Source organism: Acidovorax sp. KKS102 (assembly GCF_000302535.1).
In the GTDB taxonomy this organism is placed as follows: domain Bacteria; phylum Pseudomonadota; class Gammaproteobacteria; order Burkholderiales; family Burkholderiaceae_C; genus Acidovorax.
Genome location: NC_018708.1, coordinates 5,154,482 through 5,196,935, shown reverse-complemented (window position 1 = coordinate 5,196,935; position 42,454 = coordinate 5,154,482). Strand labels below are relative to the sequence as shown.

Sequence of the window (42,454 nt, the reverse complement as noted above, 5' to 3'; positions counted from 1 at the left end):
TCAAGGAATAGCACCATGAAACGTACTTACCAGCCCTCCAAGACGCGCCGCGCGCGCACCCACGGTTTCCTCGTCCGCATGAAGACCCGCGGCGGCCGTGCCGTTATCAACGCACGCCGCGCCAAGGGCCGCAAGCGCCTGGCCGTCTAAGGCCGTTACGGTCTACGGCCTGCTCCCCGCCTGTTCCCGGTTTGTACCGCCAGGTTCCAAACGGGGCGCTTGCATGCACAGGCTAAAAACCCGGCCGCAGTTCCAGGCTGCCATGGCGGGAGGCACTGTCTCCCGCACGGCACATTTCGCGTTGCACCGTTTGGCACTGGATGCCAGCAGCACCGCAATGGCCAGCCAAGCCGCCGCTGTTGCACCCACAGGGCCCGGCTCCTTGCCGCACGCGCAAGGGCCGCAGGCCCTGTTTGTCGTTCCTGGCGTCTGGCTGGGTGCCATGGTGCCCAAGCGCTGGGCGCGCCGTGCCGTGACGCGCAACGCCATCAAGCGGCAGATCTACACCGTGGGCGCCACGTTTGAGGGGCGTTTGCCGCAGGCCGCCCATGTGGTGCGCCTGCGCTCGGCGTTTGATCGCAAGCAGTTTTTGAGCGCCACGTCCGACCAGCTCAAGCAGGCGGTGCGCGCCGAGCTGCTGCAGCTGTTCGGGTACGCCACCCGGCATGCGGGCGCCGCAGTTGCAGCACCTGTGCCTGTACCTGCACCTCCGGTGGCAGAGCCGGTGACCACCTCATGATGCAGCGCCTGCTGATCGGCGTGGTCAAAGGCTACCGGCTGTTCCTCAGCCCCTGGCTGGGCTCGGCCTGCCGCTTTGAGCCGACCTGCTCGGTCTATTCGCTGCAGGCGCTGGAGCAGCACGGCGCCGCAGCAGGCAGTTATCTGACGGTGCGCAGGCTGGTACGCTGCCACCCCTGGTGCGAGGGGGGCCATGATCCGGTCCCGCAAGATCTGCCGCGCAGCCTGCGGCTTTTCTCCCGGCTCACCCCTTCCACCACTCCCCCATCCTCACCAAAGAAGTCTTCATGAACGACATTCGCCGCACCATCCTGTGGGTGATTTTTGGCTTTTCCATGGTTCTGCTGTGGGACAAGTGGCAGCTGCACAACGGCAACAAGGCCACCTTTTTCCCGACCACGCCCGCAGTGACGGCCCCTGCTGCCGCAGCAGCAGGCGCGGCCTCCGGCGCGACCGGGGCCGCCAGCGTGCCAGCCACCAGCGTGCCCACGGCTACTGCGGCCGCGCAGGGCGCAGCAGCGGTGCCCGGCCAGCCTGCCGCAGCGGCTGCCCCTGCCAAGCGTGAGCGCATCGAGGTCAAGACCGACCTGTATCGTCTGGTATTCGACAGCGAAGGTGGCTCGCTCACGCAGGCCGAGCTGCTCAAGCACGCCGACATGACCGACAAGGCGCGCAACTTCCTGTTGCTGGACGAGAGCGCCCAGCGCGTCTACGTGGCGCAGACGGGTCTGGTGGGCGGCACCTTCCCCACGCACAAGACGGCGATGACGGCCGTGCCCGGTCCGCGTGAGCTCAAGGACGGTGAAGAATCCATCAGCATCCGTTTCGAATCGCCGGACCAAGGTGGCGTGAAGCTGGTCAAGACCTGGACCATCAAGCGCGGCGCTTACGACATCGCCGTCAAGCACGACATCGTCAACACCGGCAGCGCCGCCGTGTCGCCCCAGCTGTACCTGCAACTGGTGCGCGACGGCAACAAGCCGCCAGGCGAGTCGTCGTTCTATTCCACCTTCACCGGCCCAGCGGTCTACACCGAAGCCAAGAAGTACCAGAAGATCGAGTTCAAGGACATCGAAAGCGGCAAGATCGACATCCCCAAGGACTCTGCCAATGGCTATGCAGCCATGGTCCAGCATTACTTCGCCACGGCCTGGCTGCTGGCGGATGGCGTGCAGCGCGAGCCCTTCGTTCGCAAGGTGGACACCAACCTGTACTCGGTGGGCATGCTGACCTCCCTCGGCACCATCGAGCCGGGCGCCACCAAGACCATCGACGCGCGCCTTTTCGCCGGTCCGCAGGTCGAGACCATGATGGAAAAGCTGTACCCCGGCCTGGAACTGGTCAAGGACTACGGCTGGCTGACCATCCTGTCCAAGCCGCTGTACTGGCTGCTCGACAACCTGCACAAGCTGCTGGGCAACTGGGGCTGGTCCATCGTGGCCCTGGTGCTGTTGCTCAAGATTGCCTTCTATTGGCTCAATGCCAAGGCCTACGCCAGCATGGCCAAGATGAAGTCCATCAACCCCAAGATCATGGAGATGCGCGAGCGTCTGAAGGACAAGCCGCAGCAGATGCAGCAGGAGATGATGCGCATCTACCGCGAGGAAAAGGTCAACCCCATGGGTGGCTGCTTCCCCATCATGATCCAGATCCCCGTGTTCATTGCGCTGTACTGGGTGCTGCTGTCCAGCGTCGAGATGCGCAATGCGCCCTGGATCGGCTGGATCCACGACCTCTCCGCGCCGGACCCGTTCTTCATCCTGCCCCTGCTGATGACCGCCAGCTCGTTGCTGCAAACCGCGCTGAACCCCGCACCACCAGACCCGATGCAGGCCAAGATGATGTGGTTCATGCCGCTGATCTTCAGCGTGATGTTCTTCTTCTTCCCGGCTGGCTTGGTGCTGTACTGGCTGACGAACAACATCTTGTCGATTGCGCAGCAGTGGATCATCAACACCCGCATGGGCGTGCCACCGCAGTTCAATCTGCCCAAGTTCAAGTGATCCGGCAGCGGCAACGCTGACATCCACGAACTGACCCCTCAAAGGCCGCGCAAGCGGCCTTTTTTCTGCCCACTGACCCGTCCTGCCTGGCGTTGACACGAGGACCTTTCAAAAAGGGTATGTGTCATGGAATCAAGTGTCAAACGCACGCAGCGCGACTACACACTGGCCTTTAAGTTGGCGGTGGTGGAGCAGGTGGAAAAAGGCGAGCTCACGTACAAACAGGCGCAGCAGCACTACGGCATCCAGGGTCGCTCGACGGTTCTGGTCTGGCTGCGCAAGCACGGTCGCCTGGGCTGGAGTCCTGCGGCATCATCTGCAGCCATGCCGATAGACAAGAAGAACACTGTTGCTCTCACGCCCGAGCAGCAGATCAAGGCGCTGCAGGTGCAGCTCGCACAGGCGCAGGAGAAGGCCAGGCTATTCGAAGCCGTCATCGACGTGCTGCGCAAGGACTATGGGGTGCGCATCGTAAAAAAGCCTTTGGGCAAGTCCTCGCGCAAAACCTCATCGCAGGGTTGAGCGTGAAGAGGGCTTGCCAGCATATGGGCCACAGCCGTCAGGCGTATTACCAGGGTAGGCGCCGCGAGGCCGATCGCTTGGCGAATGCGCAGACGGTGGTGGAGTTGGTGCGCGAGCAGCGCATGCGCCAACCACGCATAGGCACGCGCAAGCTGCACCACTTATTGCAGGAGCCGCTACAGCGCCGAGGCATCGACTTGGGCCGCGATGCAATGTTCGACGTCCTGCGCAATGCCAGGCTGCTGGTGGCACCCCGGCGGGCGTATCACAAGACAACAGACAGTCACCACCGCTTCAGGCACCATCCGAACCTTCTCAAGGTAGGGCCGCAACAGATCCACGCCAGCGGCAGCGAGCAGGTCTGGGTGGCTGACATCACCTACTTGCCCACACACGGCAAGTTCGTCTATCTGAGCCTGGTCACGGATGCGTATTCCAGGAAGATCGTCGGCTGGCACGTGCATGAGAGCCTGCAGACCGAAGAGGTGGCGCAGGCCATGAAGATGGCGCTCTCGGGGCGACAGAGCAGCCGACAGTTGGTGCACCACTCCGACAGGGGTATCCAGTACTGCGCGACGTACTACCAGGCCCTGCACAAGCGCCACGGCGTGATCTGCTCGATGACGGACGGCTACGACTGCTACCAGAACGCGCTGGCCGAGCGGGTCAATGGCATCTTGAAGAGTGAGTTCTTGCTGCAGCGCCCCGCCGATCTGGGGCAGGCCAGACGCATGGTCGAGCAGTCAGTCGACATCTATAACTGCGAGCGACCGCATCTGTCGCTGAAAATGCAAACGCCCGATGCAGTGCATCGGGCGTCATTGGCCGGATAGTCCGGCTGGAGTTTTTAACCGTCCTGGGTGTCAACGCTATTCAGGACGGGTCACACCTTGTAAAGTCCCTGCCCATGCTTGCCCGCCACCACGACCCCATCGTTGCCATCGCCACTGCCCCCGGGCGCGGGGCCGTCGGCATCGTGCGGGTGTCGGGCAAAGGGCTGGCGGCGCTGGTGCAGGCGCTGTGCGGCCGCACCCTCAAGCCGCGCGAGGCGACGTACTTGCCCTTTCGGGATGTACAGGGCCAGGCCATCGACCAGGGGCTGGCGCTGTACTTCCCCGGCCCGCACAGCTACACCGGTGAGGATGTGCTGGAGCTGCAGGCCCACGGCGGCCCCGTGGTGCTGCAGTTGTTGCTGGCGCGCTGCCTGGAGGCGGGCGCCGCCACCGACCCTGCCACGGGCCAGCCCTGCCTGCCGGGCCTGCGCGTGGCCCAGCCCGGCGAGTTCACCGAACGCGCTTTCCTGAACGACAAGATCGACTTGGCCCAGGCCGAGGCGATTGCCGACCTGATCGACGCCAGCACCGAGGCCGCAGCCCGCAGCGCCAGCCGCTCGCTCACCGGCGCGTTCTCGGCAGAAATCCACAGCCTGCGCGACGCGCTCATCCACCTGCGCATGCTGGTGGAGGCCACGCTCGATTTTCCTGAAGAAGAAATCGACTTCTTGCGCAAGGCCGATGCGCATGGTCAGCTATCGAATCTGCAGCAAACCCTGGCCTCGGTGATGCAGCGCGCACGCCAGGGCGCCCTGCTGCGCGAGGGCATCAAAGTGGTGATTGCCGGGCAGCCGAATGCAGGCAAAAGCTCGCTGCTCAATGCGCTGGCGGGGGCCGAGCTGGCCATCGTCACGCCCATCGCGGGCACCACGCGCGACAAGGTGCAGCAGACCATCCAGATCGAGGGGGTGCCCCTGCACATCATCGATACCGCCGGCCTGCGCGACAGCAGCGACGAGGTCGAGCGCATCGGCATCGCCCGTGCCTGGGACGAGATTGCCGGAGCGGACGCCGTGCTGTTCCTGCACGACCTGTCACGGCAGGATGCTCCTGAATATGTAGCTGCCGACGCAGATATCGAAAGCGCCTTGGGGCAAAAACTGCCCAAAAACATTCCCGTGATCGATGTCTGGAACAAGCTGGACTGCGCGGCGGGTGAGGCCGCCCCAGCCCGCCCTGAGCGCCCGGCGGTACACCTCTCGGCCCGCACCGGGCAAGGTCTGGACGGGTTGCGGAAGCTGCTGCTGGATGTGGCGGGCTGGCAGTCGGCGCCCGAGGGCATCTACATTGCCCGGGCGCGCCATGTGCAGGCGCTGCAGGCGGTGTCTGCCCACCTGCAGGAGGCCGCCGACCAGCTGAAGGCCCAGGGCCCGGCGCTGGACTTGCTGGCCGAGGAGCTGCGGCTGGCGCAGAACGCGCTGAGCGCCATCACTGGCGAATTCACCTCCGATGACCTGCTGGGCGTGATCTTCTCCAGCTTCTGTATCGGTAAATAACGACCGTTGGTCGCCCTATCTTGTAAACGGACGTAAACAGCGCTTGTGTCCGATCTGTAACAGGGTTACTTTCGGCGGACCATGAATGTTCCCATGCCCGTTGCCTCCAAGGTGGACCTCAAAGGTCTGATCGACGCCATTGCCCAGACCACGGCGGAGGACAGCATGACCAACCCGCTGACGGCCGCCCAGTGGGAGGTGCTGTCGTCCTACCTGCTGCCGGTGGTGCTGCCCGCCGGCCAGGTGCTCTTCAGCCAGGGCGCCACGGACCGCACACTGTATCTGGTCGAAAGCGGCAGCCTGAGCGTGCACTACCAGGACGAAAAAGAACGCCTGCGCCTGGCGATTGTGGGCGCAGGCTCGGTGGTCGGCGAAGGCGCTTTCTTCTCACACCGCGCACGCAGCGCCACCGTGCAGGCCAGCGCACCCTGCAAGCTGTGGAGCCTCACGGCCATCCGCTTCACCGAGCTGACCAACCGCCAGCCCGCCATTGCCCTGGGTCTGGCCATGGCCGCAGGGGCTGTGCTGGCCAAGCGCCTGGGCAACCGCCGCCGCCGCGTTGCGGCCACCTGACAGGCAGGCCCTGTCGGGGGTTTTCCTCGGGCTTCTCCCGCCTTCTGCGGGGGGATGGCGCGTTACACTCGATTTGGATTTTGTCCAGGCACCATCCGAAGAAAGCAAGCCATGTCCCTGTTCAGTTGGTTCAGCCGTAAACCCGCTCCCGCCAAGCCCCGCGCAGCGGCCGAGCCCTCCGGCCTGTTCAACGCCGACGCCACCGTGCCCCTGCAACCCGGGCGCCAGGGCAAGCCACTCGTGGAGCCCCAGCCGCCCGAGCACGCCGCCAACCGCAAGAATGAGCGCATGGAGCGCCGGGAGTTGCTCTATACGGTGGTGCGCGATGCCATGGTGCGCGCGGGCGTTCTGTCGGCCAGCTACAAGTTCAAGGTGCTGTCGCTCGACCAGCGCGGCCGCCAGTTCCTGGTGATGATGGACCTGGCCCGCGAATACGGCGGCGAGACGGTGCGCCTGAGCGAGATCGAGGCCCTCATCGCCCAGACCGCCAAAACCCGCTACGACATCCTGGTGACAGCCGTGTACTGGCGCATCAACGACCATGTGGCGGTGGGTATTCCGCAAAAGGGCGTGGCACCGCAAGGCGCTGCGTTGCCACTGCAAGCGGCTTCCACAGCGGTGCGCCGCCCACCTGTTGCGGCGACGGCCCCGGCACCCCTGGCCCCATCGCCCGCCCCCTTGGCAGGTGCACGCCCCGCCGTGGCTGCACCCGCACCGGTGGCTCCAGCTCCTTTGGCGCCGGCAGCGGCCCCGCTGGCTGCGCGCCGCCCGCTCGGCGCGGTGTCGGCCCCCGCGCCCCTCGTGTCTGCACCCGCACCGCTGGCCGCAGCGCGGCAGCCCTCTTCTACCCGCTTTGAACCCATTGAGGCCGACGAGGTGGCCGCGTTCAAGCGCGCGCTGGCGAACGCGGCAGGGTCGTCAGCGGCCACTGCCGCGGCCGCCAAGCCGGGTGTACCCGTGCGTTCAGGCCCGCTGCTGCCCCCGTCCCAGCCCACGGGTTTTGAAGACACCGAAATGCCCGGTGCTGACGGCCCCGCTCCCGACCTCAGCAGCACGCAGTACGGCGAACTCAACTGAGCCCAAGGTCACCAAAGGTCATGTGGTGCACGCCCTGAGCGGGCCGTGCGCCCGTGCCAAGGCCCTCGGGTCAGTGCCCTGCAAAGTCCACCAGGGTGTACAGCGGCAGGCCCGCATCGCGCAGGCGCTGTGATCCGCCCAGCTCGGGCAAATCGACAATGGCAGCGCCTTCGGTGACGGTGGCCCCCAGTTTCTCCAGCAGCTTTTTGCCGGCCATCATGGTGCCGCCGGTGGCGATCAGGTCATCGATCAGCAGCACGCGGTCGCCGGCCTTCACGGCGTCGGTGTGCAGCTCCACCGTGGCGCTGCCGTACTCCAGTTCATAGGTCTCTTCCACCGTGGTGAAGGGCAGCTTGCCTTTCTTGCGGATGGGCACAAAACCCACGTTCAGCTCATAGGCCACCACGGCCCCCAGGATGAAGCCCCGCGCGTCCAGGCCTGCCACCACATCGGGGCGCAGCGCCTTGTCCATGTAGCGGTGCACAAACGCGTCAATCAGCACGCGGAACACTTTCGGGTCCTGCAGCAGCGGCGTGATGTCGCGGAACTGCACGCCGGGCGCGGGCCAGTCGGGGACGGTGCGGATGTGCTGGCGGAGGTACTGGTTGACGCTGAGGGGCTGCATGGCGGGTGTGGGAGTGATGACGGTGAGGCGGCCCGGACGGGGCCAGCGCCTGGGCGCGCGCCCGGCGCTGGCCGGTGGCGCGGGGCTCGGAAAGTGCGAGAGTGTAAACAGCCCGGCCGTTCCCGCGCGTGCCTGCACCAGACGCCATAATGTGTTTCACTGGCGTTACAAACTGCGCGCCGCCTGTGGCGGGCGGTGCCCCAACCCCCACGACGATCGGCCCATGCCCATCTCCGTCCTGCTGATCGAGAGTGATCACCCCCACGCACAGGCCGTGGCGGGGGCGCTGGCCGACCCCTGGTCGGGCTGGCGCGTGGACGTGGTGGAGTCCATCACCGAGGCGCGCGAATATCTGCTGCGCCACCGGCCCGATATCGTGCTGGCGGCCCAGCGCACCATGGACGGCTCGGCCTTTGACCTGCTGCAGCTGCTCGACGGCGTTCCGGCCATCATCATCGTGCGCATGGGGGCGGAGACCCACGCGGCGCAGGCCATGCGGCACGGCTTTGACGACTTCACCGTGCAGGACCCGGCGCTGGACTACCTGCTCACCCTGCCCGCACAGATCGAAGCCGTGCTGGAGCGCACCTCCAGCGCCCGTGCCCGCCGCGCCGCCGAGGCCATGCTGGCGCGCCAGCACCGGCTGCTGCAGGCCATCTCGCGGGCCCAGGGCATGTTCATTGCCAGCTCGGGTCCCCGGGCGGCGTTCGAGGCGCTGCTGGGCGAGTTGATGACGCTGACCCAGAGCGCGTTCGGCCTGGTCGGCCAGGTGCAGCGGGCCGATGACGGGCACCCCTACCTGCGCGTGCACGCGATGACCGACATCAGCTGGGACGAGGCCTCGCGCCAGCGCTACGCCCAGCATGCCGAGGACGGCATGGTGTTCGACAATCTGCATTCGCTGGTGGGCGCGGCCCTGGTGTCGGGCGAGCCCGTGATCAGCAACGATGCCAACCACGACCCGCGCAGCGCAGGCACGCCGCCCGGCCACCCCACGCTGCGCACCTACCTGGGCCTGCCCATCCACGCCGCAGGCGAGCTGGTGGCCATGGTGGGCCTGGCCAACCGCAGCAGCGGGTACTCCAACGCCGACGTGCAGTTTCTGCAGCCTCTGCTGAGCACGATCGGCCAGCTGGAGACCGCCCGCCGCGCCGAGCTGGCCCGCAGCCATGTGGAGGCCGAACTGGCCCGCACCAGCGCCCTGCTGGCCGAGAAGACCCGCGCCCTTGAAGGCACGCTGGACAACATCTCCCAGGGCATCACCAACGTGGACGCCGAGGGGCGCATCCGCGTCTACAACCAGCGCTACCTGGAGCTGCTGGACCTGCCCGAGAGTCTGCTGGCCCAGCAGCCGCTGGTGGAAGAGGTCGTGCGCTTTCAGACCGAGCGGGGCGACTTCGGTCCCAATTTCCAGCTCATCGAGCCCATGGCGCGCAACTATGTGGCCTCGGAGTATGCGGCCCATGGCAACCGGATGCCCCTGCCTGACAGCTATGTGCGGCGCACGCCCAAAGGCCGCTACATCGAGGTGCGCACCCGCGCCCTGGAGCCCGGCGGGCGCGTGCGCACGTTCACCGATGTCACCGACTACCTGAGCACGCTGGAGGCGCTGCGCCAGAGCGAGGCGCGCTGGCGCAGCCTGACGGACCTGTCGTCCGACTGGTATTGGGAGCAGGACGACCAGTTCCGCTTTGTGCGGCTGGACGGCAACCCATACCACACGGAGGGCGTGCCCGATGAGATGCACTACGGCCTGACCCGCTGGGAGCTGCCCGACACCTTCGTCACCGAGGGGCAATGGCGTGAACACCGCAAGCAGCTGGAGGCGCACCAGGTCTTTCACGACTTCGAGATGCAGCGCCTGTCCCAGGACGGCAAACCCGTATGGGTGTCGATCAGCGGCGAGCCCATTTTTGACGAAGAGGGGCGCTTCACCGGCTACCGGGGCGTGGCGCGCGACATCACCGAGCGCAAGCTGGCCGAGGCCGAGATCCAGCGCCTGGCGTTCTACGACGAACTCACCGGCCTGCCCAACCGGCGACTGCTGATGGACCGGCTGGAGCGCGCGGTGGCTACCACCCAGCGCGAGGGTCGCCACGGCGCGCTGCTGTTCCTGGACCTGGACAACTTCAAGGGCATCAACGACACCATGGGCCACGAATGGGGCGACCGCCTGCTGGTGCAGGTGGCCGCGCGCATCGGGGCCTGTGTGCGGGCCACTGACACCGTGGCGCGGCTGGGTGGTGACGAGTTTGTGGTCGTGGTGCAAGGCCTCCACAGTCAGGAGGTCGAAGCCGCCGCCGAGGCCGAAGCCGTGGGGCAGAAGGTTCTGGTGGCGCTGAACCAGCCCTATGTGGTGGACGGCTGCGACATGCACAGTACGCCCAGCATTGGCATCGCGCTGTTCCAGGATGCGCAGCAGCCTGTGCAGGAGCTGCTCAAGCGCGCCGACCTGGCCATGTACCAGGCCAAGGCGCAGGGGCGCAACACCCTGTGCTTTTTTGACCCCGCCATGCAGGCCGCTGCGTCGGCGCGCTCGGCACTGGAGGGCGATATCCGCCAGGGCCTGGCGCGCAACGAGTTTCTGTTGCACTACCAACCGGTGGTGGACGCCACCGGCCACCTGCTGGGAGCCGAGGCGCTGGTACGGTGGCAACACCCGCAGCGCGGCATGGTCTCGCCCGCCGACTTCATCCCGCTGGCCGAGCAGACTGGGCTCATCCTGCCCCTGGGCCGCCAGGTGCTGGCCATAGCCTGCCGCCAGCTGGCCCAGTGGGCTACCGCCCCGGCAACGGCTGCGTGGACGCTGGCCGTCAACGTGAGTGCGCAGGAGTTCCGCCAGCCCGATTTTGTGGAGCAGGTGCTGGCCGCGCTGCGCGATGCGGCCGCCAACCCGCGTCTGCTCAAGCTTGAACTGACTGAAAGCCTGCTGCTGCACGACGTGGAGGACAGCATCCTCAAGATGCAGGCGCTGCGCACGCTGGGGGTGGGCTTTTCGCTGGACGACTTTGGCACAGGTTATTCATCGCTCAGCTACCTCAAGCGCCTGCCGCTGGACCAGCTCAAGATCGACCAGAGCTTTGTGCGCGACGTGCTCACTGACCCCAACGACGCCACCATCGCCTGCACCATCATCACGCTGGCCCGCAGCCTGGGCCTGGACGTGGTGGCCGAGGGGGTGGAGACCGAAGGGCAGCGTGCGTTCTTGCTGCGCAACGGCTGCCGCCAGTTCCAGGGCTACCTGTTCGGGCGGCCTGGGCCTGCGGAGTTGCTGTAGTTTGCTATCAAATGTGTAGCTATTTGCGCATATTGCACTAGCGCTACAGGCCGATTTCATTCAAATGGGGTGCCTAGCCACCCGCTGAGTTGCCGGCGGCGTGCCCCAGGCTGGTCAGCTGGTCAGCCTTTCAGCAGCTTGTCTTCTGCGAGCGCCAGTGCAGCCGGGTGGCCCGACAGCACCAGCGTGTCGCCTTCGGCCAGCAAGGCCTCGTCCACCGCTGCGCTCACATGGCCGTTGCCTCGCCGCAGGTTGACCACGCGCACGCCCATGGCCGGCAGCGCCAGCTGACCCAGGCTGCGGCCGAGGGCCGTGGAGCCGGGGGGCAGGTTGATGGTGGACAGGCGCTCCTGGTCGCGCTCGTTCACCGTGTCGTCGTCCGCGCCGTGGAAGTAGCCGCGCAGCAGGTTGTAGCGCGCATCACGCTGGTCCTGCACCAGCCGCAGCACGCGGCGCATGGGCACGCCTACCAGGGCCAGGGCGTGGCTGGCGAGCATGAGCGAGCCCTCGATGGCTTCGGGCACCACCTCGGTCGCGCCGGCCTCCTGCAGCTTGTCCAGGTACAGGTCGTCCTGTGTGCGCACCACCACCGGCACCTGCGGCGCGTGCGAGCGGGCATTGGCCAGCACCTTCAGCGCGGCGGGCACGTCGATGTAGGTCACAGCCACGGCGCTGGCGCGCACCAGGCCGGAGGCCATCAGCGCCTGCAGGCGGGTCGCGTCGCCATACACCACCGAATCACCGGCGGCGGCGGCCTGGCGCACGCGGTCCGGGTCCAGGTCCAGCGCCATGTAGGGGATGCCCTCGTGCTCCAGCATGCGCGCCAGGTTCTGCCCGCAGCGGCCGTAGCCGCAGATGATCACGTGCTTGCTGGTGTTGATGGACTTGCGCGCAATCGATGTCATCTGCAGCGACTGCTGCAGCCAGTCGCTGGCCACCAGCTTCATCACGATGCGGTTGCTGTACATGATGAGGAAGGGCGTGGCCAGCATCGACAGCACCATGGCCGCGAGGATGGGGTTCATCAGCGCTGGCTGCACCAGCCCGTTGTTCTGCGTGAGCGACAGCAGCACAAAGCCGAACTCGCCCGCCTGCGCCAGGTACAGCCCGGTGCGCAGCGCCACACCGGTGGTCGCGCCCATGCCCCGCGCCAGCACCAGGATGATCCCCAGCTTGAGCACCAGCGGCACCGTGAGCAGCATCAACACCAGCGCCCAGCGGTCCACCAGGATGTGCCAGTCCAGCATCATGCCGATGGTGATGAAGAACAGGCCCAGCAGCACATCGTGAAAGGGCCTGATGTCCGTGCCCACCTGGTGGCGATACTCGGTCTCGGACACCAGCACGCCCGCAATGAAGGCGCCCAGTGCCAGGCTCAGGCCCGCCAGCTCGGTCAGCCAGGCCAGGCCCAGTGTGATCAGCAGCAGGTTCAGCATGAACAGTTCGTCGCTCTTGCGCCGCGCGACCAGCGTGAGCCACCAGCGCATCAGCCGCTGCCCGCCGGTGAGCAGCAGGCCCACCAGCACCGTGGCCTTGATCAGCGCCCAGCCCAGCGAAGTCAGCAACTGGTCGGGCGACGACCCCAGCGCCGGAATCAGCACCAGCAGCGGCACCACGGCCAGATCCTGGAACAGCAGGATGCCCATCACCCGCCGGCCGTGTTCGCTCTCCAGCTCGGCCCGCTCTGCCATGAGCTTGACCACAATGGCCGTGCTGCTCATCGCCATCACGCCCGACAGCGCCAGCGCCGTCTGCCAGCCCATATCCCACACCCCGCCCGCCCAGCGCGACAGCACCAGCGCCAGGCCAGACACCACGGCCATCGTCAGCACCACCTGCATCAGCCCCAGGCCAAACACCTGCTTGCGCATGGCGCGCAGCTTGGGCAGGCTGAACTCCAGCCCGATGGCAAACATCAGGAACACCACCCCGAACTCGCCCAGGTGGCGCACGCCTTCGGAGTTCTGCGCCAGCGCCAGCGCATGCGGCCCGATGAGCACCCCGGCCGCCAGGTAGCCCAGCATGGGCGGCAGCTTGAGGCTGCGACAGGTCACCACGCCCAGCACCGCGGCCAGCAGGTAAAGCAGTGTGAGGGCGAGAGAAGACATGGGTTCGATGCTATCCGAGGCTTGTGCGCGAGCAAGGGTCTTTTGAGCAGGCGATGCACGGTCCGTGCCAGAGGGCATCCCGCTGACAGGGCCCCGCTCGGCATGCCCGGTCGATAGAATCCCTGCATGACTCCCGCCCCCGCCGCGCTGCCCCCTTTTGACGCTGATCAGGCCCTGCGCCTGGCCCGCGAGACCTTCGACATCGAGGCGGCGGCCTTAACCGCTCTGTCAAACCGCGTGGACAAGCTGTTTGCCCAGGCGGTGCAGATGGTGCTGCAGACCCGGGGCCGTGTGGTGGTGATGGGCATGGGAAAAAGTGGCCATGTGGGCCGCAAGATTGCCGCCACGCTCGCTTCGACTGGTACCCCCGCGTTTTTCGTACACCCCGCCGAAGCCAGCCATGGCGACCTGGGCATGGTCACGGCTGGCGACGTGGTGCTGGCGCTGTCCAACAGCGGAGAAGTGGGTGAAGTGACCGCCATCCTGCCCGTGATCAAGCGGCTGGGCGTGCCTTTGATCGCGATGACCGGTGGGCTGCAGTCCACGTTGGCGCGCCATGCGGACATCGTGCTCGACTGCGGTGTGGAGCGCGAAGCCTGCCCGCACAACCTTGCACCGACAACAAGTACCACGGCCCAGATCGCCATGGGCGACGCGCTGGCCGTGGCCCTGCTGGACGCCCGGGGCTTCCGCCCCGAAGACTTTGCCCGCTCGCACCCTGGCGGTGCGCTGGGCCGCAAGCTGCTCACCCATGTGAGCGACGTGATGCGCTCGGGCACCGAAGTGCCGCGTGTGGCGCCTGACGCCTCGTTCAGCGACCTCATGCGCGAGATGAGCGCCAAGGGCCTGGGCGCTTCGGCCATCGTCGATGCAGCAGGGCAGGTGCTGGGCATCTTCACCGACGGCGACCTGCGCCGCCGCATCGAGGCCGGGGCAGACCTGCGGTCCACCACCGCCGCCCAGGTCATGCACCCCAACCCCCGCCGCATTGCCCCCGACGCCCTGGCCGTGGACGCCGCCGAAATGATGGAGGCCCACGCCATCACCAGCGTGCTGGTGGTGGACGCAGCGGGCGTGCTGGTGGGCGTGGTCCACATCGGCGACCTGATGCGGGCGAAGGTGATCTGACGATGGCGCTGGATCCTCAGACCTCTCCCTCTCCTGCCCTGCAGATTGACCCTGAACTGCTGCTGCGCGCCCAGGGCGTGCGCGTGGCCTTTTTCGACGTGGACGGTGTGCTCACCGACGGCGGCCTGTACTTCAGCGAAACGGGCGAGACCATCAAACGCTTCAACACCCTGGACGGCCACGGCCTCAAGCTGCTGCAAAAGGCGGGCATTACTCCCGCCGTGATCACCGGCCGCGACTCCGCCCCATTGCGCGTGCGCCTGAAGGCCCTGGGCGTGGAACACGCCGTGTTCGGCACCGAAGACAAGCGCCCCGCCGCCGAGCAGATGCTGGCCACCCTGGGCCTGACCTGGGCGCAGGCCGCAGCCATGGGTGACGACTGGCCCGACCTGCCCGTGATGCGCCGCAGCGCCTTTGCCTGCGCGCCCGCCAACGCCCAGACCGAGGTGCGCCACGCAGCCCACTTCGTCACCCAGGCGCGTGGGGGCGATGGTGCGGCGCGCGAGCTGTGCGATCTGCTGCTGGTGGCCACGGGCCGTTATGCGGCGCTGCTGGCGGACTACACCGCATGATCCGCGTGATCCGCCAGGGCTGGGACCAGCTCTCGATCTACCTGCCCGTGGTGCTGATGGGCCTGCTGGCGCTGGGCACCTGGTGGCTGGTGCGCAACGCGCCCATGCCGCAGTTGCCCGCCATCGACCGGCCCGTAAAGCACCAGCCCGACTACTTCATGAAGTCCTTTTCGGTGAAGACCTTCGACGCCACAGGCCGCCTGCAAAGTGAGGTGCAAGGTGACGAGGCACGCCACTACCCCGACACCGACACGCTGGAAATCGACCAGGTCCGCATGCGCTCGGTCAGCCTCGATGGCCGGGTCACCGTGGCCACCGCCAACCGGGCCCTGAGCAATGCCGATGGCTCCGAAGTGCAGTTGTTCGGCAATGCCATCGTCACGCGTGAACCGCTGCCCGCCAAGCCGGGGGCGGCGGCGCAGCCCCGGATGGAGTTCCGGGGTGAGTTTCTGCACGCCTTCACCAACACCGAACGGGTGCGCTCGGACCAGCCGGTCACGCTCACCCGCGGCAACGACCGCTTCACTGCCGACAGCATGGACTACGACAACCTCGACCAGGTGCTGCAACTGCGCGGGCGCGTGCGCGGCATGATCCTGCCGGGCACCACGCGATAGCCCCACGCCACCCCGCCTTGCCGCCACAGCCGGAACGCACATGACCCAACCCCTTGTCTTCATCACCGGCGCCTCCAGCGGCATTGGCCAGGCCCTGGCCCACCGCTACCACCAAGCGGGATTCCGCCTGGCGCTGGTGGCTCGGCGCACTTCCGAGGTCAAAACATGGGCAAGCGCACAAGGAATAAGCCCTGTTAGCTATGAAATTTATAGTGCCGACGTATCGGTGAGCGACAGCATCGTGGCTGCGGGGCGTGACTGCATCGCACGCCAGGGGGTGCCAGATGTGGTGATTGCCAACGCCGGCATCAGCGTGGGCATGGACACGGCCGTGCTGAGCGACATCGATGTCATGGCCCGCACCTTTGCCACCAACAACATCGGCATGGCGGCCACCTTCCAGCCGTTTGTGGATGCCATGGTGCAGCGCGGCAGCGGCACCCTGGTGGGCCTTGGCAGCGTGGCCGGTATCCGCGGTCTGCCGGGCCATGGCGCGTATTGCGCCAGCAAGGCGGCGGTCATCAGCTATTGCGAGAGCCTGCGCGGTGAATTGCGCCCCCATGGCGTGCGCGTGGTGACGGTGTCGCCGGGCTACATCGACACCCCCCTCACTCAGCAGAACCGCTACAGCATGCCGTTTTTGATGCAGCCTGCCGATTTTGCCGACCGGGCCTTTCGCACCATTCAGGCGGGCGTGAGCTACCGGGTCATCCCCTGGCAGATGGGCGTGGTTGCCAAGCTGCTGCGCATGCTGCCCAACCCCTTGTTTGACAAGGTGCTGGCGGGCCGCCCGCGCAAGCGCCGCCAAAGCGAAATGCAGTGAGTGGCAGGGCTTGCACGAGGAGCCTCAAGGCGCCAGCAGGGGAGATGGATGGCTACCTCGACGTGCAGTCACCATGAAAAAGGGCCCCTGAGGGCCCTTTTGACAGAAAGAACGGGTGTGATTCAGTAGCCGCCGTTGCCGCTGCCACCGTAGCCGCCACCACCGCCATTGCGACCGCCGCCTCCGCCGTTGCGCGAGCCCGAACCGTAGGGGCTGCGGAAGCCACCTTCGCTGCGGCCACCGCCGCCGTAGCCGCCGCCACCGTCACGGCCACCGCCGTAACCACCGCCACCGCCCTCGCGGCCACCACCATAGCCACCGCCGCCGCCTTCACGGCCGCCGCCGTAGCCACCACCACCACTGCGGCCACCACCACTGCGGCCACCACCGCCGTAGCCGCCGCCACCGCCGCCAAAACCACCACTACGGGGTGGGCGTGGCTCCATAGGACGGGCTTCGTTGACCACAATGCTGCGACCGCCGAGGGGCTGGCCGTTCATGCCGTTGATGGCAGCCTGGGCTTCTGCGTCGCTGCCCATCTCCACAAAGCCGAAGCCTTTGGAGCGACCCGTGTCGCGCTCCATCATGACCTTGGCGCTGGTCACGGCACCGAACTGGCCAAAGGCCTGTTCCAGATCACCGTCGCGCACCGAGTAAGGCAGGTTGCCGACGTACAGTTTGTTGCCCATCGAGGGACTCCTCAAAAACACATGGATAAAGCGATGGAGTCCCCAAAACGCAGCCAGCTAATCTCAATGACGCTCTCAGCGCGAAACTGACGGATCACCGCAAACTTGAAACGCAGGCAAAGCCCGCAAAGCCATTATGCGCCACACTTTTACGGAAAAAGCAAGGGGCTTTGCGTGCTGTGGCGCCCATGCTGCGCCAGAACGCAAAAAGGAGCCCGAAGGCTCCTTTTCATGCCGTCAGCAGACCCTGGGGGAATGCTGATGAGGACTTATTAGTAGCTGTTACGGCCACCGCCGTAACCACCACCGCCGCCGCCACCGTAGCCGCCGCCGCTACGGCCACCGCCGTAACCGCCGCCGCCATTGCCACCACCGAAGCCACCGCTACGGGGAGCACGGGGTTCCATCGGACGGGCTTCGTTGACCACCAGGTCACGGCCGCCGTAGTTTTGGCCATGCACGCCTTGGATGGCGGCTTGGGCTTCAGCATCGCTACCCATTTCGACGAAGCCGAAACCCTTGGAGCGGCCGGTGTCACGTTCCATCATGACCTTGGCGCTGCCAACCGAGCCGTACTGGCTGAAGGTCTGCTGCAGATCTTCGTCGCGGAAAGAGTAGGGCAGGTTGCCCACGTAAAGTTTGTTGCCCATGAAGGACTCCTGAAAAAACACAAAAACGCGATGGAGCCCGACGCAATCAACAAACCTGTGACGACTTCAAAGACGCGAAACTGACCATTCACCGCTAAGCTAACTGCCATTCTGCGAACAGAAAAGCGAAACCATTATTAATCACTTTATGGTGCCCGTGGGGGTTTATTTCTGGGTAAATGGGCCCAAAACACCGGGCAAGCGTGGTTTTTCGGTGAATTTCAGGGCAAACCATAGGGTAAAATCCGCCAGTCTTTGGGGAGTAGCCCGCCCGGCCGCGCAATGCGCCGGGGGCATGCGTCAACACACTTGGGTTCTTGGAAACCTATGGCGTATGCGGCTTTTGAGCTGGGCGAGACCATTGACTGCAAACCGATCCACATGGCCGGAGTCGGGGTGCAGTCAATGCGTTTTCCACCCATCCGGCCGGATAGGACCCCCTCCCCCATGGAAGCCTTCTTCATTTCCACCGCCATCGTCGCGCTTGCCGAGATGGGCGACAAGACCCAGTTGCTCGCGCTCGTACTGGCAGCCCGTTTTCGCAAACCCTGGCCCATCGTGCTGGGCATTCTGGTCGCCACACTGGTCAACCACGGCCTGGCTGGCGCTGTCGGCGCCTGGGTGACCACCTTCCTCGGCCCGCAGGTACTGCGCTGGATTCTGGGCGCCTCGTTCATCGCCATGGCGATCTGGATGTTGATCCCCGACAAGCTGGACGAAGGCGAAGCCGACGGCTCCCCGCGCTGGGGCGTGTTCGGCACCACAGTGGTCGCGTTCTTCCTGGCCGAGATGGGCGACAAGACCCAGATTGCGACGGTCATGCTGGCCGCCAAATACAGCGCCTATCTGTGGGTGGTGGCGGGCACCACGCTGGGCATGATGCTGGCCAATGCGCCGGTGGTCTGGCTGGGCGAGCGCATCACGCGCAAAGTGCCCATTCGCGCGGTGCACCTGGTGTCTGCCGCGATCTTTCTGGTGCTCGGCCTGCTGGCCATTTTTTCGTCGGCAGCCTGATCTGAACCGATCAACGGGCTGGGCGACGCGGCGCTGCTTTGGTATATTTGCCAGACGCGCCGATTTGCCACAGCTTGCGGGCGCTTTATAAATTCTGCTAAAGACCCGTCCGACACACCTGCCCGGCCTCGTTTTTAGCGACGCCGGGTATTTTTTTGCCGAGGTTTTGCCCTCGGCGACAGCGGCTCCCCAGGGGGCTGCGGCGGTTGCAAGCGGTGGAACGTGAGGGCTTACCCGTTCCAACTATGTCGTTCATCGCCACACCCCAGTCCATGCATTTCCCGGAGGTGCTCCCGCTGCAAAGCGGCGCGTCGATCCGCGACTACCACCTGGCCTACGAAACCTACGGCACGCTCAATGCCGACCGCTCCAACGCCGTGCTTGTGTGCCATGCCCTCAACGCCTCGCACCATGTAGCGGGCGTGTACGCGGGGCAGGACAAGAGCGAGGGCTGGTGGGACAACATGATCGGCCCCGGCAAGCCCGTGGACACCGACCGCTTCTTTGTCATCGGCGTGAACAACCTGGGCTCGTGTTTTGGCTCCACCGGGCCCATGCACCACCACCCGGACACCGGCGAGGTTTACGGCGCGGACTTTCCGGTGGTCACGGTGGAAGACTGGGTCAACGCCCAGGCCCGCCTGCTCGATCGCCTGGGCATCACGCAACTGGCCGCCGTGCTGGGCGGCAGCCTGGGCGGCATGCAGGCGCTCAGCTGGACGCTGCAGTACCCCAAGCGCATGCGCCACGCCGTGGTGGTGGCCAGCGCGCCCAACCTGACGGCCGAGAACATTGCCTTCAACGAGGTCGCCCGGCGCGCCATCGTGACCGACCCGGACTTCCACGGCGGCCACTTTTACCGCCACGGCGTGATCCCCAAGCGTGGCCTGCGCATTGCCCGCATGATCGGCCACATCACGTACCTCAGTGACGACGTGATGAACGAGAAGTTCGGGCGTCAGCTGCGTGAAGGCATCGATCTGAAATACAGCACGCAGGACATCGAATTCCAGATCGAAAGCTACCTGCGCTACCAGGGCGACAAGTTCAGCGACTACTTCGACGCCAATACCTACCTGTTGATCACCCGGGCGCTGGACTACTTCGACCCCGCGCGCGCCCATGCCGGCAGCCTTACGCGGGCCCTGGCCCGGGCGCAGGCCAGGTTTCTGCTGGTGAGTTTCACCACCGACTGGCGCTTTTCGCCCCAGCGCAGCCGCGAGATCGTCAAGGCCCTGCTCGACAACCGCCGCAGCGTGAGCTACGCCGAGATCGATGCGCCCCACGGGCACGATGCCTTTTTGCTGGACGACGCCCGCTACATGGGCGTGATGCGCTCTTACTTCGATAGCATTGCCAAGGAGTTGCAAGCATGACGGACAAAGCGGCAATGCAAGCCCTGGCGCGCCTGGTGCCCCCCGGCTCGCGCGTGCTCGACCTGGGCTGTGGCAACGGCGCCATGCTCGACTACCTGCAGCGCGAGCGCGGCTGCAGCGGCTACGGCGTGGAGATTGACGACGCCAACGTGTTGGCCTGCGTGCAGCGCGGCGTGGATGTGATCCAGCTCAACCTCGACGAGGGGCTGGCCATGTTCGACGACAACAGCTTTGACGTGGTGCTGCAGATCGACACGCTGCAGCATTTGCGCAATGCCGAAACCATGCTGCGCGAGACAGCGCGTGTGGGTCGCACGGGTGTGGTGGCCTTCCCCAACTTTGCGCACTGGCCCAACCGCCTGTCCATCCTGCGCGGGCGCATGCCCGTGACGCGGCGCCTGCCCTACCAGTGGTACGACACGCCCAACATCCGCGTGGGCACGTACAAGGACTTCGAGGTGCTGGCCACCAAGAACAGCCTGCGCATCCTCGACTCCTTTGGGCTGCAGGACGGGCAGGAGGTGCGCTGGCTGCCCAACGCCCGTGCGGGCACGGCCGTCTTCCATTTCGAGCACGCATAGTGCTTACCGGGGTGTACGCCCCGGCGACACACCGCTGTCAACCGCATCGGCTAAGGTGCAGGCTCCATTTGGAGGAGACCCGCATGAAACGCATTGCACTGCGCGCCGTGACCGCTGCCGCGCTGCTCACCACCTGGGCGCTGGGCGCCGTGGCCCAGGCCTGGCCGCCCACACCCACCGTGATTGCCCACCGGGGCGCTTCGGCCCTGCGGCCCGAGCACACGCTGGCCGCGTACCAGAAGGCCATTGACGATGGCGCCGACATCATCGAGCCCGACCTGGTGATCACCAAGGACGGCGTGCTGGTGGCCCGGCACGAGAACGCGATCGCCATCCTGAACGCCGACGGCTCGGTGAAGGAAGCCACCACCGACGTGGTGGACCGCCCCGAGTTCGCGGGCCGCAAAACCACCAAGACCATCGACGGCCAGGCCATCAACGGCTGGTTCACCGAGGACTTCACGCTGGCCGAGCTGAAAACCCTGCGCGCCCGCGAACGCATTCCCGCGCAGCGCCCGGCCAACGTGGCCTACAACGGTCAGTTCGAGGTGCCTACGCTGCAGGAGGTGATCGACCTGGCCAAGGCGGCCACGGCCAAGACAGGTCGCACCATCGGCATCTACCCCGAGACCAAACACCCCACCTACTTCCAGTCTATCGGCCTGCCGCTGGAGGCGCCTTTGCTGGCCGCGCTGGAGAAGAACGGCTGGAACCACAAGGACGCGCCCGTGTTCGTGCAGTCGTTCGAGGTCAGCAACCTGCAGGCGATTCGTAAGCTCAGCAGCGTGCGCCTGGTGCAGCTGGTGGCGCCCTCGGGCCGGCCCTATGACTTTGTGGCCCAGGGCGCGGCCAACACGCGCGGCTATGCCGACCTGATCACGCCCGAGGGCCTGAAGCAGGTGGCCACCTACGCCAACGCCATCGGCCCGTTCAAGACCCTGGTGGTGCCGGTGAAGGACGGCGTGCCCGGCGAGCCCACGCCCCTGGTTGCGCAGGCCCACGCCGTCGGGCTGGCCGTGCACATCTGGACACTGCGGCCCGAAAACGCCTTCCTGCCCGCCGGGCTGAAGAAGGCGCCCACCACCGATGGCACCGTGCGCGGCGACAGCGTGGCCGAGATCACGGCCTACCTGCGTGCGGGCATCGACGGCTTCTTCACCGACGACTCGGCAGTAGGCCGTGCAGCCGTGTTGGCGGCGGGAAGCCGGGCCAAGTAGACAGAGGTGGGGGCGCCGCGCGGGGCGCTGAAGCCCGAGCTGGCTCTCTCCCACCTGTGCCGCGCATCTCATCGCATCGCATCATTTTCACTACTGTTTTGATAGCTGCTCGGGCATGATCGACTAGCGCTACCGGCCTGTAGGGTATTGAATCTGCCACCAACAGGCCCCGCGCGGCGGCCCGCAGGCTGCGGCGCGATAAGCTGGCAGGGTTTCGACTGCTGCCCCGTTGCCCCATGCCCCAGTTCGCCGCCCACCTGAGCCTGATGTACCCCGAGCTGCCCTTGCTCGACCGTTTTGCGGCGGCAGCGCGCGACGGCTTTCGGGCGGTGGAGCTGCACTTTCCCTACGCTGTCGACCCCCGCGAGATCGCTGCCCGGCTGCAGGACAACGGCCTGCAGCTGGTGCTGTTCAATGCCCCCGCAGGCGGGTTCGCGCCCGCCGACATGGCCCACGCCTGGGACCAGGGCGCACGCGGCCTGGCCGCGCAGCCGGGGCGGGAGGCGGAGTTTCGCGCCGGCGTGCTGGAGGCCCTGCGGTATGCCGAACGGCTGGGCTGCCCCCGCATCAATGTGCTGTGCGGCACCGTGCCGCCTGGCGTGGAGCGCGAATCGCTCAAGGCCTTGTGCGTGGACAACCTGCGCTGGGCGGCAGACCAGGCGGGCCGCGCGGGGTGCGACATCCTCATCGAACCCACCAACCTGCGTGATGTGCCGCGCTATTTCTTGAACCGGCAGGACCACGCGCACGAGTTGCTCGACGCAGCCCAGGTGCCGCACCTGAAGGTGCTGATGGACCTGTACCACTGCCAGCTGGTGGAGGGGGACCTGCACGGCAAGCTGCAGCGCTACCTGCCCACGGGTCGCGTGGCCCACATCCAGGCGGCGGGTGTGCCTGCGCGCAATGAGCCCGACCGGGGCGAGCTGCACTACCCGTTCCTGTTCGACGCTATCGATGCCCTGGGCTACACGGGCTGGGTGGGTTGCGAATACAGCCCGTCGGCAGGGACATCGCAGGGGCTTGGCTGGCGGGACTTGGCCCTGCGCAACGGCCCCCAGCACCCGGCCTAAATCGTTTCGCGGGCCGACTCCAGTACGCGCGAATGCGTAAGGGAATGCGTGAATAAATGTAACAAGGTGCTGGGCTTAGAGTGAAAGCAGACCGGCCCAGTCGGCTTTTGCATTCCTTGGCGCATCGCCTTGCGCATCCCAATTCAGGAGACACCCCGCATGCCCGCATCCCTTGCCAACAACCGATCCGTCGCGCGCCAGGTCACGTTGACCGCCATTGCGCTGGTGGCCCTGGTGCTGGTGCTGGTGGGGCTGGCGATTGCCGTGCTGACCGAGCGCAGCACCCGCGCGCAGGTGGTGGCGAGCGTGGGGGATACGGCGCAGAGCGTGGCGCAGTCGCTGGACGCGGCCGACAACACCAACCGCGAGCTGGTGCAGCTGACCATGAAGGGCTTCCAGCGCTACTTCGAGGCCACCATGCAGCTCGACGAGGCCTCGGGCGAGCTGCGCAGCTACGGCGCGCTGGTGAACGAGGACTATGGCTCGGTCGACAAATTCGCCAGCGAGACCGGCGGCATTGCCACGGTGTTCGCCAAGAAGGGCGATGACTTTGTGCGCATCACCACCTCGGTCAAGAACGACAAGGGCGAGCGCCAGATGGGCACGCCGCTCGGCCGCACCGACCCGGCCTACGCCACGGTGTCCAAGGGCGAGCCCTACACCGGCGTCACGGTGGTGAACGGCAAGCCCTTCATGGGCCACTACCTGCCCGCCAAGGACGCTTCGGGCAAGGTCATTGCGCTGCTGTTCATCGGCAACGACATCAGCGTGTTCCACGCCATGCTGCAAAAACAAGTGGCGCAGACCAAGTTCTTCGAACACGGCGGCACCTATGTGATCAACCCCGGCACCTCGCTGGACCAGGCCGTGTTTGTGTACCACCCCACAGCGCGCGGCAAGCGCGTGCTGGAGGCCTATCCGCAGGCGCGCCCGTTTTTTGAAGCGCTGGCCGCATCGCAGGACGGCTTTGTGCGCGAGGCCGCAGACGTGCTGGGCACAGGCGCCGAGAACCCCTGGGCGCTGGTGCGCAAGACCGGTGGCGGCTGGTGGGTGGTGGCCGAAGTGGCCGACGGCGAGGCCATGGCCAGCCAGCGGCGCGTCACGCTGGCCGTGTGGGGCCTGATGGCCGTGGCCGTGGTGCTGCTGGCCATCGGCCTGTTCGTCATGCTGCGCCGGGGCGTGAGCCGCCCGCTGCAGGACCTGACCCAGGCCATCACGCTGGTCGCGCAGGGCGACCTGACCGAGGCCTTTCACACCACGCGGCGCGACGAGATCGGCGCGCTGGTGCAGGAGGTGGAGGGCATGCGCCAGCGCTATACGCAAATGCTGCAGCAGGTGCGCAATGCCGTCGACAGCATCACCACCGCCAGCGCCGAGATTGCCAGCGGCAACCAGGACCTGTCGGCCCGCACCGAGGCCACGGCCAGCAGCCTGGCGCAGACCGCACAAAGCATGGAGCACCTGACCTCCACCGTGCGCCAGTCGGCCGACGCCGCGCGCCAGGCCAACCAGCTGGCCAGCACCGCCGCCGAAGTGGCCGCGCGCGGCGGCCAGGTGGTGGGCGAGGTGGTCACCACCATGGGCGACATCAACCAGAGCTCGCGCAAGATTGCCGACATCATCGGCGTGATCGATTCGATCGCGTTCCAGACCAATATCCTCGCGCTCAACGCTGCGGTGGAAGCCGCACGGGCGGGTGAGCAGGGCCGGGGTTTTGCCGTGGTGGCCAGCGAGGTGCGCAACCTCGCCGGGCGCAGCGCCGAGGCGGCGCGCGAGATCAAGGCGCTCATCGGCGCCTCGGTGGAGCGGGTGGAGTCGGGCGCGCGCCTGGTGCAGAACGCGGGCAGCACCATGGACGAGATCGTGGGCTCGGTCAAACGGGTGGGCGACATCATTGGCGAGATCACGGCCGCATCGACCGAACAGTCCGACGGCATCGGCCAGGTCAACACCGCCGTCAACCAACTGGACCAGATGACCCAGCAGAACGCTGCGCTCGTGGAGCAGTCGGCCGCCGCCGCCCAGAGCCTGCGCGAGCAGGCCACCCGCCTGGCGGGCGCGGTGCAGGTGTTCAAGCTCTCGCGCGGCGATGGCGCAGCCACCCAGGGCGGCCTGGGCTACGCCCCCCGCACGGCCCTGGCCGCGCCCATGGCGCAAACCGGAGACGGCGAGGGACAGCACGCGCCCGGCAGCGGCGCCCGGGCGCCCGCCCAGCTGCAATAGGGCGCACCACCGGAGCGGGTGGTCATCCGGTGGTTTGCGACCTGTAGTCCTTGGTTTATGCTGGCCTGATTCCCGTCACTCCCCCGCCCACCTGCATCCATGGCCGCCCACGTCCCCACCATGCTGGCAATGATCATTGCCAGCTCTCTCATGATGGCGGCCTCCATGGCCGTGGTGGGGTGGGGCCGGCGGCGCGACGGCCTGGGCCGCTGGGCGGCGGCCCTGCTGGTCAATGCCATCGGCCACCTGCTGATCATGCTGCGCGGCCTGATCCCCGACCTGTTGTCCATCGTGGTGGGCAACCTGATGTTGTCCAGCGTGTTCGTGGGGATGATTGCGGCGGTCTACCAGTTCCAGGGGCGGCCCGTGCGCTGGGCCCTGTTGCTCGCGCCGCCGCTGCTGGTGCTGGTCTTTGTCTCTGTGTTCATCGACAACTTTCCGGCGCGGGTGAGTTTTGTGGGCCTGGTCATCGGGCTGCAGGCCGTGTGGGCGCTGCTGGCGGCGCTGTCGCACCGGCATGCCACCGTGGGGCGTGGGCAGTGGCTGCTGGTGGCGGGTCTGTCGCTGGAGGCCGTGGTGCTGGGGGGGCGTGCGCTGGTGGCCATCAGCACCCATTCCGAGGCTACCAACATCCTGCAAAGCAGTGCGCTGCAGACGCTGACTTTTCTGGCCACCTTCTCGGTGGTGCTCGTCAGCTCGGTGGGTTTTGTGTTCATGTCGCGCGACCGGGCCGACGAAAACAACCGCGTGCTGGCCGCGCTGGACCCGCTCACGGGCGTGGCCAACCGCCGCTCGCTGATCGCCGCGCTGGACCGCGATGTGGCCCGTGCCCAGCGCATGCGCGAGCCCATGGCGCTGATGATGGTGGACATCGACCACTTCAAGGACGTGAACGACCAGTACGGCCACCCGGCGGGTGACCGGGTGCTGTGCAGCGTGGTCAACGTGCTGCGCCAGCGCGTGCGTGCGCAGGACCTGGTGGGCCGCTACGGGGGCGAGGAGTTCATGGTGCTGCTGCCCGACACCAGCCTCGTGGGGGCCGAGCAGCTGGCGCGCGAACTGTGCAAGGCGGTCGAGGAGTCCCGCTGCCCAGCCGATGGCGTGCCCGGCCCCGGCATTGCCGTCACGGTGAGCATTGGCGTGTTTGGCGGGCGGCTGGAGTCCGGCGACAGCTGGGACATGCTGATTGCTGCCGCCGACCGCGCGCTGTACCAGGCCAAAAACAACGGCCGCAACCGCGTCGAGGTGGCCACGGGCCTGCGCCGCCCCAGCGCCCAGCTGGCGGCCCAGGCCAATCCCGAGACCCTGCCCGAGTCTCTGTATTGACCGATGGCGCCCGGCGGGGGGTTGTGTTGGAATGGCGGATTGATCACCTTCCGCCTTCAGGAGCCCCCCATGAACGCCCGCGTGCCCTCCCAAGTCCTTCAGCCTGAGCTTGCCCTGCAGCGCGTCAGCCAGGCCTGGGACAGCGACATTGTTCGCCAGCTCACCGACTACATCGCCATCCCTGCCAAGTCCCCCACCTTCGCGGCCGACTGGGCCGAGCTGGGCCTGCTCGACACCGTGGTGCGCAACGCTGCCGCCTGGGTGGAGTCGCAAAAGGTCGAGGGCCTGACGCTGGAAATCGTGCGCCTGGAAGGCCGCACCCCCGTGCTGTTCTTCGAGATCGCCGCCACCCAGCCCAATGCCACCGACACCGTGCTCATGTACGGCCACCTGGACAAGCAACCCGAGTTCTCTGGCTGGCGCAGCGACCTGGGCCCCTGGACGCCCAAGTACGAAGACGGCAAGCTCTACGGCCGGGGCGGCGCCGATGACGGCTACGCGGTGTACGCCAGCATCGCTGCGGTGCAGGAACTCAAGCGCCAGAACGTGCCGCACCCGCGCATCGTGGGCCTCATCGAAACCTGCGAAGAAAGCGGCTCGCGCGACCTGCTGCCCTACATCGATGCCTTGAAGCCCCGCATGGGCAACGTGGCGCTGGTGGTGTGCCTGGACTCTGGCGCGGGCAACTACGACCAGCTGTGGCTCACCACCAGCCTGCGCGGCATGGCCAGCGGCACGCTGAAGGTCGAGATCCTCACCGAAGGCATCCACTCCGGCGATGCCTCGGGCTTGGTGCCCTCGTCGTTCCGCATCATGCGGCAGGTGCTGGACCGGCTGGAAGACAGCGCCACCGGCCGCCTGCTGCCCGCCAGTTTCCATTGCGAAGTGCCCGCCGACCGGTTGGCCCAGGCGCGCGCCACGGCGGCCATCCTGGGCGAAGAGGTGTACAAGCGCTTCCCCTGGGCGCACTACGACTGCGGCGGCTCCACCGTGTTCGCCCTACCCACCACCACTGACCCGGTGCAGGCCCTGCTCAAGCGCACCTGGGAGCCCACGCTCAGCGTCACCGGCGCCGAGGGCTTCCCGGCGCTGCAGGACGCGGGCAACGTGCTGCGCCCCTACACCGCCTTCAAGCTCAGCCTGCGCCTGCCCCCGCTGGTGGACGCCGCCCAGGCCGTGCAGGATCTGAAGGCGCTGCTGGAAGACAACGCACCCTACCAGGCCAAGGTCACCTTCCAGAGCGGCGGCGGTGCCACGGGCTGGAACGCCCCGGCCACCACGCCCTGGTTCGAGCAGGCGCTCAACGAGGCCTCGCAGGCGCACTTTGGCGCGCCCTGCGGCTACATCGGCCAGGGCGGCACCATTCCGCTCATGAACATGCTGAGCGAAGGCTTCCCCACCGCGCAGATGATGGTCTGCGGCGTGCTGGGCCCCAAGAGCAACGCGCACGGCCCCAACGAGTTTTTGCACGTGCCCTATGCCAAGCGTCTCACCGCCTCTGTGGCGCATGTGATGGCGGCCATGGCCCGGCAGGCGGCTGCTACGGCCTGAGGCCCTGCGCAGCGCAGACCTGGCGACTGGGGAGCGGAGGAGCCTTGGAGCGGCTCACGGCGCACCCAGCGCGTGTTGTCCATTTTTTGCGCTGGGTTTTCCGCCCTGCCGGGTATGCTGCCCCACATGCCCTGATGGTCCCGCCTGACATGAACCCTGATGAACTGATTCCCTCGACCCTGACCACCTTCACCGCCAGCGATGGCGAAAACTTGGCTGTGCAGGACTGGCCCCTGCCGCAGGGCGAGCCCTGCCGGGGGATGGTGTTGCTGGTGCACGGCTTGGGCGAACATGTGGGCCGCTACGACGCGCTGGCCCGCCGCCTCAACGACTGGGGGTTTGCGGTGCGGGGCTACGACCAGTACGGCCATGGCGAATCGGCCGGGCCGCGCGGCGGACTCACGTCGGACATGCGGCTGCTGGACGATCTGGCGGACCTGGTGGACGCCACCCGCGCCCGCATGCCGGCAGGGCAACCCCTGGTGCTACTGGGCCACAGCATGGGCGGCTTGGTGGCCTCGCGGTTTGTGTCCCTGCACCTGCGGCCGGTGGATGCGCTGGTGCTGTCCTCCCCCGCACTCGATGCGGGCCTGGGCGCGGTGCAAAAGCTGCTGCTGGCCACGCTGCCGCGCATTGCGCCCAACCTGCGCGTGGGCAACGGGCTGGACGCGCAATACCTCTCGCACGACAGCGCCGTGGTGGCGGCCTACCTGGCCGACCCGCTATGCCACGACCGCATCAGCGCCCGCCTGGCCCGCTTCATTGCCGACGGCGGCCCCGCCACCGTGGCCCGCGCCGCGCACTGGAGTGTGCCCACGCTGCTGATGTGGGCGGGCAGCGACAAGCTGGTCAACCCTGCGGGCAGCCGTGCCTTTGCGGTCGCTGCACCCAAGGCCGTGGTGCATTCCCACTGCTTTGAGCCCCTGTTCCATGAGCTGTTCAACGAAAGCCCCGAACTGGCCGCGCCGGTGCTGGACCTGCTGCGGCAATGGCTGGTGCGGCGCTGCGCGGTACCTGCAAAGCCGTAGGCAGGCGCCGGGTGGTCTGATTTCAGAGAAAACGGCTGGTTGCGCTAGTGCAATATGACCCGGTTGCTATTATTTTTGAAGTAGGCCGCCGAGAATCCCCAGCAGATCGTTGGCATTGCCAAAACCGCCATGGGGCGCCTGGCCCTGGGGGCTCAGGTGGTCTACCAGGACCGGCAACACCTGCGCCAGCTGCCCCGCCGCAGCGCTGGGGCCTACGCCCAGTTGCGACGCAATCTGCGCCAGCGGGCCACTGCCCAGCACCTGGGACAGCTGCTCGCCCGATATTGCGTGGTTGGGCCCCGTGCTCAGCCAGGACGCCATCACATTGCCCAGCCCTGCCTGCTGAAACTTCGCCATCAGCCCCGGCAGGCCGCCCACCGGGCCATCGTTGCTGATCAGGGACATCACGGCCTGCACCAGCTGCGGGTTTTGTGCGGCCAGGCTCAGCAGGCCACCCAGGCCACCACCGGCCCCACCGGATGTAGCGGCGCCGTTACCGCCTTGCGACGCATTGTTGATGACGGCACCCAGAACGGAATCGAGCAAACCCATGGTGTTCTCCTGTAGAGGAATGAAGGGCGGCAGTGCGCCAGCCCGGACGGAACCATCCATGGTACGCACCTCGGCGGCGCCTTCGTGTCAACAATCGTGAACGGGGTGACGCCGCTGGGGTGCCACGCCACTACTTGGTGCGGGGTGGGCGCTTGTCGAGCAGCGGCGCACTCACACCTTGTACCCCCACCAGCCCCAGCACCGTGACCAGCGAGGTCTGGGCGCCCTTCCAGGCATCCGTCAGGTCGATCCATTCGGACAGCGCGTGGAAGCCGCCCGTCTTGCCGCCGCCCCCGATCACGATGGCGGGGATGCCCAGCGCCATGGGCACGTTGGCATCGGTGCTGGCACCGGCCAGCACGGTCTTGCGGCCAAAGGCGGTGTTGGCGCGCACGGCGGCCTCGACGATGAGGGTGTCTGCGGCGGTGCGGCCGCCGGGCCGGTCGCCGATGAGCTTGGTCGATGCGGTCAGGGTGTTCACGCCCCAGCGCGCGTTCTCTTCGGTCACGGCGCTGTCCACAGCGGCCAGCACCTGCTTTTCGGTGGCCAGCAGCGGGGCCATTTCGTCGGAACGGATGTCCACCGCCATGCGCGCATCGGGCGCGATGGTGTTGACGGACGTGCCGCCGCCCACCGTGCCCACGGTGAAGGTGGTCTTGGGGCTCTTGGGCGTGCGGATCTCCGCGATCTTTGCAATGGCGCGGCCCATGCCGTGGATGGCGCTGGGCACCTCGCCGAACGCGGCGTAGCTGTGGCCGCCCGGTCCCTTGAAGGTCACCTCGTGGCGGTGGCTGCCCGTGCCCAGCACCAGCACCGTGCCATCGGGCGCGGGCTCCAGCGCCACCATGCCGTCGATGTCCAGGTGCTCCTTGAACAAATGCTTCATGCCGCGCAGGTTGCCCAGCTCTTCCTCGCCCACATTGCCCACGAACACCAGGTCGCCCACGGTGGCGATCTTCTGGTCGTTCAGCACCTTGAGCCACGACAGCAGCACGGCCAGTCCGCGCGTGTTGTCGGAAATGCCGGGCGCATACAGCTTGCCGTCGCGCTCCTTCACCTTCACGTCGGTGCCGGAGGGGAACACGGTGTCCAGGTGGGCCGAGATGACCAGCTTGGGCCCGTTGCCCGTGCCCTTGCGCACCCCCACCACATTGCCTTCGGCGTCAATGGCGGCGTTGGTCAGGCCCAGGGCCTGGAGCCGGGCCAGGAAGGCTTCGGCACGCTTTTGTTCCTTGAACGGCGGCGCCTCGATCTCGGTGAGCATGCGCAGGTCTTCGGTGGCGCGGTCGTGGTCGGCCTTCACGGCGTCGAGCAGCTGCAGGATCTGGGGCGCGGCCATGAGCTGGCCGTAGGCCTTGTCCACGGCGGGACGCAGCGTGGTGGGCGTGGGCGCCACGGCGCCGAACTGCGCATGGGCGGCACCGGGCAGCAAGGCGGCGCAGGCGAGGGCCATGGCACCCGCAAGGGCTGTGGCACGGAAGGTATGGAGAGGGAGAGTCATGGTGATCCAGCGAAACACGAACACAAACGGAAGGAGTGACCGGCCTGTCCAGCCATCGTGGATGGAGCCGTGGGCCAGCATGCATTGCCATGCAATTGTTGGACCGAACCCCGCCCCCGGGCTCTGCTTTAATCTGCCCAGCCGACAGTTTTTCTTACATGCGCAAACACATCCCCAGCACCCGCGCCCTGCTTGTTTTTGATGCTGTGGCGCGCCACCACGGCGTGAGCAAGGCCGCCGAAGAACTCTGCCTCACCCACAGCGCCGTGAGCCAGCAGCTGCGCCTGCTGGAGGGCCAGCTGGGCCTGCAGCTGGTGCAGCGTGGCGCACGCGGCTCCACCCTCACCGACGTGGGCCGCCGCTACCACGCGCAGATCGTGGGCGACCTGCTGCGGCTGCAGAACCACACCCTCGAAGCCATGGCCCAGCGGCCCGATGGCGCGCGCCTGCTGGTGGGTTGCGTGCCGGTGTTTGCCGAGCGCTGGCTGCTGCCCCGGCTGCCGGCCTTCCTTGCACAGCACAAAGGCTGCAGCCTGCACCTGCAGGTGTACCCCACGCAGATCTACATGGCGGAGATCCCGTTCGACGTGGCCGTGCAGTACGACGACGCGGCCTGGCCCGGCGTGGTCCCCGCGCCCCTGATGCCCGAGGTTTGCGTGGCCGTGTGTGCACCGCAGTCGCGCCACCGGCGCGCGACAGAGCGCGGCGACTTCCGGGCCGTGCCGCTGTTGCAGCTCAGCTCCCGCCTGGGGGCGTGGGACGACTGGCTGGGCCGCGCGGGCATCACGCGCGTGCCGGCCCACACCCTGGGCGGCCACCGCTTTGATCTGTTCTCGATGCTGGTGGAGGCGGTGCACGCCGATCTGGGTATTGGCCTGGTGCCCCGGTATTTTGTGGAGCGCGAACTGCAATCGGGCGAGCTGGTGCTGGCCCACCCGCACCACGACAGCGGTGCGCGGGGCTACAGCCTGTTCGTGGCGCCGGGGCGCCTGGAAGACCCTGCGGTGGCGGCCTTTGCACAGTGGCTGCGTACCACGGCGCACGCCGAAGGTGTTGTGGCCGACCGCGCTTCAGGCACCGCTTGAAACGCGCTGGCGTTGCAGGCCCAGCCAGGCCAGCGCCAGCCCCGTCACCACAATCGGCACCAGCGAGCCGGCGTTCAGCAGCGTCCAGCCCTGTGTGGTGACCAACACGCCCGACGAAAACGCACTCAGCGCCAGCGTGGCGTACACGCAGAAGTTGATGGCCGCCTGTGCACGGTCCTTCTCTTCCGGGCGGTAGGCCGTCATGGCCAGCGTGGTGGAGCCGGTGAACAGGAAGTTCCAGCCCACGCCCAGGAAGAACAGCGCAATGCCGAAGTGGTGCAGCTCCACGCCCATCAGCGCCACGGCCACGCACGCCAGGTTGAGCAACACCCCCGTGCCCATGATGGGCAGCACGCCAAAGCGCTTGATGAGGTGGCCGGTGACAAAGCCGGGCGCGAACATGCCGATCACATGCCACTCCAGCACCAGTGCCGAGGCATCAAAGTCAAAGCCGCACACCTGCATGGCCAGCGGCGTGGCGGCCATCAGCAGGTTCATCACGCCATAACCTAGTGCGGCGCCCACGATGGCGACGATGAACGCAGGCTGGCGCATCAGCACTTTGAGCGGGCGGCCCTGCTCGCGCTGCCCCGCCGCATTGAGCACCACGGGCTGCGCCTCGAACCGGATGGCTGACATACACAGCATGGACAACAGCGCCACGCCGATCAACGCGATGTAGGCGCCCGCAAACGGCACCGGGAACAGCGTGCGCGTGGCACTGGCCAGGTTGGGGCCCGCCACCGCACCCAGCAGGCCACCGGCCAGCACCAGCGACACGGCCTTTTCGCGGTAGTCCGGCTTGGCCAGTTCGGCCGCCGCAAAGCGGTACAGCCCGCCATTGGCGCTGTAGTAGCCCGCCACCACCGTGGCCGTGCACAGCAGCCAGAAGCTGGCGCTGAAAGCCGCCCAGGCACACAGCGCGGCCGACACCACGGCCACGGCCAGCCCGATCTGGAACGACACCTTGCGCCCCCAGCGCGCCTGGCTCTGCGCCACCAGCGGCGTGGACAGTGCACCGCCCACCACGTAGCCCATCACCGGCAGCGTGGCCATCCAGCCAAAGGGCGCGAGCTGCAGGCCCACCAAGCCGTTGATGGCGATGAAGACAACGTTGTTGGTGAGGAAAAGGCCTTGGCACAGGGCCAGGAGCCACAGGTTCTTGTTCACGGCAGGGGGCGCTCGGGGCGGGCAGAGAGAGGTGCGTTGGGTGGGGGCTGGATGCAAGTCAAGGCCGGTAGGCAGTGTGGTGCGCCAGGAAGGCCACGGCACATCAAAGCCCGACTGCTTTGCTCCAGCATTGTGCACTGCCGTTGATGAAGATCAGCGGATGCGCAGGGTGCGCCCCGTATGGTGGCGCCCTGTGCTGTGGCTCCCCACCGGGGCCAGCGTTTGAATGCTTGTGATGGACTCCTTGAAATCGACGGCCGCTGCCTTGCCCGAGGCAGCAGGCCCTGCCATGGAACTGGTTTGCCCCGCAGGCAGCCTGCCTGCCCTCAAGGCCGCCGTGGACCATGGCGCCAACTGCGTCTACGTGGGGTTGCGCGACGCCACCAATGCGCGCAACTTTGCGGGCCTCAACTTTGACGAGGCGGCCATTGCCCAAGGCATTGACCATGCCCATGCGCGCGGCTGCAAGGTCTTCATGGCACTCAACACCTATCCGCAGGCCGCCAACCCCGGGCCCTGGCGCAGCGCGCTGGACAAGGCGGTGGACCTGGGCGTGGACGCGGTCATCCTGGCCGACCCCGGCCTCATGCAATACGCGGTGCAGCACCACCCCCGGCTGCGGTTGCACCTGTCGGTGCAGGGCTCGGCCACCAACTACGAGGCCATCAACTTCTACCGCGAGCAGTTCGGCATCGTGCGTGCCGTGCTGCCACGCGTGCTGTCGATGGAGCAGGTGCGCCAGGTCATCGACCGCACCCAGGTCGAGATCGAGGTGTTTGGCTTTGGCAGTCTGTGCGTGATGGTCGAGGGGCGCTGCGCGCTGTCGTCGTATGTGACCGGGGAATCGCCCAACACGCACGGCGTGTGTTCACCCCCGAAGGCCGTGCGCTGGGTGGAGACGCCGCAGGGCCGCGAGTCGCGCCTGAACGGCGTGCTCATCGACCGCTATGCGCCCGGCGAGAACGCGGGCTACCCCACGCTGTGCAAGGGCCGCTTTGACGTGGGGGACGACGAGAACTACTACGCCATCGAAGAGCCCACCAGCCTCAACACGCTGGAGCTGCTGCCCCAGCTGCTCAAGATGGGCGTGCGCGCCATCAAGATCGAAGGCCGCCAGCGCAGCCCGGCGTATGTGGCGCAGGTCACCCAGGTCTGGCGCGAGGCCCTGGACCAGTGCCTGGCCTATCCCCACCGCTACGCGCCCAAGACACGCTGGATGGCCAGCCTGGACCAGGTGGCAGAAGGCCAGCAGCACACGCTGGGTGCCTACCACCGCCCCTGGAAGTAGTGCTTCTGCACGACGACAAAACCCCCTGAGACCGCACCATGAAACTTGCTCTCGGCCCGCTGCTGTACTACTGGCCCCGCGACACCGTGTTCGCCTTCTACGAGGCCATGGCCGCCACGCCCGTGGACGTGGTGTACCTGGGCGAGACGGTGTGCTCGCGCCGCCACGAGCTGCGCCTGGCCGACTGGCTGGCGCTGGCGCGCATGCTGCGGGACGCGGGCAAGGAGGTGGTGCTGTCCAGCCAGGTGCTCATCGAGTCCAGCGCCGACGTGGGTGTGATGCACAAGATCACGAGCAACGGCGAGTTTCTGGTTGAGGCCAATGACATGGGGGCCGTGAGCTGCCTTGCGCGTGTACCCGCCGGGCCGCAGGCGTTCGTGGCCGGGCCGCACCTGAACCTGTACAACGCGCCCTCGTTGCAATGGATGGCGAAACGGGGCGCCACGCGCTGGGTGATGCCGCTGGAGATGTCGCAGGACGCGCTCGCTGCTGTGCTGGCGCAGCGGCCCGCAGGCATCGAGACCGAGGTGTTTGCCTACGGCCGCATGCCCCTGGCCTATTCGGCACGCTGCTTTACCGCCCGGCACCGCAACCTGCCCAAGGACGACTGCCAGTTCAGCTGCCTGCAACACGCCGACGGCCTGCCGCTGCGCACGCGCGAGGGCGAGGGTTTTCTGGTGCTCAACGGAACACAAACGCAATCGGCGCGCGTCTACAACCTGGCCAACGAACTGGCGGCGATGCAGGCCCAGGGCGTGGACGTGGTGCGGCTGAGCCCGCAGGCGCAGCACATGGCGCAGGTGATCGCCGCGTTTGACGAAGCCCGTCGCGCAGTGCTTGCGCAAGAGACTGCTGAAAAGACCCCCGACTTTGTGGAGCGCATGCAGCCATTCATGCCCGATCTGCCCTGCAATGGCTACTGGTTCGGGCGCCCGGGGCTGGAGCAGGGGCTGCAAGGGGCAGCGCGTGGTGCTGCCGCGCGGCCTGCGATGCATCCATAACGAAAAAAGCGAATCACCGCATGTACCCCGGAGAACGTTTCAACAGCATCAGCCACCTGGTGGGTGCCCTGCTCGCCACGGCGGGCACGGCCGTGCTCATCACCTTGGCGGCGCGCCTGGGTGACCCGTGGAAGGTGGTGGCGTTCAGCATCTACGGCGCCATGCTGGTGGCGCTGTATGCGGCCTCTACCGCGTACCACAGCGTGCGCCGGCGCACCATCAAGGCCGTGCTGCAAAAGCTGGACCACTGCAGCATCTACCTGCTGATTGCGGGCAGCTACACGCCGTTTGCGCTGGTGTCGCTGCGCGGCGCCTGGGGTTGGTCGCTGCTGGGCGTGGTGGGGGGGCTGGCCCTGCTGGGCATTGCGCAAGAGATCTGGTGGGCGCGTGGCGCACGCGTGCTGTCGCTGGTCATATATGTGCTCATGGGCTGGCTGGCGCTGGTGGCCGTGGTGCCGCTGTGGCAAGCGCTCACGCCGGCCGGGTTTGCCTGGCTGCTGGCGGGCGGGGCCTGCTACACGCTGGGCATCGTCTTCTATGCGCTGGACGACCGCGTGCGCCACGGCCACGGGCTGTGGCACCTGTTTGTGCTGGGCGGCAGCGTCTGCCACTTTTTCACCGTGTTTTTCTACGTGGCCTGAGGGCCTTTTCCCCTTACTGTTCCATGGCGGCTTCTCCTCTCTCCTTTCCCCTGGTCGTTCCTGCCCCCGTGGGTGCCGTGCTGGCGCGCCTGCCCGCCTACCCCGGATCGCTGCTGCTGGTGACGGCGCTCAACCTCGCGCTCGCGCGGCACCTGCCTGCGGACGTGGGCCAGGTGCTGCTGCACAAGAAGATGCGCGTGCAGGTGCGCGATGCGCGTGTGGCGTTCGACTTTGCCTGGACGGGGCAGCGCTTTGCCCCCCACGCCCCGCTGGTGGCCCCTGCGGTGGCCGACGTCACGCTGAGCGCCACGACCCATGACTTTTTGCTGCTCGCCCAGCGCCAGCAAGACCCCGACACGCTGTTCTTCAGCCGTCGCCTGTCGATGGAGGGCGACACCGAGCTGGGCCTGGTGGTGAAGAACGCGCTCGATGCGATCGAGCTGCCCGTGCTGGACCCGCGCCAGTGGGTGCAGAGGTTGGCCCCGCGCGAGGTGCTGGGCCACCTGCGGCGCCGCCTGGACCCCACACCACGCCACTGAGGATGAGCATGGACACCGACACCGATCCCCAGAACCACCCCTTGGTTTATTCCTGCTCGGGCTGCTCCAGCGCCGCGCAGCTGGCCAACCACGTCGCGCTGCAGCTCGACCGGCGCGGCGTGGCCGAGATGTCGTGCATCGCCGGTGTGGGCGGCGATGTGCCGCACCTGATGAAGACCGTGCGCTCGGGCCGGCCCATCATCGCGCTCGACGGCTGTCCGCTGGTTTGCGTCAAAAGCACTCTCGCGCGCCACGGCATTGCGGCCGACCGGCATTACCAGCTGCAGCAATACGGTGTGAAAAAGCGCGTGCACGAAGACTTCGACCCCGTGCAGGCCGCGCTGGTGCTGGAGCAGGTGGAGGTCGACCAGCGCGCGCAGCCCCTGGCCCGGCCCGTCGCCGTGGAGCCCTCGCATGGCTGATGCTGCCCACCCCCGCCGCATCATCGTGGCCATCTCGGGCGCCAGCGGCGCCGTGTATGGCGCGCGCCTGCTCCAGGTGTTGCAGGGCCAGAGCGGCATCAAGACCCACCTGGTCGTCTCTGACGCCGGCTGGCGCAACCTGCAGCATGAGCTGGACATGGACCGCCCCACCGTCGAGGCCCTGGCGCACCGCGTGCACGACGTGGGCAACGTCGGCGCGGCCATTGCCAGCGGCTCGTTCCTGTGCCACGCCATGGTGGTCGCGCCCTGCTCCATGCGCACGCTGGCCGCCATTGCGCATGGGCTGGCCGACAACCTGCTCACGCGCGCGGCCGACGTGGCCCTCAAGGAGCGCCGCCGCCTGGTGCTGATGGTGCGCGAGTCGCCCCTGCACCTCACCCACCTGCGCAACATGGTGGCCGTGACCGAGATGGGCGGCATCATCTGCCCGCCGCTGCCCGCCTTCTACCTGCGCCCGCAGACCGTGGGCGAAGTGGTGGACTACAGCGTGGCGCGCGTGCTCGACCTCATCGACGTGCCGCACAACCTGGCGCCGCGCTGGCAAGGTCTGGAGCTGGATGCTCCTTGATTAATAGCTGCTAGCGCTTATTGGATAAGCGCTAGCGGCCAATTTCATTCATATTCTGGACCTGACATGGCCTACCGCGACCTGCGCGACTTCATGGCCCAGCTCGAAGCCACGGGCGACCTGCGCCGCGTGGGCGAAAGCGTCTCGCCCCACCTGGAGATGACCGCGCTCAGCGACCGCGTGCTGCGCGCAGGCGGCCCGGCGCTGTTGTTCACCCAGCCCACGGGCCACCGCATGCCGGTGCTCACCAACCTGTTTGGCACCACAGACCGCGTGGCCCGCGCCATGGGCGTGGCCGACCTGCACGGCGTGCGCGCCCTGGGCGAACTGCTGGCCACCCTCAAGGAGCCCGAGGCGCCGAAAGGCTTCAAGGACATGCTGGGCATGGGCCAGCTGCTCAAGACCCTGTGGAACATGGCGCCGCACACCGTGGCGCGCGGCGCACCCTGCCAGCAAGAAGTGTGGGAAGGCCCCGACGTTGACCTGGCCCGCCTGCCCGTGCAGCACTGCTGGCCCGGCGACGTGGCCCCGCTCATCACCTGGGGCCTCACCATCACGCGCGGCCCGCGCAAGGCCCGGCAGAACCTGGGCATCTACCGCCAGCAGGTGCTCTCGCGTAACCAGGTCATCGTGCGCTGGCTGGCGCACCGCGGCGGCGCGCTGGACTTTGCGGACCACTGCGCCCAGCACCCCGGCCAGCCCTACCCGGTGGCAGTGGCGCTGAGCGCCGACCCCGCCACGCTGCTGGGCGCCGTCACGCCCGTGCCGGACAGCTTGAGCGAGTACCAGTTCGCCGGCCTGCTGCGCGGCGCGCGCACCGAGGTCACCCCCGCGCTGGGCGTGCCGCTGCAAGTGCCCGCCACCGCCGAGATCGTGCTCGAAGGCCACATCCAGCCCGATGCCCACCACGCGAGCGGCTGGCAGCACGCGCTCGAAGGTCCCTACGGCGACCACACCGGCTACTACAACGAGTGCGCCGAGTTCCCCGTGCTCACCGTGGACCGCATCACCCTGCGCCGGGACGCGATCTACCACAGCACCTACACCGGCAAACCGCCCGACGAACCCGCCGTGCTCGGCCTGGCGATGAACGAGCTGTTCATCCCGCTCTTGCAAAAGCAGTTCCCCGAGATCGTGGACTTCCACCTGCCGCCCGAAGGCTGCAGCTACCGGCTAGCGGTGGTCAGCATCCGCAAGGCCTACGCCGGGCACGCACGGCGCGTGATGATGGGCGTGTGGAGCCACCTGCGCCAGTTCATGTACACCAAGTTCATCGTGGTGGTGGATGCCGATGTGGACGTGCGCGACTGGAAGGACGTGATCTGGGCCATCACCACCCGCATGGACCCGGCGCGCGACACGTTGCTGGTGGAGCACACCCCCATCGACTACCTGGACTTCGCCTCGCCCGTCAGCGGCCTGGGCAGCAAGATGGGAATGGACGCCACGAACAAATGGCCGGGGGAGACGCAGCGGGAGTGGGGCCGGCCCATGGCCATGGACGCCGCCGTGCAGGCGCGCATGGACGGGCTTTTCGCTGCGCTGGGCCTTTAAGGCCCCCGCGCGCCACGGCGCACCAAGGTGGTGCTGCGCACCCTCAGTCGCGCAGACGACAAGCCCGCCCCGCGTTGTTTGCGACGATGTGCCCGCCCCGGTAAAGAGGGCTCTGCACCGGCACCCTGTGGATGCCGCGATGCAGCAAGGCGCACATCCCTAGGAGACAACGGCAATGCAGCAGCACCAGCCCGGCAGCATGATGGACCGGCCCTTACTGGTTTCGGCCATTCTTGAGCATGGCGAGAACCAGTACGGCGATCAGCAGATCGTTTCGCGCGACACCGATGGCCGCCTGCACCGTTACCGCTTTGCCGAAATGGCCCAGCGAGCCCGGCAGCTGGCCAACGCACTGCAGGCACTGGGCCTGCGCCCCGGCAGCGTGGTGGGGTCGCTGGCCTGGAACAACCACCGCCACCTGGAGGCGTACTACGCCGTGTCGGGCAGCGGCATGGTCATGCACACCTGCAACCCGCGCCTGCACCCCGAGCAGCTGGCCTACATCGTCAACCACGCCGACGACGAGGTGGTGCTGTTCGACACCACCTTCGCGCCGCTGGTGCGCGCCATTGCGGCGTCGTGCCCCCGCGTTCGGCACTGGGTGGCGCTGTGTGATACCGACACGCTGGGCTCCATCGACCTGCAAGGCGTCAGCGGGGTCGAGGCGTACGAGACGCTGGTGGCCCGCCAGAACGACCGCTTCTCCTGGCCCCTGTGCGAGGAGAAGGCTGGCGCGGCGCTGTGCTACACGTCGGGCACCACCGGCAACCCCAAGGGCGTGCTGTATTCGCACCGTGCGCTGGTGCTCAGCGCCCTGTCGGCCTGCATGCCGGGCGTGCTCAGCATCAGCGCGCGGGAGACCATCCTGCCCGTGGTGCCCATGTTCCACATCAACGCCTGGTGCCTGCCCTATGCGGCGCTGATCGGAGGCGCCAAGCTGGTGCTGCCCGGCCCGCGTCTGGACGCCGCCAGCCTGTACGAGCTGATGGAGACCGAGCGCGTCACCGTCAGCGCGGGCGTGCCCACGATCTGGATGGGCCTGATCCAGCATGTGGAGCAGCACGGGCTGCGCTTTACCACCATGCGGCGCACGGGCGTGGGCGGCTCGGCCATGCCCAAGGCGCTGATCGCCAAATTTAACGACGTGTACGACGTGGAGGTGCGCCATGGCTGGGGCATGACCGAGACCACGGCCATCGCCACCATGAGCGTGCTGGCCGCGGCCGATGCCAAGCTGCCGCCCGAGGACCGTCACGCGTTGGTCGCCAAGCAGGGCAAGTCGGTGTTCGGCATCGAACTCAAGCTGGTGGACGAAAACGGCGCCAGCCTGCCGCGCGACGGCGTGGCGCAGGGCGAGCTGATGGTGCGTGGCCAGTGGATCGTGGACCGGTACCACAAGGCCGAGCGCTCGGCGCTGGTGGATGGCTGGTTCCCTACGGGCGACATCGCCACCATCAACCCGCAGGGCGTGGTGCAGATCCGTGACCGCACCAAGGACGTGATCAAGTCGGGCGGCGAGTGGATCAGCTCCATCGACCTGGAGAACGCTGCCGTGGCGCACCCGGCGGTGGCCATGGCGGCGGTCATCGGCGTCAAGCACCCCAAGTGGGACGAGCGCCCGCTGCTCTTCATCGTGCGCAAGCCCGGGCAGGAGCTGGACAAGGCGCAGATCCTGGACTTTCTGGCGCAGCGCGTGGCCAAGTGGTGGCTGCCCGACGACGTTCTGTTTGTTGACAGCCTGCCCCTGGGCGGCACCGGCAAGGTCCAGAAGAACGAGCTGCGGCAGCGCCATGGCGCGGTGTTCGGCGGCGAATGACATTGCTACGCGCTGACGGTTTTCGGTTTTGGCTTTCCTTTCGTTCCCACTCACCCACCCCACGGAGACACACATGAACATGGTTCCCAGGAAATGGCCCCGCCATTGGTTGAAGGTCGGCGCATGCGCCGCAGCGCTGGTGATGTCGGCGCACGCCGGGGCGGCCGAGACGGTGAAGATCGGCTTCATCGACCTGCTGTCCGGCCCGTTTGCGCTCACCGGCCAAAGCTCGTTGAACCAGCTGCGCGAGGTGGTGGCCCAGGTCAACGCCAAGGCCGGACCCAACGAGCCCAAGTTCGAGGTGATGGACTTTGACAACAAGGGCACGCCGCAGGAGAGCCTGAACGCGCTCAAGGCCGCCACCGACCGGGGCGTGCGCTACATCACCCAGGGCGGCGGCTCGGGCGTGGCGCTGGCGCTGGTCGATGCACTCAACAAGCTCGCCGAGCGTGACCCGGAGCGCGCCACCGTGTACCTGAACTACGCCGCCATGGACCCGCAGCTCACCAACGACCGCTGCAGCTTCTGGCACTTCCGCTTCTATCCGTCGAGCGAGATGAAGATGGAGGCGCTGACCACCTATCTGCAGGGCCGCAAGGATGTGAAGCGCGTGTACCTGCTCAACCAGGACTACACCCACGGTCGCCAGGTCTCCAAGGCCGCCAAGGAATACCTGGCGCGCAAGCGGCCTGACATCGAGGTTGTGGGCGATGACTTCATCCCCATCGCCCAGACGCGCGACTTTGCCTCGTACGTGGCCAAGATTGCCGCCACCAAGGCCGACACCGTCATCACGTCCAACTGGGGCAGCGACCTCACGCTGCTGTTCAAGTCCTCGCGCGACTATGGCCTGAACATCAACTACTTCACGCTCAACGCCAACAACCCCGGCACGCCCGCGCAGATCGGGCCCTGGGGCGAAGGCAAGGTCGGGGTGATCTGGAACTGGGTGCACAACGCCCCCACCCCCGAGCTGGAAAAGATCTACGTGGACTACAAGAAGAAGACGGGCGACGACTTTGTGTTTGCGGCCCACTGGAACAGTGTGCACATGCTGCGCGAGGCCATGCGCAAGGCCCAGTCCACCGATGCCAAGAAGGTTGCCTTCGCGCTGGAAAACATGACCTACAAGAGCCCCATGGGCGAGGTGCGCATGCGCAAGACCGACCACCAGCTCGA

The 42,454-nt window shown here is 67.1% G+C and carries 39 protein-coding genes and 1 riboswitch (1 of these 40 only partly in view); of the genes, 32 read left to right on the top strand and 7 right to left on the bottom strand.

Going from position 1 to position 42,454, the window contains the following annotated elements; all coding sequences use genetic code 11:
• The first annotated feature begins 15 nt into the window (after positions 1-15).
• From rpmH to C380_RS23835, 8 genes are all read left to right on the top strand, one after another.
• Positions 16-150, top strand: coding sequence for a 50S ribosomal protein L34 (rpmH, locus tag C380_RS23875; RefSeq protein ID WP_005798102.1), 135 nt, complete (start codon positions 16-18; stop codon positions 148-150).
• A 73-nt stretch (positions 151-223) separates the two neighbouring features.
• A complete protein-coding gene (locus tag C380_RS23870) occupies positions 224-739 on the top strand; it encodes a ribonuclease P protein component (protein ID WP_043565830.1) in 516 nt (171 codons plus the stop codon).
• A complete protein-coding gene (yidD, locus tag C380_RS23865; protein ID WP_015016412.1) occupies positions 736-1,029 on the top strand; it encodes a membrane protein insertion efficiency factor YidD in 294 nt (97 codons plus the stop codon). The genes C380_RS23870 and yidD overlap by 4 nt, the downstream gene beginning before the upstream one ends.
• Positions 1,026-2,741 carry a membrane protein insertase YidC gene (gene yidC / locus C380_RS23860; RefSeq protein ID WP_015016411.1) on the top strand — a complete coding sequence of 572 codons (1,716 nt, stop codon included), beginning with the start codon at positions 1,026-1,028 and terminating at the stop codon, positions 2,739-2,741. Before yidD ends, yidC begins: the two co-directional genes overlap by 4 nt.
• A 126-nt stretch (positions 2,742-2,867) precedes the next feature.
• Positions 2,868-4,096, top strand: a protein-coding gene (locus C380_RS23850) for an IS3 family transposase (protein WP_369750442.1) whose coding sequence is annotated in 2 segments (ribosomal slippage) — positions 2,868-3,213 and positions 3,213-4,096 — 1,230 coding nt in all. Because the reading frame shifts where the segments join, the coding sequence is not laid out codon by codon here.
• Positions 4,097-4,170: 74 nt separating this feature from the next.
• Positions 4,171-5,592: a tRNA uridine-5-carboxymethylaminomethyl(34) synthesis GTPase MnmE gene (gene mnmE / locus C380_RS23845; RefSeq protein WP_015016410.1), complete on the top strand. Its 1,422-nt coding sequence runs from the start codon at positions 4,171-4,173 to the stop codon at positions 5,590-5,592.
• An 81-nt stretch (positions 5,593-5,673) separates the two neighbouring features.
• Positions 5,674-6,165, top strand: a complete 492-nt coding sequence (locus C380_RS23840) for a Crp/Fnr family transcriptional regulator (protein ID WP_043565827.1) — start codon at positions 5,674-5,676, stop codon at positions 6,163-6,165.
• A 111-nt stretch (positions 6,166-6,276) separates the two neighbouring features.
• Positions 6,277-7,242: a hypothetical protein gene (locus C380_RS23835; RefSeq protein WP_015016408.1), complete on the top strand. Its 966-nt coding sequence runs from the start codon at positions 6,277-6,279 to the stop codon at positions 7,240-7,242.
• 70 nt (positions 7,243-7,312) lie between these two features.
• Here C380_RS23835 and C380_RS23830 read toward each other — a convergent pair whose 3' ends face one another.
• Positions 7,313-7,867, bottom strand: a complete 555-nt coding sequence (locus C380_RS23830; protein WP_043565825.1) for an adenine phosphoribosyltransferase — start codon at positions 7,865-7,867, stop codon at positions 7,313-7,315.
• Positions 7,868-8,090: 223 nt separating this feature from the next.
• Here C380_RS23830 and C380_RS23825 point away from each other — a divergent pair, with 223 nt between their 5' ends.
• A complete protein-coding gene (locus tag C380_RS23825) occupies positions 8,091-11,144 on the top strand; it encodes an EAL domain-containing protein (protein WP_015016406.1) in 3,054 nt (1,017 codons plus the stop codon).
• 122 nt (positions 11,145-11,266) lie between these two features.
• Here the strand turns inward: C380_RS23825 and C380_RS23820 are convergent, their stop codons facing one another.
• On the bottom strand, positions 11,267-13,252 hold the full coding sequence (locus C380_RS23820; protein WP_015016405.1) for a monovalent cation:proton antiporter family protein: 1,986 nt from the start codon (positions 13,250-13,252) through the stop codon (positions 11,267-11,269).
• 126 nt (positions 13,253-13,378) lie between these two features.
• On the opposite strand from C380_RS23820, the gene C380_RS23815 reads away from it, so the two are divergent.
• From C380_RS23815 to C380_RS23800, 4 genes are read left to right on the top strand one after another with little or no spacing between them, the layout of a single operon-like run.
• Entirely contained in the window at positions 13,379-14,380 is a 1,002-nt protein-coding gene (locus C380_RS23815) for an SIS domain-containing protein (RefSeq protein ID WP_015016404.1), read from the top strand.
• Between the two features lie 2 nt (positions 14,381-14,382).
• Positions 14,383-14,952: an HAD family hydrolase gene (locus C380_RS23810; protein WP_015016403.1), complete on the top strand. Its 570-nt coding sequence runs from the start codon at positions 14,383-14,385 to the stop codon at positions 14,950-14,952.
• Positions 14,949-15,569: an LPS export ABC transporter periplasmic protein LptC gene (gene lptC / locus C380_RS23805; RefSeq protein WP_015016402.1), complete on the top strand. Its 621-nt coding sequence runs from the start codon at positions 14,949-14,951 to the stop codon at positions 15,567-15,569. The genes C380_RS23810 and lptC overlap by 4 nt, the downstream gene beginning before the upstream one ends.
• 40 nt (positions 15,570-15,609) lie before the next feature.
• A complete protein-coding gene (locus C380_RS23800) occupies positions 15,610-16,392 on the top strand; it encodes an SDR family oxidoreductase (protein WP_015016401.1) in 783 nt (260 codons plus the stop codon).
• Positions 16,393-16,514: 122 nt separating this feature from the next.
• On the opposite strand, the gene C380_RS23795 is transcribed toward C380_RS23800, so the two are convergent.
• Together C380_RS23795 and C380_RS23790 are read right to left on the bottom strand one after the other, a co-directional pair.
• On the bottom strand, positions 16,515-17,081 hold the full coding sequence (locus C380_RS23795; RefSeq protein ID WP_015016400.1) for an RNA-binding protein: 567 nt from the start codon (positions 17,079-17,081) through the stop codon (positions 16,515-16,517).
• Between the two features lie 272 nt (positions 17,082-17,353).
• Positions 17,354-17,731 (bottom strand): RNA-binding protein, encoded by a 378-nt coding sequence (locus C380_RS23790; RefSeq protein WP_015016399.1) that lies wholly within the window; start codon positions 17,729-17,731, stop codon positions 17,354-17,356.
• A gap of 245 nt (positions 17,732-17,976) precedes the next feature.
• Positions 17,977-18,162, top strand: a riboswitch (yybP-ykoY riboswitch).
• 16 nt (positions 18,163-18,178) lie between these two features.
• On the opposite strand from C380_RS23790, the gene C380_RS23785 reads away from it, so the two are divergent.
• From C380_RS23785 to C380_RS23745, 9 genes are all read left to right on the top strand, one after another.
• On the top strand, positions 18,179-18,745 hold the full coding sequence (locus C380_RS23785; RefSeq protein WP_015016398.1) for a TMEM165/GDT1 family protein: 567 nt from the start codon (positions 18,179-18,181) through the stop codon (positions 18,743-18,745).
• A 245-nt stretch (positions 18,746-18,990) separates the two neighbouring features.
• On the top strand, positions 18,991-20,121 hold the full coding sequence (locus C380_RS23780) for a homoserine O-acetyltransferase (protein WP_015016397.1): 1,131 nt from the start codon (positions 18,991-18,993) through the stop codon (positions 20,119-20,121).
• The gene (gene metW, locus C380_RS23775) at positions 20,118-20,702 is read left to right on the top strand and encodes a methionine biosynthesis protein MetW (protein WP_015016396.1); all 585 of its coding nucleotides are present in this window, start codon (positions 20,118-20,120) and stop codon (positions 20,700-20,702) included. The genes C380_RS23780 and metW overlap by 4 nt, the downstream gene beginning before the upstream one ends.
• A gap of 83 nt (positions 20,703-20,785) precedes the next feature.
• A complete protein-coding gene (locus C380_RS23770) occupies positions 20,786-21,919 on the top strand; it encodes a glycerophosphodiester phosphodiesterase (RefSeq protein WP_015016395.1) in 1,134 nt (377 codons plus the stop codon).
• Positions 21,920-22,155: 236 nt separating this feature from the next.
• Positions 22,156-22,989, top strand: coding sequence for a hydroxypyruvate isomerase family protein (locus C380_RS23765; RefSeq protein WP_015016394.1), 834 nt, complete (start codon positions 22,156-22,158; stop codon positions 22,987-22,989).
• A 159-nt stretch (positions 22,990-23,148) separates the two neighbouring features.
• A complete protein-coding gene (locus C380_RS23760) occupies positions 23,149-25,212 on the top strand; it encodes a methyl-accepting chemotaxis protein (RefSeq protein WP_015016393.1) in 2,064 nt (687 codons plus the stop codon).
• A 99-nt stretch (positions 25,213-25,311) separates the two neighbouring features.
• Positions 25,312-26,538, top strand: coding sequence for a GGDEF domain-containing protein (locus tag C380_RS23755; protein WP_015016392.1), 1,227 nt, complete (start codon positions 25,312-25,314; stop codon positions 26,536-26,538).
• 69 nt (positions 26,539-26,607) lie between these two features.
• Entirely contained in the window at positions 26,608-28,089 is a 1,482-nt protein-coding gene (locus C380_RS23750) for a M20 family metallopeptidase (RefSeq protein WP_015016391.1), read from the top strand.
• Positions 28,090-28,238: 149 nt separating this feature from the next.
• Positions 28,239-29,117, top strand: coding sequence for an alpha/beta hydrolase (locus C380_RS23745; protein ID WP_015016390.1), 879 nt, complete (start codon positions 28,239-28,241; stop codon positions 29,115-29,117).
• A gap of 69 nt (positions 29,118-29,186) precedes the next feature.
• On the opposite strand, the gene C380_RS23740 is transcribed toward C380_RS23745, so the two are convergent.
• Positions 29,187-29,669 carry a YidB family protein gene (locus tag C380_RS23740; protein ID WP_015016389.1) on the bottom strand — a complete coding sequence of 161 codons (483 nt, stop codon included), beginning with the start codon at positions 29,667-29,669 and terminating at the stop codon, positions 29,187-29,189.
• 130 nt (positions 29,670-29,799) lie between these two features.
• Positions 29,800-31,170: a M20/M25/M40 family metallo-hydrolase gene (locus tag C380_RS23735; RefSeq protein WP_043567062.1), complete on the bottom strand. Its 1,371-nt coding sequence runs from the start codon at positions 31,168-31,170 to the stop codon at positions 29,800-29,802.
• A gap of 158 nt (positions 31,171-31,328) precedes the next feature.
• Between C380_RS23735 and C380_RS23730 the strand changes: the two genes are divergently transcribed.
• Positions 31,329-32,255, top strand: a complete 927-nt coding sequence (locus C380_RS23730) for a LysR family transcriptional regulator (protein WP_015016387.1) — start codon at positions 31,329-31,331, stop codon at positions 32,253-32,255.
• On the opposite strand, the gene C380_RS23725 is transcribed toward C380_RS23730, so the two are convergent.
• Positions 32,241-33,425 carry an MFS transporter gene (locus tag C380_RS23725; RefSeq protein ID WP_015016386.1) on the bottom strand — a complete coding sequence of 395 codons (1,185 nt, stop codon included), beginning with the start codon at positions 33,423-33,425 and terminating at the stop codon, positions 32,241-32,243. The genes C380_RS23730 and C380_RS23725 overlap by 15 nt on opposite strands.
• A 235-nt stretch (positions 33,426-33,660) precedes the next feature.
• Here C380_RS23725 and C380_RS23720 point away from each other — a divergent pair, with 235 nt between their 5' ends.
• The 9 genes from C380_RS23720 to C380_RS23680 all read left to right on the top strand — a co-directional run.
• Complete coding sequence (locus C380_RS23720) at positions 33,661-34,713, top strand: peptidase U32 family protein (protein WP_043565823.1); 1,053 nt, start codon at positions 33,661-33,663, stop codon at positions 34,711-34,713.
• Positions 34,714-34,751: 38 nt separating this feature from the next.
• Positions 34,752-35,714, top strand: coding sequence for a U32 family peptidase (locus C380_RS23715; protein WP_015016384.1), 963 nt, complete (start codon positions 34,752-34,754; stop codon positions 35,712-35,714).
• A gap of 20 nt (positions 35,715-35,734) precedes the next feature.
• Positions 35,735-36,355 carry a hemolysin III family protein gene (locus C380_RS23710; protein WP_015016383.1) on the top strand — a complete coding sequence of 207 codons (621 nt, stop codon included), beginning with the start codon at positions 35,735-35,737 and terminating at the stop codon, positions 36,353-36,355.
• A 23-nt stretch (positions 36,356-36,378) separates the two neighbouring features.
• Positions 36,379-36,894 carry an SCP2 domain-containing protein gene (locus tag C380_RS23705; protein WP_015016382.1) on the top strand — a complete coding sequence of 172 codons (516 nt, stop codon included), beginning with the start codon at positions 36,379-36,381 and terminating at the stop codon, positions 36,892-36,894.
• Between the two features lie 8 nt (positions 36,895-36,902).
• On the top strand, positions 36,903-37,316 hold the full coding sequence (locus tag C380_RS23700) for a putative zinc-binding protein (RefSeq protein WP_015016381.1): 414 nt from the start codon (positions 36,903-36,905) through the stop codon (positions 37,314-37,316).
• Entirely contained in the window at positions 37,309-37,905 is a 597-nt protein-coding gene (locus tag C380_RS23695; RefSeq protein ID WP_015016380.1) for a UbiX family flavin prenyltransferase, read from the top strand. The genes C380_RS23700 and C380_RS23695 overlap by 8 nt, the downstream gene beginning before the upstream one ends.
• 66 nt (positions 37,906-37,971) lie before the next feature.
• On the top strand, positions 37,972-39,459 hold the full coding sequence (gene ubiD / locus C380_RS23690; RefSeq protein ID WP_015016379.1) for a 4-hydroxy-3-polyprenylbenzoate decarboxylase: 1,488 nt from the start codon (positions 37,972-37,974) through the stop codon (positions 39,457-39,459).
• Between the two features lie 175 nt (positions 39,460-39,634).
• On the top strand, positions 39,635-41,275 hold the full coding sequence (locus C380_RS23685) for a long-chain-fatty-acid--CoA ligase (protein WP_015016378.1): 1,641 nt from the start codon (positions 39,635-39,637) through the stop codon (positions 41,273-41,275).
• Between the two features lie 73 nt (positions 41,276-41,348).
• Positions 41,349-42,454 carry the 5' portion of a branched-chain amino acid ABC transporter substrate-binding protein gene (locus tag C380_RS23680; RefSeq protein WP_083871642.1) on the top strand. Its footprint extends 154 nt past the window's final position, so the window shows 1,106 of its 1,260 coding nt (coding positions 1-1,106); the start codon lies at positions 41,349-41,351; its stop codon lies beyond the right edge, outside the window.

Coding starts and splice junctions, on each gene's coding strand:
- metW (WP_015016396.1), top strand. CDS start 20,118: ATGACGGACAAAGCGGCAATGCAAGCCCTGGCGCGCCTGGTGCCCCCC.
- mnmE (WP_015016410.1), top strand. CDS start 4,171: ATGCTTGCCCGCCACCACGACCCCATCGTTGCCATCGCCACTGCCCCC.
- C380_RS23830 (WP_043565825.1), bottom strand. CDS start 7,867: ATGCAGCCCCTCAGCGTCAACCAGTACCTCCGCCAGCACATCCGCACC.
- C380_RS23685 (WP_015016378.1), top strand. CDS start 39,635: ATGCAGCAGCACCAGCCCGGCAGCATGATGGACCGGCCCTTACTGGTT.
- C380_RS23825 (WP_015016406.1), top strand. CDS start 8,091: ATGCCCATCTCCGTCCTGCTGATCGAGAGTGATCACCCCCACGCACAG.
- C380_RS23700 (WP_015016381.1), top strand. CDS start 36,903: ATGGACACCGACACCGATCCCCAGAACCACCCCTTGGTTTATTCCTGC.
- C380_RS23695 (WP_015016380.1), top strand. CDS start 37,309: ATGGCTGATGCTGCCCACCCCCGCCGCATCATCGTGGCCATCTCGGGC.
- C380_RS23820 (WP_015016405.1), bottom strand. CDS start 13,252: ATGTCTTCTCTCGCCCTCACACTGCTTTACCTGCTGGCCGCGGTGCTG.
- C380_RS23715 (WP_015016384.1), top strand. CDS start 34,752: ATGAAACTTGCTCTCGGCCCGCTGCTGTACTACTGGCCCCGCGACACC.
- C380_RS23800 (WP_015016401.1), top strand. CDS start 15,610: ATGACCCAACCCCTTGTCTTCATCACCGGCGCCTCCAGCGGCATTGGC.
- ubiD (WP_015016379.1), top strand. CDS start 37,972: ATGGCCTACCGCGACCTGCGCGACTTCATGGCCCAGCTCGAAGCCACG.
- C380_RS23815 (WP_015016404.1), top strand. CDS start 13,379: ATGACTCCCGCCCCCGCCGCGCTGCCCCCTTTTGACGCTGATCAGGCC.
- C380_RS23735 (WP_043567062.1), bottom strand. CDS start 31,170: ATGACTCTCCCTCTCCATACCTTCCGTGCCACAGCCCTTGCGGGTGCC.
- C380_RS23810 (WP_015016403.1), top strand. CDS start 14,383: ATGGCGCTGGATCCTCAGACCTCTCCCTCTCCTGCCCTGCAGATTGAC.
- C380_RS23870 (WP_043565830.1), top strand. CDS start 224: ATGCACAGGCTAAAAACCCGGCCGCAGTTCCAGGCTGCCATGGCGGGA.
- yidD (WP_015016412.1), top strand. CDS start 736: ATGATGCAGCGCCTGCTGATCGGCGTGGTCAAAGGCTACCGGCTGTTC.
- C380_RS23740 (WP_015016389.1), bottom strand. CDS start 29,669: ATGGGTTTGCTCGATTCCGTTCTGGGTGCCGTCATCAACAATGCGTCG.
- C380_RS23750 (WP_015016391.1), top strand. CDS start 26,608: ATGAACGCCCGCGTGCCCTCCCAAGTCCTTCAGCCTGAGCTTGCCCTG.
- yidC (WP_015016411.1), top strand. CDS start 1,026: ATGAACGACATTCGCCGCACCATCCTGTGGGTGATTTTTGGCTTTTCC.
- C380_RS23760 (WP_015016393.1), top strand. CDS start 23,149: ATGCCCGCATCCCTTGCCAACAACCGATCCGTCGCGCGCCAGGTCACG.
- C380_RS23770 (WP_015016395.1), top strand. CDS start 20,786: ATGAAACGCATTGCACTGCGCGCCGTGACCGCTGCCGCGCTGCTCACC.
- lptC (WP_015016402.1), top strand. CDS start 14,949: ATGATCCGCGTGATCCGCCAGGGCTGGGACCAGCTCTCGATCTACCTG.
- C380_RS23780 (WP_015016397.1), top strand. CDS start 18,991: ATGTCGTTCATCGCCACACCCCAGTCCATGCATTTCCCGGAGGTGCTC.
- C380_RS23705 (WP_015016382.1), top strand. CDS start 36,379: ATGGCGGCTTCTCCTCTCTCCTTTCCCCTGGTCGTTCCTGCCCCCGTG.
- C380_RS23785 (WP_015016398.1), top strand. CDS start 18,179: ATGGAAGCCTTCTTCATTTCCACCGCCATCGTCGCGCTTGCCGAGATG.
- C380_RS23730 (WP_015016387.1), top strand. CDS start 31,329: ATGCGCAAACACATCCCCAGCACCCGCGCCCTGCTTGTTTTTGATGCT.
- C380_RS23840 (WP_043565827.1), top strand. CDS start 5,674: ATGAATGTTCCCATGCCCGTTGCCTCCAAGGTGGACCTCAAAGGTCTG.
- C380_RS23790 (WP_015016399.1), bottom strand. CDS start 17,731: ATGGGCAACAAACTTTACGTGGGCAACCTGCCCTACTCTTTCCGCGAC.
- C380_RS23720 (WP_043565823.1), top strand. CDS start 33,661: ATGGACTCCTTGAAATCGACGGCCGCTGCCTTGCCCGAGGCAGCAGGC.
- C380_RS23710 (WP_015016383.1), top strand. CDS start 35,735: ATGTACCCCGGAGAACGTTTCAACAGCATCAGCCACCTGGTGGGTGCC.
- C380_RS23755 (WP_015016392.1), top strand. CDS start 25,312: ATGGCCGCCCACGTCCCCACCATGCTGGCAATGATCATTGCCAGCTCT.
- rpmH (WP_005798102.1), top strand. CDS start 16: ATGAAACGTACTTACCAGCCCTCCAAGACGCGCCGCGCGCGCACCCAC.
- C380_RS23795 (WP_015016400.1), bottom strand. CDS start 17,081: ATGGGCAACAAACTGTACGTCGGCAACCTGCCTTACTCGGTGCGCGAC.
- C380_RS23745 (WP_015016390.1), top strand. CDS start 28,239: ATGAACCCTGATGAACTGATTCCCTCGACCCTGACCACCTTCACCGCC.
- C380_RS23835 (WP_015016408.1), top strand. CDS start 6,277: ATGTCCCTGTTCAGTTGGTTCAGCCGTAAACCCGCTCCCGCCAAGCCC.
- C380_RS23765 (WP_015016394.1), top strand. CDS start 22,156: ATGCCCCAGTTCGCCGCCCACCTGAGCCTGATGTACCCCGAGCTGCCC.